At 70.6% G+C, this 57,671-nt stretch carries 46 protein-coding genes (1 of these 46 running past the window's edge); 33 read left to right on the top strand and 13 right to left on the bottom strand.

The genetic code is table 11. The features are described from left to right. The 5 genes from VP06_RS07430 to VP06_RS07410 form a co-directional block, all read left to right on the top strand. On the top strand, window positions 1-592 hold the 3' portion of the coding sequence (locus VP06_RS07430; protein ID WP_048463184.1) for an ABC transporter permease. 314 nt of this gene lie to the left of the window's left edge; only the last 592 of its 906 coding nucleotides appear in the window; its start codon lies off the left edge, out of view; the stop codon is at window positions 590-592. After that, a complete protein-coding gene (locus VP06_RS07425) occupies window positions 589-1,611 on the top strand; it encodes an ABC transporter ATP-binding protein (protein WP_048463183.1) in 1,023 nt (340 codons plus the stop codon). Before VP06_RS07430 ends, VP06_RS07425 begins: the two co-directional genes overlap by 4 nt. Beyond that, on the top strand, window positions 1,608-2,531 hold the full coding sequence (locus VP06_RS07420; protein WP_048463182.1) for an ABC transporter ATP-binding protein: 924 nt from the start codon (window positions 1,608-1,610) through the stop codon (window positions 2,529-2,531). The genes VP06_RS07425 and VP06_RS07420 overlap by 4 nt, the downstream gene beginning before the upstream one ends. A 338-nt stretch (window positions 2,532-2,869) precedes the next feature. Next, on the top strand, window positions 2,870-4,447 hold the full coding sequence (locus tag VP06_RS07415) for a gamma-glutamyltransferase family protein (RefSeq protein WP_048463181.1): 1,578 nt from the start codon (window positions 2,870-2,872) through the stop codon (window positions 4,445-4,447). A gap of 7 nt (window positions 4,448-4,454) precedes the next feature. Beyond that, a complete protein-coding gene (locus VP06_RS07410) occupies window positions 4,455-5,219 on the top strand; it encodes a 2-keto-4-pentenoate hydratase (RefSeq protein WP_048463200.1) in 765 nt (254 codons plus the stop codon). 45 nt (window positions 5,220-5,264) lie between these two features. Here the strand turns inward: VP06_RS07410 and VP06_RS07405 are convergent, their stop codons facing one another. Beyond that, window positions 5,265-7,658 carry an EAL domain-containing protein gene (locus tag VP06_RS07405; protein ID WP_053081584.1) on the bottom strand — a complete coding sequence of 798 codons (2,394 nt, stop codon included), beginning with the start codon at window positions 7,656-7,658 and terminating at the stop codon, window positions 5,265-5,267. Window positions 7,659-8,008: 350 nt separating this feature from the next. Here VP06_RS07405 and VP06_RS07400 point away from each other — a divergent pair, with 350 nt between their 5' ends. The 6 genes from VP06_RS07400 (at window position 8,009) to VP06_RS07375 (ending at window position 14,304) form a co-directional block, all read left to right on the top strand. Next, a complete protein-coding gene (locus VP06_RS07400) occupies window positions 8,009-9,232 on the top strand; it encodes an ABC transporter substrate-binding protein (protein ID WP_048463180.1) in 1,224 nt (407 codons plus the stop codon). Between the two features lie 5 nt (window positions 9,233-9,237). After that, complete coding sequence (locus VP06_RS07395) at window positions 9,238-10,479, top strand: cytochrome P450 (RefSeq protein WP_048463198.1); 1,242 nt, start codon at window positions 9,238-9,240, stop codon at window positions 10,477-10,479. Between the two features lie 227 nt (window positions 10,480-10,706). Beyond that, window positions 10,707-11,627, top strand: coding sequence for an aldo/keto reductase (locus VP06_RS07390; RefSeq protein ID WP_048463179.1), 921 nt, complete (start codon window positions 10,707-10,709; stop codon window positions 11,625-11,627). Then, window positions 11,617-12,330: an NADPH-dependent F420 reductase gene (locus VP06_RS07385; RefSeq protein WP_048463178.1), complete on the top strand. Its 714-nt coding sequence runs from the start codon at window positions 11,617-11,619 to the stop codon at window positions 12,328-12,330. The genes VP06_RS07390 and VP06_RS07385 overlap by 11 nt, the downstream gene beginning before the upstream one ends. Further along, window positions 12,327-13,658 (top strand): NTP/NDP exchange transporter, encoded by a 1,332-nt coding sequence (locus tag VP06_RS07380; RefSeq protein ID WP_048463177.1) that lies wholly within the window; start codon window positions 12,327-12,329, stop codon window positions 13,656-13,658. Before VP06_RS07385 ends, VP06_RS07380 begins: the two co-directional genes overlap by 4 nt. After that, window positions 13,651-14,304, top strand: a complete 654-nt coding sequence (locus VP06_RS07375; RefSeq protein WP_048463176.1) for a class II aldolase/adducin family protein — start codon at window positions 13,651-13,653, stop codon at window positions 14,302-14,304. Before VP06_RS07380 ends, VP06_RS07375 begins: the two co-directional genes overlap by 8 nt. Window positions 14,305-14,338: 34 nt before the next feature. Here the strand turns inward: VP06_RS07375 and VP06_RS07370 are convergent, their stop codons facing one another. Further along, window positions 14,339-15,322 carry an MBL fold metallo-hydrolase gene (locus VP06_RS07370; RefSeq protein ID WP_082167242.1) on the bottom strand — a complete coding sequence of 328 codons (984 nt, stop codon included), beginning with the start codon at window positions 15,320-15,322 and terminating at the stop codon, window positions 14,339-14,341. A 297-nt stretch (window positions 15,323-15,619) separates the two neighbouring features. Here VP06_RS07370 and hydA point away from each other — a divergent pair, with 297 nt between their 5' ends. The 3 genes from hydA (at window position 15,620) to VP06_RS07355 (ending at window position 18,652) form a co-directional block, all read left to right on the top strand. Beyond that, a complete protein-coding gene (gene hydA, locus VP06_RS07365) occupies window positions 15,620-17,122 on the top strand; it encodes a dihydropyrimidinase (protein WP_048463174.1) in 1,503 nt (500 codons plus the stop codon). A gap of 797 nt (window positions 17,123-17,919) precedes the next feature. Then, window positions 17,920-18,189 (top strand): hypothetical protein, encoded by a 270-nt coding sequence (locus VP06_RS07360; RefSeq protein ID WP_048463173.1) that lies wholly within the window; start codon window positions 17,920-17,922, stop codon window positions 18,187-18,189. 58 nt (window positions 18,190-18,247) lie between these two features. Next, window positions 18,248-18,652, top strand: a complete 405-nt coding sequence (locus tag VP06_RS07355; protein WP_048463172.1) for a carboxymuconolactone decarboxylase family protein — start codon at window positions 18,248-18,250, stop codon at window positions 18,650-18,652. 54 nt (window positions 18,653-18,706) lie between these two features. Here the strand turns inward: VP06_RS07355 and VP06_RS07350 are convergent, their stop codons facing one another. After that, the gene (locus VP06_RS07350) at window positions 18,707-20,056 is read right to left on the bottom strand and encodes an NAD(P)H-dependent oxidoreductase (RefSeq protein ID WP_048463171.1); all 1,350 of its coding nucleotides are present in this window, start codon (window positions 20,054-20,056) and stop codon (window positions 18,707-18,709) included. A 129-nt stretch (window positions 20,057-20,185) separates the two neighbouring features. Between VP06_RS07350 and VP06_RS07345 the strand changes: the two genes are divergently transcribed. After that, on the top strand, window positions 20,186-20,629 hold the full coding sequence (locus VP06_RS07345; protein ID WP_048463170.1) for a bleomycin resistance protein: 444 nt from the start codon (window positions 20,186-20,188) through the stop codon (window positions 20,627-20,629). Between the two features lie 13 nt (window positions 20,630-20,642). Here the strand turns inward: VP06_RS07345 and VP06_RS07340 are convergent, their stop codons facing one another. Further along, complete coding sequence (locus VP06_RS07340) at window positions 20,643-22,592, bottom strand: potassium transporter Kup (protein WP_082167241.1); 1,950 nt, start codon at window positions 22,590-22,592, stop codon at window positions 20,643-20,645. 297 nt (window positions 22,593-22,889) lie between these two features. Between VP06_RS07340 and VP06_RS07335 the strand changes: the two genes are divergently transcribed. Next, a complete protein-coding gene (locus VP06_RS07335) occupies window positions 22,890-23,951 on the top strand; it encodes an SDR family oxidoreductase (RefSeq protein ID WP_048463169.1) in 1,062 nt (353 codons plus the stop codon). Window positions 23,952-24,069: 118 nt separating this feature from the next. After that, window positions 24,070-26,451 carry a methyl-accepting chemotaxis protein gene (locus VP06_RS07330; protein ID WP_053081582.1) on the top strand — a complete coding sequence of 794 codons (2,382 nt, stop codon included), beginning with the start codon at window positions 24,070-24,072 and terminating at the stop codon, window positions 26,449-26,451. Between the two features lie 161 nt (window positions 26,452-26,612). On the opposite strand, the gene VP06_RS07325 is transcribed toward VP06_RS07330, so the two are convergent. Both VP06_RS07325 and VP06_RS07320 read right to left on the bottom strand, forming a co-directional pair. Continuing rightward, complete coding sequence (locus VP06_RS07325) at window positions 26,613-27,392, bottom strand: 2-keto-4-pentenoate hydratase (protein ID WP_048463168.1); 780 nt, start codon at window positions 27,390-27,392, stop codon at window positions 26,613-26,615. Continuing rightward, window positions 27,389-28,207 (bottom strand): SDR family NAD(P)-dependent oxidoreductase, encoded by an 819-nt coding sequence (locus VP06_RS07320; protein WP_048463167.1) that lies wholly within the window; start codon window positions 28,205-28,207, stop codon window positions 27,389-27,391. Before VP06_RS07320 ends, VP06_RS07325 begins: the two co-directional genes overlap by 4 nt. Before the next feature lie 130 nt (window positions 28,208-28,337). Between VP06_RS07320 and VP06_RS07315 the strand changes: the two genes are divergently transcribed. After that, a complete protein-coding gene (locus VP06_RS07315; RefSeq protein WP_048463166.1) occupies window positions 28,338-29,009 on the top strand; it encodes an RraA family protein in 672 nt (223 codons plus the stop codon). On the opposite strand, the gene VP06_RS07310 is transcribed toward VP06_RS07315, so the two are convergent. Further along, window positions 28,999-29,631, bottom strand: a complete 633-nt coding sequence (locus tag VP06_RS07310; protein WP_048463165.1) for a flavin reductase family protein — start codon at window positions 29,629-29,631, stop codon at window positions 28,999-29,001. The genes VP06_RS07315 and VP06_RS07310 overlap by 11 nt on opposite strands. 4 nt (window positions 29,632-29,635) lie before the next feature. Beyond that, on the bottom strand, window positions 29,636-30,586 hold the full coding sequence (locus VP06_RS07305) for an acetamidase/formamidase family protein (RefSeq protein WP_048463164.1): 951 nt from the start codon (window positions 30,584-30,586) through the stop codon (window positions 29,636-29,638). A gap of 122 nt (window positions 30,587-30,708) precedes the next feature. Here VP06_RS07305 and VP06_RS07300 point away from each other — a divergent pair, with 122 nt between their 5' ends. Next, complete coding sequence (locus tag VP06_RS07300) at window positions 30,709-31,608, top strand: beta-keto acid cleavage family enzyme (RefSeq protein WP_048463163.1); 900 nt, start codon at window positions 30,709-30,711, stop codon at window positions 31,606-31,608. A gap of 91 nt (window positions 31,609-31,699) precedes the next feature. Here the strand turns inward: VP06_RS07300 and VP06_RS07295 are convergent, their stop codons facing one another. The 3 genes from VP06_RS07295 to VP06_RS07285 all read right to left on the bottom strand — a co-directional run bounded on the left by VP06_RS07295 (window position 31,700) and on the right by VP06_RS07285 (window position 36,449). Then, window positions 31,700-34,537 carry an ATP-binding protein gene (locus tag VP06_RS07295; RefSeq protein ID WP_053081579.1) on the bottom strand — a complete coding sequence of 946 codons (2,838 nt, stop codon included), beginning with the start codon at window positions 34,535-34,537 and terminating at the stop codon, window positions 31,700-31,702. 140 nt (window positions 34,538-34,677) lie between these two features. After that, complete coding sequence (locus VP06_RS07290) at window positions 34,678-35,091, bottom strand: DUF3830 family protein (RefSeq protein ID WP_048436207.1); 414 nt, start codon at window positions 35,089-35,091, stop codon at window positions 34,678-34,680. Further along, window positions 35,088-36,449 carry an allantoate amidohydrolase gene (locus VP06_RS07285; protein ID WP_063928357.1) on the bottom strand — a complete coding sequence of 454 codons (1,362 nt, stop codon included), beginning with the start codon at window positions 36,447-36,449 and terminating at the stop codon, window positions 35,088-35,090. The genes VP06_RS07290 and VP06_RS07285 overlap by 4 nt, the downstream gene beginning before the upstream one ends. Window positions 36,450-36,657: 208 nt before the next feature. On the opposite strand from VP06_RS07285, the gene VP06_RS07280 reads away from it, so the two are divergent. The 3 genes from VP06_RS07280 (at window position 36,658) to VP06_RS07270 (ending at window position 40,564) form a co-directional block, all read left to right on the top strand. Continuing rightward, entirely contained in the window at window positions 36,658-37,560 is a 903-nt protein-coding gene (locus VP06_RS07280) for a LysR family transcriptional regulator (RefSeq protein ID WP_156295488.1), read from the top strand. 94 nt (window positions 37,561-37,654) lie between these two features. Then, window positions 37,655-38,770, top strand: coding sequence for a D-alanine--D-alanine ligase family protein (locus VP06_RS07275; RefSeq protein ID WP_048463162.1), 1,116 nt, complete (start codon window positions 37,655-37,657; stop codon window positions 38,768-38,770). A gap of 795 nt (window positions 38,771-39,565) precedes the next feature. Continuing rightward, window positions 39,566-40,564, top strand: coding sequence for a Hint domain-containing protein (locus tag VP06_RS07270; RefSeq protein ID WP_048463161.1), 999 nt, complete (start codon window positions 39,566-39,568; stop codon window positions 40,562-40,564). A gap of 42 nt (window positions 40,565-40,606) precedes the next feature. Here the strand turns inward: VP06_RS07270 and mdoH are convergent, their stop codons facing one another. Beyond that, a complete protein-coding gene (mdoH, locus tag VP06_RS07265; protein WP_048463160.1) occupies window positions 40,607-42,403 on the bottom strand; it encodes a glucans biosynthesis glucosyltransferase MdoH in 1,797 nt (598 codons plus the stop codon). A 126-nt stretch (window positions 42,404-42,529) separates the two neighbouring features. On the opposite strand from mdoH, the gene VP06_RS07260 reads away from it, so the two are divergent. From VP06_RS07260 to VP06_RS36040, 9 genes are all read left to right on the top strand, one after another. Continuing rightward, window positions 42,530-43,378 (top strand): zinc-dependent alcohol dehydrogenase, encoded by an 849-nt coding sequence (locus tag VP06_RS07260; RefSeq protein WP_048463192.1) that lies wholly within the window; start codon window positions 42,530-42,532, stop codon window positions 43,376-43,378. 11 nt (window positions 43,379-43,389) lie between these two features. After that, entirely contained in the window at window positions 43,390-43,791 is a 402-nt protein-coding gene (locus VP06_RS07255) for a 6-pyruvoyl trahydropterin synthase family protein (protein ID WP_048463159.1), read from the top strand. Further along, window positions 43,791-44,849 carry a glycosyltransferase family 4 protein gene (locus VP06_RS07250; RefSeq protein ID WP_048463158.1) on the top strand — a complete coding sequence of 353 codons (1,059 nt, stop codon included), beginning with the start codon at window positions 43,791-43,793 and terminating at the stop codon, window positions 44,847-44,849. The genes VP06_RS07255 and VP06_RS07250 overlap by 1 nt, the downstream gene beginning before the upstream one ends. 22 nt (window positions 44,850-44,871) lie before the next feature. Continuing rightward, the gene (locus VP06_RS07245; protein WP_048463157.1) at window positions 44,872-45,729 is read left to right on the top strand and encodes a class I SAM-dependent methyltransferase; all 858 of its coding nucleotides are present in this window, start codon (window positions 44,872-44,874) and stop codon (window positions 45,727-45,729) included. 392 nt (window positions 45,730-46,121) lie between these two features. Continuing rightward, a complete protein-coding gene (locus VP06_RS07240; protein WP_197093154.1) occupies window positions 46,122-47,069 on the top strand; it encodes a GHMP family kinase ATP-binding protein in 948 nt (315 codons plus the stop codon). A gap of 261 nt (window positions 47,070-47,330) precedes the next feature. Further along, window positions 47,331-51,593 (top strand): methyltransferase domain-containing protein, encoded by a 4,263-nt coding sequence (locus VP06_RS33640; protein WP_053081576.1) that lies wholly within the window; start codon window positions 47,331-47,333, stop codon window positions 51,591-51,593. 53 nt (window positions 51,594-51,646) lie between these two features. Further along, the gene (locus VP06_RS07230; RefSeq protein WP_048463156.1) at window positions 51,647-52,240 is read left to right on the top strand and encodes a D-sedoheptulose 7-phosphate isomerase; all 594 of its coding nucleotides are present in this window, start codon (window positions 51,647-51,649) and stop codon (window positions 52,238-52,240) included. A gap of 156 nt (window positions 52,241-52,396) precedes the next feature. Beyond that, window positions 52,397-53,623 (top strand): HAD-IIIA family hydrolase, encoded by a 1,227-nt coding sequence (locus VP06_RS07225; RefSeq protein ID WP_063928355.1) that lies wholly within the window; start codon window positions 52,397-52,399, stop codon window positions 53,621-53,623. A gap of 319 nt (window positions 53,624-53,942) precedes the next feature. Next, a complete protein-coding gene (locus VP06_RS36040; RefSeq protein WP_156295487.1) occupies window positions 53,943-54,569 on the top strand; it encodes a hypothetical protein in 627 nt (208 codons plus the stop codon). Window positions 54,570-54,642: 73 nt separating this feature from the next. Here VP06_RS36040 and VP06_RS07215 read toward each other — a convergent pair whose 3' ends face one another. After that, the gene (locus VP06_RS07215) at window positions 54,643-55,182 is read right to left on the bottom strand and encodes a cytochrome b (protein WP_048463153.1); all 540 of its coding nucleotides are present in this window, start codon (window positions 55,180-55,182) and stop codon (window positions 54,643-54,645) included. Between the two features lie 278 nt (window positions 55,183-55,460). Here VP06_RS07215 and ribA point away from each other — a divergent pair, with 278 nt between their 5' ends. Together ribA and bfr are read left to right on the top strand one after the other, a co-directional pair. Next, a complete protein-coding gene (ribA, locus tag VP06_RS07210; RefSeq protein ID WP_245291086.1) occupies window positions 55,461-56,588 on the top strand; it encodes a GTP cyclohydrolase II RibA in 1,128 nt (375 codons plus the stop codon). Between the two features lie 206 nt (window positions 56,589-56,794). Next, window positions 56,795-57,292, top strand: a complete 498-nt coding sequence (gene bfr / locus VP06_RS07205) for a bacterioferritin (protein ID WP_048463151.1) — start codon at window positions 56,795-56,797, stop codon at window positions 57,290-57,292. Window positions 57,293-57,671: the final 379 nt, after the last annotated feature.

Here is a 57,671-nt window from a genome sequence, read left to right as displayed (position 1 = left end):
GGGCCTGACCTCGGTGGCGCTCGCGGTCGCGCTGGGGCTGCCGCTCGGGATGCTGGCGGGCTATGCCGGCGGCGTGGTCGACGGGGCGATCATGCGCCTCACCGACGCGCTGCTGGCGATTCCCTTCCTGATCCTCGCCATCGCGCTCGCGGCCTTCCTCGGCCCCAGCCTGACCAACGCCATGGTGGCGATCGGGCTCTCGGCGACCTCGATCTTCGTGCGGCTCACTCGCGCCCAGGTGCAGGCGGTGGCGGCGGAGGAGTTCGTCGAGGCGGCGCGTGCCATCGGCAACCCGCCCTGGCGGATCGCGCTCCGCCACATCCTGCCCAACATCGTGCCGGCGATCCTGGTCCAGGCCACCCTCACCATCGCGGCGGCGATCATCGCCGAGGCGAGCCTGTCCTTCCTGGGGCTCGGCCAGCAGCCGCCCGAACCGTCCTGGGGCTCGATGCTCAACACCGCCAAGAACTTCCTCGACCAGGCGCCCTGGATGGCGATCTGGCCCGGGGTCTCGATCTTCCTGGCCGTGCTCGCCTTCAACCTCGTCGGCGACGGGTTGCGCGACGCCCTCGATCCGCGGGAGCGGCGATGAGCGACTCCCCTCCCCTGCTGGATGTCCGCGACCTCGCGGTCGCCTTCGACACCGATGGCGGCACCGTCCGGGCGGTCAACGGCGTCGCTTACGGCTTGCGCGAGGGCGAGACCCTCGGGATCGTCGGCGAATCGGGGTCGGGCAAGAGCGTGCACGTGCTCGCCATGCTCGGGCTGGTGCCGCGCCCGCCGGGACGGATCACGGGCGGGCAGGTCCTCTTCCAGGGACGCGACCTGCTGGCCCTGCCGGAGCGCCACTTGCGCCGGGTGCGCGGCGCCGAGATCGGCATGGTGTTCCAGGACCCGATGAGTTCGCTCAACCCGGCGATGACGGTGGGCGCGCAGATCGCCGAGCCTTTGCGGCTGCATCGCGGCCTCGATGGCCGCTCCGCCCGGGCGCGGGCGCGCGACCTTCTCGACCTCGTGCGGATCCCCGATGCGGCCCGGCGCCTCGACCATTACCCGCACGAATTCTCCGGCGGCCAGCGCCAGCGGGTGATGATCGCGATCGGGCTCGCCTGCCGCCCGAAACTCCTGATCGCCGACGAGGCGACCACCGCCCTCGACGTCACCGTGCAGGCCGAGATCATCGCCCTGGTGCAGGACTTGAAGCGCGAGATCGGGATGGCGATCATCTGGATCACCCACGATCTCGGCGTGGTCGCGGGCATCGCCGATACGGTACAGGTGATGTATGCCGGGCGGATCGTCGAGCGCGGGCCGGTCGAGGCAGTGTTCTCCGATCCGCGCAACGCCTACACGCTGGGCCTGCTGCGCTCCCTGCCCGACCTCACCCGCGGCCGGGCCGGGCGTCGGCGCCTGCGCCAGATCGAGGGCAGCCCGCCCGACATGCGCTTTTCCCCGCCGGGCGATCCCTTCGCGCCCCGCAACCCCTTCGCCACGCCGCGCTGCCGCATCGAGGCGCCGCCGCTCGCGCAAGTGGCGGGCAGCGTGCCGGGCCATCTCGCGGCAGCCTGGTACGACCTGCCGGCCTTGCTGGCGCAGGGAGCCGGACGATGAGGCCGGTGAAGCCCGAGCCGCTGCTCTCGGTGAGGAATCTCGGCAAGCATTACCCGCGGCGTCACTGGTGGGGCGGCAAGGCGTCGGTCTTCCGGGCGGTGGAAGGCGTGAGCTTCGACATCGCGCCCGGAGAGACCCTGGGACTCGTCGGTGAATCCGGCTCCGGCAAGTCGACCATCGGCCGGGCGGTGACGATGCTGAACCCGCCGAGTACCGGGACCGTGGCGTTCGAGGGCACCGATCTCCGCCTGCTGCCGGCCCGGGAGATGCGGCGGATGCGCCGGCGCATCCAGATGATCTTCCAGGACCCTTATGCCGCCCTCAACCCGCGGATGAGCGCCGGGGCCTATGTGGCCGAGCCGTTCCGGCTGCATCAGCCGGAGATGGGGCGCGCGGAACGGCGCGACGCGGTGGCCGGCCTGTTTCAGCGGGTCGGGCTCGATCCGCGCTTCGCCGGGCGCTACCCGCACCAGTTCTCCGGCGGCCAGCGCCAGCGGCTCTGCATCGCCCGGGCGATCGCCCTGACACCGAGCTTCATCGTCGCCGACGAGCCGATCGCGGCCCTCGACGTGTCGATCCAGGCCCAGGTGGTCAACCTGTTGCAGGATTTGCAGGAGGAGCTGGGCCTGTCGTACCTCTTCATCTCCCACGACCTCAGGATGGTGCGCTACCTTTGCCACCGGGTCGCGGTCCTGCGGCGCGGCCGCATCGTGGAACTGGCCGACAGCGACACCCTGTACGAGGATCCGCGCCATCCCTACACGCGGGCGCTGCTCGGCGCCGTGCCGGTGCCGGATCCGGCGGCCGAGCGGGCCCGCCTGCGGGCGACGCGCGAGGCCCCGGCCGTCGCCATCCCGGAGGCCGGGGCGCTGGAAGAAATCGCCCCCGGGCATTGGGTGGCGCAGGCGGCTCATGTGTAAGCGCTTGCTTGGCGCGTCGCCCGATTTCATACCCGCTCCGTCATTCCGGGGCCGCGACAGCGGAGCCGGCCTGGCTGGGTGCCCACACCTCCTGCCCACGACCTCATCCTGAGATGTCGGTCCATCGGAGATGGACTGACCGCGACGGTGGCCTCCAGAAACCGCTGCGCTCTCGGGAGCCCTCCTTCGAGGCTGCTGCAAGCAGCAGCACGTCAGGATGAGGTCGCGGGCAGGATGAAGCGGGTGAACCGGATCGGGCCGTCTCGACGGTCCGGGGCCGACGCTGAGACCAACAGTTCCGTCGATCGAGGCGATCGACCAGTCAAGGAAACGTCACGGTGAGGGATTTCTCGAGGCCCGGGCGCTCGCCCGTCTACGCCGCCAACGCCGCCGTCGCGACGTCGCACCCGCTCTCGACGCTCGCCGCCATCGAGGTGCTGCGATCGGGCGGCAACGCGGTCGATGCGGGCATCGCCGCGGTGGCGGTGCAAGGCGTGGTCGATCCGCTGATGACCGGCATCGGCGGCGATTGCTTCGCCCTCTACGCGCCGAACGGCGCGGCGGCGCCGATCGCGCTCAACGGCTCCGGCCGCAGCCCGGCGGCGGCGCACGATGCCTGGTTCCTGGAGCGCGGCATCACCCTGACGCCGACCTCGCCCCATAGCGTCACGGTGCCGGGCGCGGTCGCCGCCTGGGCCAAGCTCCTGGAGGATCACGGCACCCGCAGCCTCGGCGAGCTGTTGCAGCCGGCGATCCGCTATGCGGAGGAGGGCTACCCGGTCCAGCCCCGCGTCGCCCTCGACTGGTCGCGCAGCGTCGCGCGGGTCGCCGGTGACCCGGCCTCGGCCGCGGCTTTCCTGATCGACGGGACGGCGCCCGGCGTCGGCACGATCATGCGCCACCCGACCCTCGCCGCCACGCTCCGGCGCATCGCGGAAGCCGGCCCGCGCGGCTTCTACGAGGGGCCGGTGGCCGAGGACATCGTGGCGCGCCTGCGCGCTCTCGGCGGCCTGCATACGCTCGACGACTTCGCCGCGGCGGCCCCCGAGATCGTCACCCCGGTGACCACCCGCTACCGCGGCTACGATGTCTACGAGTGCCCGCCGAGCGGCCAGGGCCTCGCGGTGCTGATGATGCTCAACGTGCTGTCACATGATGACATCGCGGCCCTCTCGGAGCTCGACCGGGTCCACCTTTTGGCCGAGGCGTGCAAGCAGGCCTATCACCACCGCGACGCGCTGTTCGCCGATCCGGTGCTGAACCGGGTGCCGGTGGAGCACCTGCTGTCGGAGGCGTGGCGGGCGAGCGCCCACGGGGCGATCGACATGGCCCGCGCCCAGGAGCCGGTGATCTGGCCCGAGCTCACTCACACGGACACGGTGTATCTCAGCATCGTCGACCGCGACGGCAACGCGCTCTCGCTGATCAACTCGATCTTCCAGGGCTTCGGCAGCGGCATCACCGCGCCGGCGAGCGGGGTCCTGCTGCACAATCGCGGCCTGTCCTTCCGCATCGATCCGGGCCACCCGAACACGATCGGACCGAGGAAGCGGCCGATGCACACCATCATCCCGGGCATGCTGATGCGCGACGGCGAGACGGTGGCGCCGTTCGGCGTGATGGGCGGGCATTACCAGGCGATGGGCCATGTCGAGTTGCTCACCGGCATCATCGACCGTGGCCTCGACGTGCAGGAGGCGCTCGATGCCCCCCGCAGCTTCGCCTATGGCGGCGGGATCGAGATGGAGCCGGGTTTTTCGGACGGCGTCGCCGCCGGGCTCCAGGCGCGCGGCCACCGCATCATCCCGGCCTCCGGCCCGATCGGCGGCGGCCAGATCATCTGGATCGACCGGCAGCGTGGCGTCCTCGCGGCGGGCTCGGACCCGCGCAAGGACGGCAGCGCGCTCGGCTATTGAGGTGACCATGCCTTTCGACATCGACGCCGCCGCGGCGGCGCTCCTCGACGCCCGCCGCTCGGGCACCCGCCTCGACGCCCTCCCCGACGGCGCCCGGCCGGGCAGCGAGGCGGACGCCTACGCGGTGCAGGACGCGGTCGCCGGCCGTCTCGGTCCGGTGGCCGGCTGGAAGGTCGGAGCGCCGAGCGCCACCGCCACCCCGGCCCGGGCGGCGCTCCACGCCGATACGATCTTCGACAGCGAGACAGGGATCTGCACCTTGCCGGCCTCGCTGTTCCACCTGATCGGAGCGGAGGCCGAGATCGCCTACCGCTTCGGCCGCGACCTCCCCCCGCAGGCCGGGCCCTACGACCGCGAGGCGGTGCTGGCGGCGGTGGCCACGATGCATCCGGCGATCGAGATCGCCGATACCCGCTTCACGGTCTTCGGTGCGGTCGATCCCCACAGCCAGCGCGCCGACCAGCAGAACCACGGCGTCCTGGTGCTCGGGCCCGGGCTGACCGAGTGGCGCCATCTCGACCCGGTGACCCAGCCGGTGCGGCTCACCCTCGACGGCACGGTTCTCCACGATCGCGTCGGCGGCAACTCGGCGGTCGATCCGGTGCGCCTGCTGGTCTGGCTCGCCAACGAGGGCGCCCGGTCGCTGGGCGGCCTCAAGGCCGGGCAGGTCGTCACCACCGGCTCCTGCACCGGCACGGATTTCGTGACGGCGCCGACCCGGATGGTGGCGGAATTCCCGGGACTGGGGAGCGTGGCGCTGGCGATTGACTGAAAAGGTCGGCGCGCTTTTCAGGGGCCGAGCCGGTCCCCGGGCCGATCACCCCACGCCCGCCGCCTGCATCCCGTCCAGCGGCACCGGCCGGCCGAACAGGTAGCCCTGGACCTCGGTGCAGCCCTCCTGCCGGACCGCCGCGAACTGGTCCTCGGTCTCGATGCCCTCGGCGGTGACGGTGGCACCGAGCTGGGCCGCGATGCCCACCACCGCGCGCACGATCGCCGCCGTATCGGGATCGGCGATGTCGGCGATGAAGGAGCGGTCGATCTTGATCGTGTCGAAGGGGAAGCGGCGCAGGTAGCTCAGGGACGAGTAGCCGGTGCCGAAATCGTCGAGGGCGATCCGCACCCCGAGGTGGCGCAGGGCCGGGAGCAGGTCGGCGGCCTCGCCGTCGATCAGCAGGCTCTCGGTGATCTCGATCTCGAGCCGGTCCGCGGCCAGGCCGGCTTCGCGCAAGGCGGACTGGATGGCGGCGGTGAGGGGCCCGTGCTTCACCTGCGCGGCCGAGACGTTGACGGCGACCCGGGGGCCGTCGGCCCAGCCGGCCGCGTCGCGGCAGGCTTGACGCAGGATCCAGGTGCCGAGGCGGTCGATCAGGCCGGTCTCCTCGGCGAGCGGGATGAAGGCCGCCGGGGGCACCAGGCCGCGGGTCGGGTGGCGCCAGCGCACCAGCGCCTCGTGGCAGACGACCCGCCGCTCCGCCGCCGTGACGATCGGCTGGTAATGCAGCTCGAACTCGCCGCGCTCCAGGCCGAGGCGCAGGTCGAGTTCGAGGCCGTGCTGCTCGGCCATCGCCGCATCCATGGCCGGGTCGTAGAGCCGGAAGGTGCTGCGGCCGGCGGCCTTGGCGCTGTAGAGCGCCCGGTCGGCCCGGGCCATCAGGGTGTCGGCATCGTGGCCGTCGGAGGGCGCGAGCACGACGCCGATGCTGACGCCGACATGCATCGGGCGGCCCGCGACGGTGACCGGCGCCTGCACCGCCTCGATCAGGCGGCTGGCGGCCCGCGACGCCGCCAGCGGATCGCCATCGTCGAGGAGAACCGCGAACTCGTCGCCGCCGAGCCGCGCGATGATGTCGTCGGGGCGGAGGACCGCCTGCATGCGCCGGGCGACCTCGCAGAGCAGGCTGTCACCGGCGGCATGGCCGAGGGTGTCGTTGACCACCTTGAACCGGTCGAGGTCGAGCCACAGGATCGCGCCGGCACCGGACCCGAGCAGGGCGTCGAGCCGCTCGCGGAACAGGGTGCGGTTCGGCAGGTCGGTGAGGGCGTCGTGGCGCGCCATGTGGGCGATGCGCCGCTCGGCCTCGCGCCGGGCGGTGATGTCCTCGACCTGGAGCAGGGTCAGGACCGGATCCGGCGGCAGATGCAGGCAGGTCGCCGAGATCCGGGCCCACATCGGGCTGCCATCCCGGCGGGCAAAGCGCATCTCGCGCACCGCCGGCCCGCGATCCCCCGCCGACAGAGCCAGCATCAGAACCTCCGCCAGCACGTCGGCATCCTCGGGCAGGACGAGGGCGGCGAGCGGCCGCCCGACGGGATCCGCCTCGTCCGGGAGGACGGACCGGAAGGCGCGGTTCGCCTCGACCAGCCGGCCCTCGGCATCGACCACCAGCATGCCGCCCGGCGCATGCTCGATGATGCCGCGGAAATGGCTCGCGCTGCGCAGCGCCTCCGCGCCGGCGGCGCGGAGCGCCGCCTGCTCGCGCTTGAGTGCGCTGATGTCGAAGTGGAACCCGGTGCGCGCCCCGCTCTCGCGCACCCGCTCGATCACCCGGATCCAGCGCTCGCCCGGCAGCGGCACCTCGAACGGCGCTCCCGTGAAACGCTGGGATTCGCGCAAGCGCGGCAGGAGCTGGTCCGGCGCGGCCTCGCCGGATTCCTGCCAGGCCCGGGTGACCACGGCTTCGAGAGTCAGGCCCGCGACCTCGCCGGAGGACAGGCCGTAGAGCTGGCCGAACTGCCAGTTGGCCGAGACGATGCGCCCGTCGGCATTCGCCGCCGCGATGCCGTCCGGCGCTCCGTGGCCGGGCTCCGCCGGCGCGGCCTGGGCAGACGACCCGACCTTCCGGGTGATCTGACGCCACAGCCGCAGCCGGCCGAGGCCCGGGATGGTCTGGGTCGAGACCTGAAGCCAGGTGCCGCGATGCTCGAACTCGAACGGCCGGGTCTGGGCCTGGTGGCGGGCGATCCCGCTCGCGATGTATTCCTCGACGTAACGGAACTCATCGGAAGTCAGGCGGGTTCGATAGAACCGCCGCAGGTTCTCCCTGTAATGCTCGCCGACATGGACGAATCCGTCATGCTCGGGAAACATATAGAGAAAGGTCTGGTTCCAGGCGAGGGTCCGATCGTCGGCGTCGAACACGCAGAGGCCGATGTCGAGACCATCGAGAAGGTCGGCAAGGAGGCTGAGGCTCGGCTTGGGCTTCAGCATGCGGGCGACCTCAATGGCTCTCTCGGCGTCGGCACCGGCTCACACGACCGGCATGGCGGGACCCTGCGGCAACGGCGAAGCGTAACTTGCCTCTCGCTCCTCCCCAAGTGCCACGAACAGATTGACGTCGTCCTTACATCGGCTTTCTCCACCGGGCGAGACACAAAGGTCGGAAAGCGCTCTTGCGACGGCAGGAAGAACGAATTTCGCGCCGAGACCCTGGCGGGAAGCCCAGCCGCGAATCCCGCGATGTTCCCCTTGCCAGCCCGGCGCGGATCGGTTGTGAAGGCTGAAGCGACGACAGGGCGACCACGCGCGGGAACGACGCGGGCGCCGGGAGGAACCGACCGATGACCCGTTTCACCACCCGCCTGTGCGGGGCCGTCCTGATGCTCGCGGCTCTCGCGGGTCCGCTGGCAGGCCCGGCCGCGGCGCAGATCTCCGACGATCTGGTGCGGATCGGCGTGCTGACCGACCTCTCGGGTCCCTATGCCGATAGCGGCGGGCGCGGCTCGGTGGCCGCCGCCGAGATGGCGGCGAAGGATTTCGGCGGCTCGGTCCGGGGCAAGCCGATCGAGATCGTCTCGGCCGACCACCAGAACAAGCCGGACGTGGCCTCCAGCATCGCCCGGCGCTGGTACGACGTCGACCGGGTCGATGCCATCGTCGACCTGCCGGTGACGGCGATCGCGCTGGCCGTCCAGGCGGTCGCCAAGGAGAAGAACCGCACGGTGATGATCACCGCGGCGGCGACCTCCGATCTCACCGCCAAGACCTGCTCCCCGGTCAGCTCGCACTGGACCGACGACACCCACGCGCTCACCGCCGGCACGGCCCGGGCGGTGTTCGAGCGCGGCGGAAAGTCCTGGTACTTCATTACCGTCGACCACGCCTTCGGCCATGCGTTGCAGAAGGAGGCGACCCAGGTCGTCGAGTCGCTGGGCGGCAAGGTGGTGGGCACCTCGCGCCACCCGATCAACACCGCCGACTACTCGTCCTTCCTGCTCCAGGCGCAAAGCTCGGGGGCGGACGTGGTCGCCTTCGCCAGCGTCGGCGACGACTTCACCAAGGCGGTCAAGCAGGCGGACGAGTTCGGCCTGACCAATGGTCGCCAGACACTGACGGGCTTCCTCGTCTACGTCACCGACATCAAGGGCCTCGGCCTGCCGGTGGCCCACGGCCTGACCTTCTCGGAAGCCTTCTACTGGGATCAGAACGACGCCTCCCGCGCCTTCGCCAAACGCTTCCAGGAGCGCACCGGCGCGATGCCGACGAAGAACCAGGCGCTGATCTACACGGCCGTCAGCCATTACCTGAAGGCGGTCGATCAGGCCGGCACCGACGAGGCGGTCGCCGCCAACGCGGCCATGCGGGCCCTGCCGGTGGCGTTCTTCGACCACCCCGCCACCTTGCGGGCCGACGGGCGCCTCCTCTACGACCCCGTGCTCTACCGGGCGAAGGAGCCTGCCGCCTCCAAGGGCCCCTGGGACCTCTACGAGGTCCTGCGCACCATCCCGAAGGACGAGGCGTTCCTGCCGATGAACCCGGCCTGCGCCCCGAAGGAGCGCGGGTGACCCCGATGAGCGACCCCGCCCTCGCCGAGGGGTTCGATCTGCGGCGCCTGCCGGAGGGGTTCATCGCGAACCCCTACCCGGTCTATGCGGCGCTCCGCGAGCACGCCCCGGTCCACCCACTCGGCGACGGGCAGATCCTGCTCACCCGCTACGCCGACCTGGAGCGGGTCTACAAGGACGCGGCGACCTTCAGCTCGGACAAGACCGTCGAGTTCGGCGCCAAGTTCAACGGTCCTGAGTTCCGGGCGGAGGCGGAGCCTTCCCCGCTCTACCGCCACCACACCACGAGCCTCGTCTTCAACGATCCGCCCCGCCACACCCGGGTCCGGCGCATCATCGCGGGCGCGCTCACGCCCCGGGCCGTCACCGCGATGGAGGCCGGCATCGTCGCGCTGGTGGATGGTCTTCTCGACGCCGCGGAAGCGCGGGGCCGGATCGACCTGATCGAGGACTTCGCCGCGGCGATCCCCGTCGAGGTGATCGGCACCCTGCTCGGCGTCCCGCGGGACGAGCGCGGGCCGCTGCGCGACTGGTCGCTGGCGATCCTCGGCGCCCTCGAACCCGTGCTGTCGCGGCAGGTCGAGGCCGCCGGCAACCGGGCGGTGACCGAATTTCTGGCCTATCTCGACCGCCTCGTCGCGGAGCGCCGCCGTCATCCGGGCGATCCGGACAAGGACATCCTCACCCGCCTGATCCAGGGCGAGGTCGGCGGCGAGCGGCTCTCGCCCGAGGAATTGCATCAGAACTGCATCTTCATCCTCAATGCCGGGCACGAGACCACCACCAACCTGATCGGCAACGGACTGCATCTGCTGACCGAGCATCCGGACGCGCGGGCGTGGCTCCTCGCCGAGCCGGACCTGATGCGCAAGGGCGTGGAGGAGATCTTGCGCTTCGAGAGTTCGAACCAGCTCGGCAACCGCGTCGCCGCGGCGGATTTCGCGATCGACGGACGCGCCTTCCCGGCCGGCACCCAGATCACGCTCGGCATCGGCGCCGCCAACCGCGACCCCGCACAGTTCTCCGACCCCGACGCCTTTGACGTCACCCGCGACCCCAACCGCCACCTCGCCTTCGCCAGCGGCATCCACCAATGCGTCGGCATGGCGGTGGCCCGGCTGGAGGGCCGGATCGCGCTGTCGCGCTTCCTTGCCCGCTTCCCGGATTACCGCCTCGACGGGGTGCCGGAGCGCTCGCAGCGGGTGCGCTTCCGCGGCTTCCTGCGCCTGCCGGCGCGGGTGGGGTGAAATCCCGTCTTTGATCGGCCGGCACCGCTCATTCCCATCGGTGACCTCATCCTGAGGTCGAGGGTGGGAGCGAGGCGATCCTCGCGATGTCGCTCCCGCCACGCGGGGACGCTCCGCGCGCCATCCCCAACTGCTTTCCCTCAAGTTCTTGTGTGCGGGCCGGGCGTGGGCAGGACTCCCCCCGCGCCCTACTCTCCCCCCAACGACGAGTTGCAAAGGAAGCCCGCATGACGCTCCACCGCCGCGCCGTGCTGGCCGGCTCCTTCGCGTGTTCCCTGGCGGCCGGCCTCCTACCCGGCCGGCTCGTGGCGCAGGGCGATGGCCTGATCCGCCGCCCGATCCCCTCCACCGGCGAGACGGTGCCGGCAATCGGCATCGGCACCTCGCGGCGCTACGACGTGGCGCCGGATTCGGACGCGATGACGCCGTTGCGCGAGACCGTGGCGAAGTTCGTCGCCTTGGGCGGCACCGTGATCGACACCGCGCCGGATTACGGCCGGGCCGAGGAGGTGCTGGGCCGGATCCTCGCCGAGACAAAGCTTCGCGACAAGGTCTTCCTGTGCAGCAAGGTGGCGGCGCGCGGGCGCGAGGCGGGGCTGGCGCAGATCGAGCAGTCGTTCCGCCGCCTCGGCACCGACCGGATCGACCTGATCGCGGTCCACAACCTGATCGACCCGCAGGCGCAGCTGCCGCTCCTGCGCGAACTGAAGGAGAGGAAGCGCATCCGCTATCTCGGCGCCACCACCTGGGCCGAGACGCAGTACGGCGACCTCGAAGCCCTGATGACGTCGGACACGCTCGACGTGATCCAGGTCAATTACGCCGTCGATGCCCGCCAGGCCGCCGCACGCATCCTGCCTCTCGCGCGTGACCGCGGCATCGCCGTGATGGTCAACGTGCCGTTCGGGCGCGAGCGGCTGTTCAACCTGGTGCGCGGCCGCGAGCTGCCACCCTGGGCCGCCGAGTTCGAGTGTGCGAGCTGGCCGCAATTCTTTCTCAAATACGTCCTGTCGCACGAGGCGGTGACCTGCCCGGTGCCGGGCACGGCGCAGGTCCGCTACGCCGAGGACAATCTCGGCGCTGCCCGCGGCCGCCTGCCGGACGCCGCGACCCGCCGCAAGATGGAGGAGTTCATCGATGGCCTGTGACCGCCGCACGCTGCTGCTCGCCGGGGCGCTTTCCTGGGCACTCGCCGCAGCCCCCACCGTCGCGCAGGATGCCAAGACACCGATCGCGGTGATTGGCGGCGGCAATATCGGCGGCACCATCGGGGGCCTGTGGGTCAAGGCCGGCCATCCGGTGATGTTCGCCTCACGCCACCCGGAGGATCTGAAGCCCCTCGTCGAGACGCTCGGGCCGCTCGCCAAGGCCGGCACGGTCGAGCAGGCCCTCGCCTTCGGCGACGCGGTGCTGATCGCGGTGCCGTACCGGGCCTATCCGGAACTGGGCAAGACCTATGGCAGCCTCCTGAAGGGCAAGGTCGTGCTGGATGCCGGCAACGCCACGAAGGCGCGCGACGGTGATCTCGCGGCGGAGGCCGAGAGCGCCGGCATCGGCGCCACCTCGGCCAAGTACCTGCCCGGCGCGCGGCTGGTGCGGGCCTTCAACGCGGCGAACTACAAGCTCTTCGCCCAGAATGCCCATCGCAGCGGGCCCGCGATGGCGGTGCCGATCGCCGGCGACGACAAGCAGGCGCTCGGCGTCGCGTCGACCCTGGTGCGCGATGCCGGCTTCGAGCCGGTGGTGGTCGGCGGCCTCGACGCGGCAAGGACATTCCAGATGGGCAGCCCGGGCTTCGGCCACGACGCCACGGCGCAGGACGCCCGCAAGGCTTTCGGGGTCACCGAATGACCCCTGACGCCGCGCAGGCGGCGCAGGCCGGCGTGAAAGTGCCGGCTTGGCTCCGGCGCCTGACCGACGTGCGGCCGGAGGAGGTGCCGGCCCTCGGCTGGGCCTGGCTCTACATCTTCGCGCTGCTCTCGTCCTACTACGTGATGCGGCCGATCCGCGACCAGATGGGGCTGGCCGGCGGGCTCGAGAACCTGCCCTGGCTGTTCACCGCCACCCTCATCGGCATGCTGGTGCTCAACGTGCCGTTCGGCTGGCTGGTGCGACAATTGCCGCGGGCCCGCTTCATCCCGATCACCTACCGCTTCTTCGCCGCCAACATCCTGGTCTTCGCCGTGGTGCTGTATCGCAGCGGACCCGACGAGGCGGTGTGGATCGGCCGGGTGTTCTTCGTCTGGCTGTCGATCTTCAACCTGTTCGTGGTCTCGATCTTCTGGGCGACGATCGTCGACGTGTTCAACACCGAGCAGGGCAAGAGGCTGTTCGGCTTCATCGCGGCGGGCGCGACGCTCGGCGCCATCACCGGCTCGGCCGTCACCGCCGTGCTGGCGCGGGACGTGCCGATTCCCTTCCTGCTGCTCGCCGCCGCCGCCCTCCTCGAAGTGGCGGTCATCAGCCTGCGGGGCCTGTCGCGGATCTCCGACGCCCTGTCGCGCGAGCCGGGAGCGGCCGCTCAGGCGATCGGCGGCAGCCCGTTCGCCGGGATCAGCCGGGTGCTCGGCTCGCCCTACCTGCTCGGCATCTGCCTGTTCCTGCTCCTGTTCTCGATCACCTCGACCTTCCTCTACTTCGAGCAGGCCGGCATCGCGAAGCGCAGCTTCCCGGATCGCGGCTCGCAGACGGCGTTCTTCGCCAGCGTCGACCTCGCGGTGAACGTGCTGACGCTCGGCATCCAGCTCTTCCTCACCGGGCGGATCGTCAGGCGCCTCGGCGTCGGGCTCACCCTGGCGATCCTGCCCCTCGTCAGCGCGCTCGGCTTCGGGCTGCTCGCGGTGGCGCCCACCATCGCCAGCGTGGTGGTGTTCGGCGTGCTGCGCCGGGCCGGCAACTTCGCCATCGCCCGGCCGGTGCGCGAGGTGCTGTTTACCGTGCTGCCGCGAGAGGACCGCTACAAGGCCAAAGCCTTCATCGACACGGTGGTGTACCGCCTCGGCGACCAGGTCGGCGCTTGGTCCTACGGGCTCGTGGGGTGGCTGGGGATGAGCGCCACCGCCCTGTCGGTCCTGGCGGTGCCGCTGTCGCTGGCCTGGCTCGTCAACGGCCTCTGGCTCGGGCGGCGGCAAGACTCTATGGCTGACGCCAGGGAGAGACAGGAGGCGGGGAATGGCTGACACCGAAGCGACGTTGCGCGCCGGCATCGTCGCGACCTGCCGCAGCATGGCGGATCAGGGCCTGAACCAGGGCACGGCCGGCAACGTCTCGGCGCGGTTCGGCGACGGCCTGCTCATCACCCCGTCGGGGCTGCCCTACGAGGAGATGACGCCCGACGACATCGTGCCGATGACGATGGACGGCCGGGCCGACCATCCCCTCGCGCCCTCCTCCGAGTGGCGCTTCCACCGCGACATCCTGCGGGCCCGCCCCGACGTCTCGGCCATCGTTCATGCCCACCCGACCTACTGCACCGCCTTCGCGATGTGCCGGAAGGACATCCCGGCGGCCCATTACATGATCGCCGCCGCCGGCGGGCCGACCGTGCGCTGCGGCGGCTACGCGCTGTTCGGCACCGAGGAACTGTCGCAGCGGGCGCTGGAGGCGCTTCAGGACCGCACCTGCTGCCTGCTCGCCAATCACGGCATGATCGCCACCGGCCCGACCCTCGCCAAGGCGCTGTGGCTCGCCGTGGAGCTGGAAACCCTGTGCCGGCAATATGCCGTGGCGCTCCAGGTCGGCCGGCCGCACATTCTGAGCGAGGCCGAGGTGGCGGAGGCGATGGAGCGGTTCAAGTCCTACGGGCCGCGGCCGAAGGCGGGGTGAGCCGGCGCGCGTGACGCGCCGGCCCCGATGCCCCCTACAGGTCCATCTTCATCGCCTGCGGATAGTAGCGGAACCCGCCCTGCCCGTTCTCCGCGACGTGGCCGATGCCCGGCCAGGCGAAGTGGTAGGCCAGGACTGGAATGCGGTTCTTGGCCAGCATGGTCAGCATCTTGAGCCGGGTCTGGGCCGATTGCTTCGGGTCGGTGTCGTAGGCGAACTCGGTCAGCGGCTTCTCCATCAGCAGCACCGGGTGATGCGTCAGGTCGCCGAGGTAGCAGAGGCTGTCCTTGCCCGAGGTGATCATGAACATCGTATGGCCGACGCTGTGGCCCGGCGCGGCCAGCGCCTGGATGCCGGGGAGGAATTCCTGCCCGTCCTTGACGAAGACCAGCCGGTCGCGGATCGGCAGCAGGTTCTTGCGGGCCGTGTCGAGGAAGGCGCTGAACGAGGCCGGAACCTTGGCGGGATCGGTCCAGTAATCGAAATCGGCCTGCGAGATGTAGTACTGGGCGTTGGGGAAGTGCGGCGTGCCGTCGTCGCCGACGCAGCCGCCGCAATGATCGACATGGGCATGGCTCATCACCACGGCGTCGATGTCCTTCGGGTCGATGCCGGCCTGGCGCATCGTGCTGAGCAGCTTGCCGGTGGTCGGCCCGAACAGCTTGAGCGAGCCCATGCCGGTATCGAACAGCACCAGCTTGCTGCCGGTGTTGAGGATCAGGATGTTCTGCTCCAGCACCGCGTTCGAGAGCGGCAGGAAGTTGCGGGTCAGCTGCGCGTCCATCTCGGCCGGGGTGAGGCCGAGGAAGTTGGCATGGGGGTCGCCGAGCGGCAGGGTGCCGTCGGAGACCATCGTGGCCTCGGCATCGCCGAGGGTGAAGCGGTAGAAATACGGGCTCTGGCTGCGCAGCATCGGCGCCTTGGCGCCCGCCGCGCCCGGCAGCCCGGCCGTCACCGCGGCGGCAGCGGCACCGAGCATCAGGCCACGCCGGCTTGGGCCATCCGAACGAATCGTCATCGGGGGTTCCTCCACATGGGCCGCGGGCGCCTTATGCCCGCGCCGAGCCGGCGGGATCCCCGTCGGCTCGAACGCGGCCGGAACCTCTGCGGTGCCGTCCTTGTCCGCCTGTCCGGAAATCTTGTCAAACCCGCTGTCGGATCCGATGCCGCCCGCGCGGGCACGGTTCCGGGGGACGCGCCCGAATTGCGGGCGCCCTGCCCAACCTCCCGGCAGCGCGGCCGATCGCCCCGGCACCGGAATTGACAGCGTTCCGAGACACTTCCTACACCGCTCGCAACGAGGGAGGGCCTTGCGATGCCGAGCCACGATTTCGACTACGACCTGGTGGTGCGCGGCGCGACGCTCGCCGGCCCGGCGGAGGTGTTCGAGGGCGATGTCGGGGTGCGCGACGGGGTGATCGCGGCCCTCGGCCGGGGCCTGCGGCGCGGCCGCGAGGAGATCGACGCCAAGGGGATGATCGTCACGCCCGGCGGCCTCGACCCGCATTGCCATATCGAGGAGCCGTCCGAGGGCGGCGGCGTGCAGGAGGAGAGCTTTTCGAGCGGCTCGGCCGCGGCGCTCGCCGGGGGCACCACCTCGTTCATCTGCTTCGTGCCGCAATGGAAGGGACACCCGATCGCGGCGACCGCCGAGGGCTACGAGGCCCGGGCGCGCGCCTCGCGGGCCGATTACAGCTTCCACCAGATCATCACCGATCCGACCCCCGACGTGCTGGACCGCGAGGTGCCGGCCCTCGTCGCCCGCGGCATCCGCAGCCTCAAGGTCTTCCTCACCTACGATCCCCTGCGCCTCACCGACGGGCAGTTCCTGGACGTGCTGGCGACCGCCCGGCGCCTCGGCGCCTTCGTGACGGTGCATTGTGAGAACTACGACGCCATCGGCTGGCGCATCCGCGCCCTCCTGGAGGCCGGCCTCACCGACCCGCTCCAGCACGCCTGGGCCCGCCCGCCGGTGGTCGAGCGCGAGGCGACGCACCGGGCGATCGCGCTGGCCGAGCTGGTCGACCAGCCGATCCAGGTCTTCCACGTCTCCTGCGACGAGGCGGCCGAAGAAATCGCCCGGGCGAGAGCCCGCGGCATCAAGGTCTGGGGCGAGACCTGCCCGCAATACCTCACCCTCTCCACCGACGACTTAGGCAAGCCCGATTTCGAGGGCGCCAAGGTGGTGTGCTCGCCGGCGCTGCGGGCCCCGGGCGAATCCGAGCGGATCTGGGCCCGCATCCGCGAGGGCACGCTGGACGTGGTCTCCTCCGACCATTGCGGCTTCTCCTTCGCCACCGCCAAGCGCGACCCGGGCAGCAGCGGCTACGGCCAGGGCGGCGCGGGCGCCCGCCCCGACGGGATGCCGGCCTTCAACGCGATCCCGAACGGCGTGCCGGGGATCGAGACCCGGCTGCCGGTGCTCTTCTCGGAGGGCGTCTCCGCCGGGCGCATCGACCTGCCGACCTTCGTGCGCCTGACCTCGACCAACGCCGCCCGCCTGTTCGGCCTCGCCGGCCGGAAGGGGACCCTGGCACCGGGGGCGGATGCCGATCTGGTGCTGTGGAACCCGGATGCCGAGCGGGTCCTGACGAATGCCGACCTGCACCACGCCATCGACTACACGCCCTGGGAGGGGATGCGCCTCAAGGGCCTGCCCACGCTGACCATCCGGCGCGGCGAGATCGCGGTGCGCGACGGGCAGGTCCTGGCCGAGCCGGGTTCCGGCCGGTTCCTGGCCCGCGGCCCCTACGCCCTCGCCACGCCCTCCGGCCGGGTGCCGGACGGCTTCGACGCCGCCGCATCCCGGCGCGGCTGAGAGCCCGTTCGGGCGGCGCCCGCCCGCTCCCGTCCTGGCGCGTCGTTCCGGGCTCGGAGCCCGGAACGACCGGACACCTGTCAAGACCGTCGATCCGGTCAGATCGCGATCAGGATCATTTTTGAAGCCGTGAAGCCTTCCGTCGAAATCCGCGTCATCCCCAAGATCATTTTCTCTCGACCGTTCATAATCATACCATCGTAACCAGATGGCGATGCACCCGGCCGACGAGTTATCTCAAATTTTCGATACAGGACCAGAGTTTTGGTAAAATTTTGAGAACGTAATCAAGGGTATTTTTTTCGGGCGGCGGGACTTGACGACTGATGTCATCATAATATTCCTTATAAAAAAACAGACTACATGTTTTTCAAATCGAAAATCAAAGCCGGCGTTGAAGTAAAAGATCGATTTTTACATTGACGGCAGGCCTGCGGTGGGCCCACCCTCGCCCGTCCGACAGGCTCCGCGTGCTCACCCCCACGCATCCATCGCTGCCCCATCCCGACGGGGACAACGTCGCTCCACCCCAATCGATCATCAATCGATCGGCTCGGCGGCCCCCTCCCGACAAGTCTTTCGCTGCATCGCAACGTCGAGAGCCGTCGACCGTCTACGTGCTCCACCACACACGACGACGTGTCGCCCCGAGGTCTTGCATCGACTTGCGATTGACCCCCGTCCGGCATTGATCATACTTCAACCATGGACAGCGAAACCGGCACATCGCAACACTTGCGCCGGTCTTTTTAAGCCGCCGATGTCCAAATGCTGATCTCGCACCATGGGGACTTGTCATGAGGACATCGCTCATCCGTACCGGACTGGTGACCCTGGCTCTCTGCGGGGCGGGACCGGCCTTCGCGGAGGCCACCAGCGCGCAACGCGCGGCCTGCACCCCCGATGTCTGGCGCCTCTGCGCCGGCGAGATTCCGAACATCTCGCGGATCACCGCCTGCCTGCGGCGGGAGAAACCGAAGCTGAGCCCGGCCTGTCGCCAGGTGATGAACGACGCCGACCGCGAGGCCGCCTTGCGTGCCGTCGCCAGCAACGACCGCCGGTCCTGATCTCGACGGGCGCCGCCGCATCCGGGATCATGCGCCTCCCGACACGAGGAGGCTGACCATGGCGACCGTGAGGCTCTGGACCGACGCGGAGGCGGATGCCGATCCCCGCGTCAAGGCGGTGTTCGACGACATCCGGGCGGTGCGCCGCTCGGACTTCATCAACAATTTCTGGCGCGCGCTCGCCAACCAGCCGACGGTTCTGGAGCGGACCTGGGCCGACCTGAAGCAGGTGATGGCCGCCGACGGCGTCCTCGACCCGCTGACCAAGGAGCTGATCTACATCGCGGTCTCGACCGCCAACGGGTGCAGCTACTGCATCCACTCCCACACCGCCGCGGCGCGCGCCAAGGGCATGACCGAAGCGCAGCACGGCGAGTTGCTGGCGGTGATCGGGATGGCGAACACCACCAACGCGCTGGTCACCGGAATGCAGGTGCCGGTGGATCCGGAATTTCAGATTTAGGCACGCCCGGCTGAACTCTCCCCCGCAATGGTGGAGGGTCAGGGCGCCCGGCGCCTATCCCACCTCCGCCCGAAACGCCTCTTCCATCTCCCGCCGGAAACGGATCGCCGGATCGTCGGCCGAGTACGAGACGTCGTCCCAGGAAACCGGCGTTCCGGCGGCGACAGGCCGGGTGAGGGTGAGGCCGTGGGCGAGCCCGATCGGCAGGCCGCCGGCCTTGAGCGAGTCGCTCGCCGGCATCAGCCGGCCATAGACGGTGTAGCCCCCCTCCCCGTCCAGGCGCTCGCCGGCCTTCAGGTCGCGCTTGGCGGTCGCCACCACGTCGCCGGAGAAGCCCCGTGTGGTGCCGGTCGGCTCGCCCCGCACCGCGATGCTGGCGACCGACAGGCCGAGTTCGAGCCCGATCAGGTGATAGGGCTTGTACATCGCGCTGTAGCGCCCGCTCGGGTCGGTCTTCAGGCCGTACTCGGCAAAGCACTTGCGGACGTAGTCGGACGGCGCCTCGAAGGTGGCGTAGACGCCCCAGCGCAGGTCGCGGAAGACGGGACGGCCGTCGCGCTCGAGCGACGACACCACCTCGACGGTGCCGTCCACCGGCAGGATGCCGCCGGCCGATCGGGGCTTCAGCAGGGTCGGCAGGTCGTCGACGCCGCAAGCCGGGAAGGCGAGGCCGGCGGGTGGCGGGGTCAGGTCGCAGGCATTGGCCACCGCCGCCATCTCCAGCGCCGACTTGGTGCCGTCGAGGAAGGAGTTGAACATCTGCGGGTTGAAGTCGCCGCCGGCGACCTGCTCCGGCGAGAAGCCGTAATGGCCCCAGACCGTGTCGGGGGTCGAGGCGTGGTAGACCGGGAGGTACTTGGTGCCCTTGCCGGCGCAGACCACCCGGAAGCCCGCCGTGCGGGCCCAGTCGACGATCTCGGCGATGAGTGCCGGCTGGTCGCCATAGGCGAAGGAATAGACGATCCCGGCCTCCGCCGCCCGGCGGGCGATCAGGGGCCCCGCCAGCGCGTCGGCCTCGACATTGACCATCACGATGTGGCGGCGGTGGCGGCAGCAGGCGAGCGCGTGGCGGATGCCGGCGCCCGGGTGCCCCGTCGCCTCGACGATCACCTCGATCCCGTCCGCGGCGATCAGGCCCTCGGCGTCGTCGGTGAGGACGGTGGTGCCCTGGCGCATCGCCTCGGCGACGCTCTTGGCCTCATAGCGTTCCGCCGGCCAGCCGACCCGGTCGAGCGCGGCACGCGCCCGCTGCGGGTCGAGATCGGCGATGCCGACGACGTGCAGCCCCGGCGTGCGCGGCGCCTGCGACAGGAACATCGAGCCGAACTTGCCGGCCCCGATCACCCCGATCCTGACAGGATTGCCGGCTTGCGCCCGCGCGGCGAGCGTGTGGTACAGGCTCATGTCCCCTCCCCGGGGCGGCCAGGCCGCCACCGCGTTTCCTTCGGCGCGCGTCGTGGGCGCCGTTGCGGGAACCGTCGGGGATCGGCGGCATGAGGTCAACCGGAAGCGGGCCCGGGATCGGAGGCGAGCATGACGGACTCACTGAAGCGCGCGAAACTGGTCCCCGAACTCGTGGTCGCCGATCTCGCCACGAGCTTGCGCTTCTGGGTCGATCTGATCGGCTTCCGCATCGCCTACGACCGGCCGGAGAACGGCTTCGCCTATCTCGATCGCGACGGGGCGCAGGTGATGCTGGACCAGTACAACCCGTCCGCCCGGCACTGGCTGACCGGCCCGATGGAGCGGCCGCTGGGACGAGGCATCAACCTCCAGATCGAGGTCGCGGCGGTGGAGCCGGTCCTGGAGCGACTGGACGCGGCCGGATGGCCGCTCTTCATGACGGTCGAGGATGCCTGGTACCGGGCCGGCCCCATCGAGGTCGGGCAGCGCCAGTTCCTGGTGCAGGATCCGGATGGCTACCTGCTGCGCCTTGGCGCGAGGCTGGGGGAACGGCCCGCGAGCGGGAGGGCGTGACCGCGATCCCGCCTCAGATCTCGATCTCCGTCCCGACCTCCATCACCTGCCGGGTCGGCACGCAGAAGAAGGCGCCGGTGCGCTCGCCGTTGCGCATCAGGAAGGCGAACAGGGCCTCGCGCCACGCCGCCATGCCCTGGCCGTTGCGCTTCGGGATGATCGTCGCGTGGCCGACGAAGACTGTGACGTCGTCGACGAAATCGGCTGGCAACCCGCAATGGGCGACCGCGCAGGCCAGGCCGTCGGGGATCGACGCCTCCTCCATGAAGCCGTAGCGGAGCGTCACGCGGTAGAGGTCGGGGGCGATCCGGGTCACCTCGGCCCGGTCGGTCGCCGCCACCGCCGGCCGCTCCTCGTAGAGGGCGGTGACGATGGTGCAGCGGGCCGGCAGGGCATGGCTGCGCTCCAGGAGCCGGGTCATGTGGACCGGGATGCCCTTGGTGGCCGCGGACAGGAACGCCCCCGCCCCCGGCAGGCGGATCGGCGGATGGTCGCGCAAGGCGGCCAGGAAGGCGCCCTCGTCCTGGCGGGCGCCGGCCCGGTTGGCCTCGACCAGGCGCGTGCCCTGGAGCCAGGTCAGCATCGTCACGGCGACGATCGCGGTGAGCACCAGCGGATACCAGCCGCCCTCGAGCACCTTCACGCTGTTGGCGGCCAGGAACACGAGGTCGATCGTCAGGAAGGCACCGTTGACCAGGAAGACGAGGATCGGGTTGAAACCCCAGCGCCGGGCGATGAGCGCCGCGAGCAGCGTCGTGATCGCCATCAGCAGCGAGACCGCGATGCCATAGGCGCCGGCCAGCGCGTCCGAGGTCTCGAAGATCAGCACGGCGCTCAAGGTGGCGATGGCCAAAAGCCAGTTCACCGCCGGCACGTAGATCTGGCCTTGAGCGTCGCGCGCCGTGTGGACGATGCGGATGAAGGGCAGGAAGCCGAGCTGGATCGCCTGCTGGGTCAGCGAGAACACGCCCGAGATGATCGCCTGCGAGGCGATGACGGTGGCGAGCGTGGCGAGCCCGATCAGCGGGTAATGTGCCCAGCCGGGGGCAAGATGGTAGAACGGGTTCTCGATCGCGTTGGGCTCGGCGAGCAGCACGGCTCCTTGCCCGAAATAGTTGACGACGAGCGCCGGCAGCACCAGGCCGAACCAGGCGAGCCGGATCGGCCGGGCACCGAAATGGCCGAGATCGGCATACATCGCCTCGCCGCCGGTCACCGCCAGGAAGGCCGCGCCGAGCATCGCGAAGCTGACGGCGAAGCCCGCATGGGTCAGGAAGTCGACTGCCCTCAGGGGATTGAGCGCCGCGAGGATCTGCGGCGCTTGCAGGATGCCGCCTAAGCCCAGCAAGGCGATGACCACGAACCACACCAGCATCACCGGGCCGAAGATTCGCCCGATGAAGGCCGCCCCCCGGCTCTGGATCAGAAAAAGCCCGACCAGGATCACCAGGGTGATCGGCACCACGGCCCGGGCGAGGCCGGGCGCCTCGACCTTCAGGCCCTCGACGGCGCTGAGCACCGAGATCGCCGGCGTGATCGCCCCGTCGCCGTAGAGGAGCGCGGCGCCGATCAGCCCGACCACGAGGAGGAGACCGGCCCAGCTGCGCGGCTCGGCATGGCGGGCGCCGAGGAGCGCCAGCATCGCCACGATGCCGCCCTCGCCGTGATTGTCGGCCCGCAGGATCAGCACCGCGTATTTGAGCGACACCACGACGATGAGCGCCCACAGGATCAGCGACACCGCGCCGATCACCGCCGCCGGCTCGGCCTGGCCGTGGCCGGCCGCCCGCACCGCCTCCTTGAAGGCGTAGAGCGGGCTCGTGCCGATATCACCGTAGACGACCCCGAGGGCGCCGAGGATCAGGGCCGGCTTCAACCGCCGGTCCGGCTCCCGGGCCACCGCCTTCGATGACGGATCCTCGTCCACCGTCGCGAGCTGACCCACGAGCGCCTCCACGGGCATGCCCGGGCGCATCGTCGGCCCCGCTGCCGCGTTGAGCAACGCGGATCCCCGCCGCCGGCTCCGCTTGCCTGACGACCTAAGCAGAGTTCGCAAAAGTGGTTGCCGGTTTCGCGACGAAAATCGGCGATAAAACAACAATCTAAGCGGATAAGACGTTGGCCTGCCCACGCAAGTCCGCTTAGGGCGAGCACGCTATGCCGTTGCGGCGGCCCTCCGGCATAGGCTCCCCTGATCGTCGGGACCTCGCGCGCCCGCCGGCGTTGTCCCGGGGACCAGGAGCGAACAAGGGGACCGACCATGACGGAGACCGTGCTGATCGTCGGAGCGAGCGGGATCGTCGGCAGCGCCGCGGCGGCGGTGATGGGCGAGGCCGGCTGGACGGTGCTGGGGCTCGCCCGCACCCCGCCGGCGCAAGCCGGGGTCGTGCCGGTCGCCGCCGACCTTCAGGATGCGGAGGGGCTCAAGGCGGCCCTCGCGCCGCACCGGCCGACCCGGGTGGTGCTCTCGACCTGGATGCGTCGCCCGACCGAGGCCGAGATGATCCGGGTCAACGGCGCGATGGTGCGCAACCTCCTCGACGCCGTGCAACCGGCCGGCAGCGTGCGCCACGTCGCGCTGGTGACGGGGCTGAAGCACTATCTCGGGCCGTTCGAAGCCTACGGGAAGGGCACCGTGCCGCAGACCCCGTTCCGCGAGGAGCAGGGACGGCTGGAGATCGAGAACTTCTATTACGCCCAGGAGGACGCGGTGTTCGCGGCGGCCCGGCGGGACGGATTTTCGTGGAGCGTGCATCGCCCGCACACCATCATCGGCAAGGCGGTCGGCAACGCGATGAACATGGGCACCACGCTCGCGGTCTACGCCACCCTCTGCCGCGAGACCGGCCGGCCGTTCCGCTTCCCCGGCTCGGCCATGCAGTGGAACGGGCTCACCGACATGACGGACGCCCGGCTGCTGGCGCGCCACCTGCTGTGGGCCTCCACCGTTCCGCAGGCGGCAAACCAGGACTTCAACGTGGTCAACGGCGACGTCTTCCGCTGGAGCTGGATGTGGGGGCGGCTGGCCGCCTGGTTCGGGATCGAGCCCGCACCCTTCGACGGGACGGTGCAGCCGCTCGAGGCGCAGATGGCCGGGGACGCCCCGCTCTGGGCCGGGATCGCGAAGACGCACGGCCTTGCCGAGCCGGACCTGAACCGCCTCGCCTCACCCTGGCATACCGATGCCGATCTCGGCCGTCCGATCGAGGTCGTGACCGATATGAGCAAGAGCCGCCGCCTCGGCTTCCTCGATTACCAGCCCACCGAGGACGCCTTCACCGACCTGTTCACGCGCCTGCGCACCAGCCGGCTGATTCCCTGACCCTGGGACAAGGGGAGACAAAGCAAAAATCTGCTAAAACAATCTCGGGTTGCATCATTATAGTAGGAATTGCTTCAGACATCCCTGCCATTGTGCCCGCGTTAAGGAGACCAAAGACATGTCGATCAGGGCGCGCGTGTTCGGGGGGTTCGGTCTCATCCTCCTGCTGACGGTCGCGGTCGCGGCGATCGGGTGGCACAGCCTGACGGGCTTCGCGCGGCGGGTCGATACGGCCAACGCCGCGCAGCTGCTCGCGGGCGAGATCGGGGATCTGGCCCTCGCCACCGACCGCGCCCTCAAGAGCGACGATGCGCGCCGCGACGATGCGTTGAAGGCGGCGATCGGCCGGGTGCGGGCGAGCTCCGGTGCCTTCTCGGGCCGTCTCGCGGACGACCCGCAGGCCGCCGCGGCCGCCACCGCCATCGTCAGCGCCATCGACGGGTTCGAGGCGGCCGTGAAAGCCTTCGGCCCGCAGAAGGCGACGACGCGGAACCTCCAGGACCGCCACGCCGCCCTGATCGCCGAGTTGCAGACGACGGTGGCCGGCATCGGCACGGCCCAGGAGCGCCAGCTCGCCGAGGCCGGCAAGGCCCTCGACAAGGCGCTGGCCGACCAGAAGACCGCCACCAGCACCGCCGTCGTGGTCGCCTTCGCGATCCGCTCAGCCCTCGAAATGCAGGTTCTCCAGGTCGGCTATCTCTCGGGCGAGGGCGATGACGGGGCGCTCGAACTGCAATCGAAGATCAATTCGGTCGCGGTGCTGCTGCGCCGTGTCGGCGCCATGACCTCGCTCGACGCCGTCGCGCCGGCCCTGACGGCGCTGGAGGGATACCGCGCCAAACTCGACATGCCCATCGGGCCGGGCGGGAAAGCGGAGCGGTCGGAGGATCTGGCGCCGCTGTTCGGGGGCCTGATCGTCGGCCTGCGGCAGGTCGAGCAGGCGCAGAACAACGCCCAGACCGCCGCCCAGGTCACGCTGCGCGAGCAGCAGGACAAGGTCGCCTCGGCGACGAGCCTGCTCATCGCCAGCGGCAAGGCGATTTCCGCCGCCAAGGAGGCGCAGATGCTCGAGCAGCGCGTGATCCTGACGCGGGACGCCGACGCCGCCAAGGCGCTCGACGCGACCGCCGCCGCCCTCATCACCCTGGCGGAGACGATCCTCTACGGTGACATCGACGCCGCGGCCCAGGCCGTGCTGCGCGACCTGAGCCAGAAGGTCCAGGGGTTCAAGGACAGCATTCCGGAGATCGTGAAGGCGAATGCGGCCCAGGCCACGATCCTCGCCGATCTCGACCGGCGCTCGGGCGAGCTGGTCTCGGCCGCGCAGGGGATTGGCGCGGGCGAATTGTCCCAGCTCGCCGCCGAGCGCGACCGGGCCCTGTGGCTGCTCGCCGGCGGCGTGGCGCTCGCCTGCGCCATCGGGGCGGCCCTGGCCCTCCTGATCGGGCGCGGCATCACCCGGCCGATCGACCAGCTCTCGGGCGCCATGCGGGCGCTCGCCGGCGGCGACCTTGATACCGCGGTTCCGGCCCAGGGACGCCGCGACGAGATCGGCGCCATGGCGGGCACCGTGCGGGTGTTCCGCGAGGCGCTGGTCGCCAAGGACGAGGCCGACCGGACCGCCGCGGCGGAAGCCGCCGCCAAGGCGGAACGGGCCGCGCGCCTCGAAGCCGTGACCCGCGCCTTCGAGGCCAACGTGGTGGCGATGACCGAGACCTTAGGGGAAGCCGCCGCCGGCATGGAGGCGACCGCCCGGACCATGACCCAGGCCGCCGAGACCACCAACGGCCGCTCGGCCGAGGTGGCGGGTGCCGCCGAGCAGACGCTCGCCAACGTCCAGATGGTGGCGGCGGCGAGCGAGGAACTGTCGGTCTCGATCGGCGGCATCGCCGCCCAGGTGGCGCAATCCTCGGACATCGCCCGCGACGCCGTCGATCAGGCGCGCCGGACCGACGAGACGGTGCGGCGCCTGGTGAAATCCGCCGATCAGATCGGCGACATCGTGGCGCTGATCTCCTCGATCGCCGGCCAGACCAACCTGCTGGCGCTCAACGCCACGATCGAGGCGGCCCGGGCCGGCGAGGCCGGCCGGGGCTTTGCGGTCGTCGCCGCCGAGGTGAAGGAACTGGCAAACCAGACCAGCCGGGCCACCGCCGAGATCGCCCAGCAGATCGGCCACATCCAGGAGACGACCGGCGGGGTCGTGCAGGCGATCCAGGACATTTCGGGGGTGATCGAGCGGATGTCGGAGATCGCCGAGGGCGTGGCCGGCGCCGTCGACCAGCAGGGCACGGCGACCCAGGAGATCGCCCGCAACGTCCAGCACGCAGCGCAAGGCACGCAAGCCGTGACGACCGGCATCGTGGCGGTGCAGCGCGAGGCCGGCAGCACGGGGGCGGCCGCTGCGGAGGTGCTCGGTGCGGCGGATCGGCTCGGGCGCTATGCTGGCGAATTGGAGCGTGAGGTGGCGGTGTTCCTGGAAGGGGTGAAGGCGGCCTGAGCGGCAGCCACTCCTGTCAAGGCGATTGCAGGCGAAGGGAGCGGAGGGGACAGCCCGATCCGCCCCTTCGCTATATGGTGAGGTTCCGAGGCGGGATGGCGGGCCGTTCGCTGTCCACGGCTCCCGATCGCGAAGCCGGCCGTCGCTTCTGGAGGACGAGGCTACGCGCCGACCCGCACCGTCAGTTCGCCGAGGTCCCCCAGTTCCGCCCGCACCACGTCTCCCGCCTGGATCGGCAGCGGCACCGTGGTGGTGCCGGTGGTCACGACCTGCCCCCGGCGCAGGGTGATCCCCTGCCCCGACAGCGCGTTGGCGAGCCAGGTGAGCGCGAGCCGCGGGTCGTCGAGGGCATTGCCGCCGCGGCCGTGGTAGGGCTCGCGGCCATCCGCGGCGATCCGGGTCGGCATGGCGGCGAGGTCGAGGCTACGCCAGCCCTCCGGCGCCGGGGGGCCGAGGACGAAGAGGTGGGCGCAGGCATTGTCGGCGATCAGGGCCGCCTCCCCTGCCCTCTCGAAGGCGTCGAGGCGCGAATCCGGAAACTCGATCGCCGGATGGGCCGTCTCCACCGCCGCCATCACCTCGTCGACCGTGTAGGGCTGAGGGCGAGGCGGCAGGTCGGCGCCGATGCGGAACGCCACCTCGGGCTCGGCCACCCGCATCTGGTTGCCGGCGAGAGGCACCACATCCTCCGCCGACAGCACCTGCTCGGCGAGCAGCCGCCCGGCGAGCGGCCCGTCGGCACCGATATGGCGCTGGCCGGCGAGACTCGTCGCGGCGATCTTCCAGCCATAGAGGGGTTCAGCGCTGCGCGGCTCCAGCAGGGCCTGGATCCGGTAGGCGGTGGCGCGGTCGGCGGGCGCGAGGTCCGGCGGCAGGGCGGCGAGCAGCCGTCCCTCCCGCCAGTGGCGCCAGAGCAGGTCGGAGGCGGCTTGAAGCGTCACGCGATCCTCCCGGTCAGGCCGCCATCGACGGGGAGCGCCACGCCGGTGATGTAGGCGGCCTCGTCGGAGGCGAGGAACAGGGCGGCGTTGGCGACGTCCCAGGCGGTGCCCATCCGGCCCATCGGGCAGGCGGCGTCGCGGGCCCGCACCATCTCGTCCGGGTCCCGGTACTGGCCGGAGATCTGCTGGTGGATCAGCGGCGTGTTCATCAAACCGGGCATGATCGCGTTCGCCCGGATGCCGTCCTTCGCGTATTGCAGCGCCAAGCCTAAGGTGAAGTTGTTCACCGCGGCCTTGGCCGCGTAGTAGGCGGCATACGGATAGCCGGTATAGCGGATCGCCGCTGCCGACGAGATGTTGATGATGCTGCCGGCGCGCTGCGCCAGCATGTGCGGCAGCACGTGCTTGCAGGCGAGGAAGCAGGTGGTCAGGTTGAGGTCGAGGGTGCGGTGCCAGTCGGCCTCGCTCAATTCGACCGGGCCGCCCATCTGCGCGTAGCCGACGTTGTTGTGCAGCACGTCGATGCGCCCTTGCGCGGCCATGACCTCGGCGACGAGGGCCGCGACCGCCTCCGAGTTGGTGGCGTCGCAGGCGGCGGCCGTGGCGGCGCCGTCCTCGCGGCGGATGATCTCGGCGGTTTCCTCCGCCGCGTCGCGCCGCAGGTCGACGCAGACCACCCGGGCGCCGTGGCGCGCGAAGGTCACCGCCGCGGCCTTGCCGTTGCCCCAGCCCGGTCCCGCCGAGCCGGCGCCGAACAGCAGCGCCACCTTGCCCTCGAGCCGCCGCGAGCCCGGGGCGCTCCCGCCCTCCGCCATGTCGATCCTCCCGTGAGCCCCCTTCCTTGGGGAGCCATGTCGTCCTCGCGCCTGTCGGCGCGTTACGGCACAGCCTATAGAGATCGGAGACCGGCCGCAAAGCGAAGACGGCCCTTCATCGAGGAACGCCATGCCGACCCGCATCATCGCCGAGACCCCGCCCCGCCTCTCCGCCGAGCTGATCGCGCGCTTTTCCGCCGTGCCGGTGGCGGTGGTGGTCGATCTGCTGGAGGGCCGCAGCCAGGTCGATCCGGCGATCCGGCCGCTGCGGCGCATCGCCGGGGGCCCGGCGCTCATCGGCAGCGCCGTCACCGCCGTCTGCGACCCGAAGGATTACGGCGCCGTCCACCACGCCATCGCGGTGGCGCAGGCCGGCGACGTGGTGGTGATCGATGCCGGGGGGCGGAGCGACGTCGCGATGATCGGCGACCTGCTGTCGACCGCGGCGCGGCGCAAGGGCATCGTCGGCCTCGTCGCCGACGGGGCGGTGCGCGACACCGGCATCCTCGGCGGCTGGAGCGATTTTGCGGTGTTCACCCGCCACGTCACCGCCCGCGGCCCGGCCTCGAAGGAGGGCGGCACCGTCGACGCCCCGGCGACGATCGGCGGCGCAAACATCCATCCCCGCGATCTGATCCTCGGCGACGACGACGGCGTCGTGGTGATCCCGCGGGATGCCGCCGAGGGCCTGATCGCCCGGGCCGAGGAGCGGGCGCACGCCGAGATCGGCTGGGAGAAGCGCCTGTCGGCCGGTGAGACGACGCTGGCGGTGTTCGGGGTGCCGGACGCGGTCAGGGCGTGATTCCGCCTCGCGCCTCCGCGACCGTGACCCGGGGCACCGCGAAGCGGTCCCCGGTGCGGACGTAGAGGTCGCCGTAGAGCCGGCCCACCGGCAGGAAGGCGTTTTCGCGCAGGTGGCGCCCGTCCGGGGTGAAGAGGCCGTCGCGGGCGTGCAGCGACACGACCTGCCCGAGCACGATCCGGCGCTCGGGCGAGAGGTCGAGCACCGTATGGGTGCGGCAGCCGAGGCTCGCCGGCGCCTCGGCGATCCGCCCCGGCGCCACGCCGGTGCAGGGGAGAAGGGTCAGCCCCGAAGCCGGGATCTCGCTCTCGCCGGGCGGGAACTCGGCGGCGCAGATGGTCATGCCTGCGACCAGCCCCTCGTCGACGAGGTTGACCACGAACTCGCCCGTCTCGGCGATGTTGACGGCCGTGTCCTTCAGGGTCCCGTCGGAGCGCAGGTTGAAGCTGAGGGCCACGATCGGCGGTTCCTCGGCGAGGACCTGGAAGAAGCTGATCGGCGCCGCATTGTCGGTGCCGGTGCCCGAGCGGGTGGTCACGAGGGCGATCGGCCGCGGGGTCACCAGAGCGGTGAGCAGGCGGTAGCGGTCGCGGGGCGGGAGGTCGTCGAAGCGCAGGTCCATGCGCTCACGATACTCCGGCAAGCGCGCTTTTCGGCAGCAGCATGTGCACGCCCTTGTTGCCGTCCACCGTCTGGGTGATGCGCAGGTTGCCGGCCAGCGAGCACAGCATGTAGGCCTGGTTGCGGGTGAGCCCGGTGCGGGCACAGACGTGGCGGATCATCTCGCGGACCGCCTGGCGCATCGCCTCGTCCAGGCTCTCGTGCAGGCCGATCGCCATCAGGTCGGTCGGGGTCTCGGCGAAGGGCCAGTCGAAGGACAGGTCCTTGCGGATCGTCAGCCGGAACGTGCCGGTGAGGCCTGTTTCGAGCGCCGTGATGCAGACCTCGCCGTCGCCCTGCACGCCGTGGCCGTCGCCGGCATAGAACCCCGCGCCCTCGGTGAAGACCGGCAGGTAGAGGGTGGTGCCGGCCTTCAGCTCCTTGTTGTCCATGTTGCCGCCGAAGCGGCGCGGCACCGGCGAGGTCACCCGCCCCCAGGCCGGCGGCGGGGCGGTGGCGAGGATGCCGAAGAACGGGTCGAGCGGCAGTTCCGTGCCCCAGGGCAGCACCGCGACGCCGCGGCCGACGTCGATGTCCGGGTGGATGGTCTCGTAGTCCGTGAACTCGTCCGGGAGCGTGCCGAGGAGCGGCAGGATCGCCACGAAACCCCAATCCATCCGGACTTGCAGATCGAGGATGTCAACCTGGAGCACGTCGCCCGGCATCGCGCCGCGGACATGGACCGGCCCGGTGACGAAGTGCGGGCCGAGGCCGGGCGAGAGCGCGTCGAGGGCCGCGAGGTAATCGGCCGGGTGGCGGGCGGGATCGGGATGGAGCGAGGCCCGCCCGCCGGCCGGGTGGGAATGCAGCGTGACGGTGTCGCCGGATTCCACCGTCAGCACCGGCGGCAGCGCGGCGTCGAAATAGCCCAGCACCATCGTGTCGGGCGTGGCGGGGATCTCGTGGTGCGTCGGCATGGGAGCCTCCCGGGACAGTCGCGCATCAGCGCTTGCAAGAGCCGCGTGCAAGAGCCGAGCCGACCCGGAAGACAGCGCCAGGCGTCCGGCGCATGATGCCCGCAACGACACGGGAGGCACGGATGGCGGAGATCTGGATCGAGGCGGCCCTGAACGGGCCGTGGGGGCGCGAGCGCCAGCCCGGCATCCCGATCACCGTCGACGAGGTGGTGGCGGACGGGCTCGCCGCGGTGGCGGAAGGGGCGGCAATCATCCACGTCCACGCCTACGACCCCGAGACCGGGCGCCAGAACGACGCCTGGGAGACCTATGCCCGCATCATCGAGGGCATCCGGGCGAAGGCCGACGTGATCGTCTACCCGACGATCCCGCTCGCCGGCTCGGACTATGCCGCGAGCGCGGCGATCCGCTACGCCCATACCGAGGAGCTGGCCCGGCGCGGCCTGATCGAGTGGGCGGTGTGCGACCCGGGCTCGACCACCTTCCTGCGCTACGACGAGGTCTCGGCCGAGGACAGCGGCTTCCTCTACCAGAACCCGATGGCCGATATCCGCGAGGGCCTGCGCATCGCCCGCACCCACCGCATCCGCCCCGGCTACGCCATCTACGAGCCGGGCTTCACCCGCCTGGGCGCCGCCCTCGCCGCCCTGGAGCCGCGCCCGCCGGTGCCGGTCTACCGCTTCATGTTCTCGGACGAGTTCGCCTGGGGTTTTCCGCCGCGGCCGGGCTATCTCGATGCCCATCTGGCGCTGCTCGCCGAATGCGCGCCGGGCGCGCCCTGGATGGTGGCGGGCCTCGGCGTCGACATCCTGCCGCTGGTCCCGGCGGCGGTCTCGCGGGGCGGCCATGTGCGGGTGGGGCTGGAGGATGCGCCGTGGGGCAGCCCGCAGGGCAACCGGGCCTGGGTCGCGGCGGCGCGGCAGGCGATCGAGGCGTCAGGCGGGACGGTGGTGGGAGCTGAGGCGGTGCGGCGGGATCTGGCTTTGCGGGATGAAGCCGTTACGCCCGGCTCACGGCGTTGAGCGCTGTCCAAACGGCAATCCGGCCGATCCGAACCATGTCATCCCACCCTCAGCCTCATCCTGAGGTCGCGCGTGGGATGGAGCGTCCCCCTCACGCCGCCCGCAACGTCTGGATCTGCGCCAAAGCCGCCACCCGGGCCGCCTCGATCCGGCGCTGGAGGTCCGGCAGGTCGGCGCCGGCAAGGCAGGCTTCCTCGATCTCGCGGCAGAGATCGGACAAGCCGGTGAAGCCCAGGAGACCCGCGGCCGAGATCATCGCGTGGGCATCGTGGGCGAGGCCGGCGCGGTCGCCGCTGCGGGCGCGGAAGCGCTGCTCCAGCTCCGCCGCCAGCATGCCGAGCAAGCCGTCGATCCGCTCCCGGCCCATCAGCGTGCGGGCCTCCGCGAAGGCGTCGACATCGACCAGCGTCGGAACCGCGACGGAGGCGCCGCCATCGGCCCGGTGCCGGGCGATCGCCGCGGCCAGCTCGGCACGCTTGAACGGCTTGCCGACATGGCCGTCCATGCCGGCGGCCCGGAAGGTCTCGAGCTGGGCCGGCAGCACGTTGGCGGTCATCGCGACGATCGGCACGGTGCCGACCGGCGGCGGCAGGGTGCGGATCGTCCGGGTGGCGGTGATCCCGTCCATGCCGGGCATCTGCACGTCCATCAGGACGAGATCGTAGGGATGCGCCCGCACCGCCTCGATCGCCGCCGCGCCGTCCCCGGCGACGTCGACGTGGTGGCCCTCGGACTCCAGCACCGCCCGGGCGAGGTCCTGGTTGATCAGCACGTCCTCGACGAGGAGGAGGCGGGCCGGGCGCACCGGCGCCGGCCGGCCCTCCGCGGCCTCCGCCACCGGCGCCGGACAGGCCGGCAGCCTCACCCGGAACCAGAAGGTCGAGCCGGCAGCCGGCCGGCTCTCGACGCCGATCGTGCCGCCCATCAGCTCGACCAGGCCCTTGCAGATCGCGAGACCGAGCCCGCTGCCGCCATATTGCCGGCGGATCGAGCCGTCGACCTGGCTGAAGCGCTGGAACAGGCGGCCGTGCTGCTCAGGGGCGATGCCGATGCCGGTGTCGGTCACCGAGAAACGCAACGTCCCGCCCTCGGCCTCGACCCGCACCATGACCCGGCCGGCGGGGGTGAACTTGACGGCGTTGTTGAGGAGGTTGAGCAGGATCTGGCGCAGCCGGTCGGGATCGCCCCGGACCCAGTCCGGCACCGCCGGATCGATGGCCACGTCGAGGGCGAGACCCTTCGGCTCGGACAGGCCGCGCACGATCGAGGCGGCGTTGTCGACCAGCGCCGCGGGGGCGAAGGGCACCTCGGCGAGCGCGATGCCGCCGGCCTCGATGCGCGAGAAGTCGAGGATGTCGTCGACGACGGTCAGCAGCGCTCCGCCCGCCGCGGCGATCCGGTCGACGTAGCGCCGGTGCCGGCCCGGCAGGGTACGGTCGGCCAGCAGCAGGTCGGCATAGCCGATGACGCCGTTCAACGGCGTGCGGATCTCGTGGCTCATCGAGGCCAGGAAGTCGGTCTTGGCCTGGCTCGCCCGCTCGGCGGTGATCCGCGCCTCTTCCAGCGCACGGGCGTGGCGCTGGCGCTCGCCGACGTCCCGGAAGGTCGCGATGATGGCGGGCTCGCCCGGGGCCGCCCCCGGGATGCGCCGGAACGCCCCCTCGACCCAGACCCAGCCGCCGGTGCGGTGGCGGATGCGGCAGACCACGCTGACCTGCGCCTCGCCGCCGGCGAGGCGGCGGGCCTGGGTCACCAGCAGGGCGAGGTCCTCGCGGTGGAGGCAATCGCGCAGGCGCATCGCCACGGCCTCCTCCGGCGTGTAGCCGAGCAGGCGCCGCACCGCCGGCGAGACGTAGCTGCGCCGGCCGTCATCGTGGGCGAGCACGATCAGCTCGCTGGTGTTCTCGGCGAGCAGGCGGTAGCGCGCCTCCCCGGCCGAGAGCATGCCGGCGGCGCGCCGGGCCTCCGCCTCGAGATCGCGATGGCGCATCAAGGCCCGGGTCAGCCCGAAGCCGAGGCCGACCAGGACGGTACTGATGCCGAGCACCACCGCGGCGTCCTGCCGCACGCCTTCGCGCCAGGCCGCCAGGGTCTCGTCCTTCGAGACGCCCGTGGTGACGAGGAGCGGCGCGCCCGCGACGCGCTGGAAGCTGCCGTAACGCGGCACGCCGTCGATCGGCGAGGCGCTGCCGTCGAAGGTGCCGCCGGCCGCCCCCGCGGCGGCCCGCATCAGGGTGCCGCCGGCGACGCTGCGGCCGACCTTGTCGGGCACGTAGGGATGGCGCACCAGGATCACGCCGTCGCTGCGCAGGAGCCCGATGGCGCCGTTGGGCCCAAGGTCGAGCCGGCCGTAGAGCCGCTGCAATTCGGTGAGCGACAGATCGGCCACCGCAACGAGCGGCGTCTCGCCCGGGCGCGGCACCACCAGGCGGGCGACGCTGACGAACCAGGCATCGGCCGGCCCGATCCGGGTCGGCCAGCCGATCGCCAGTTCGGACTGGCCCACCGCCAGGGCGGCCCGGACGAGGTCGGCATCGGTGGGCCGGCCCCCGCCGCCCACCGCCCCGCCCTGGCCGAACAGCGCGCTGTTGGTGGTGCCGTCGAGCACCCGCACGGCCATGACCGCCGGGATGTGGCCCATCAGGCCGGACAGGAGCTGGCGGGTATAGACCTGGCTCGCCCCGAAGGTGTGGGCATCGACCCGGGCGGCGGCGGCGCTGAGCAGCATGTCGACGGAGGAGACGAGGCGGTTCGCCTCCTGGCCCAGCGCCTGCGCCACCGCCTCGGCGGTGCTGCGGGCATCGCGGATCGTGCGCTCGTAGTCGCGGCTGTCGTTCCAGACCGTGACCGTGGCGAGGCCGAGGCAGGTCGTCAGCACGCCCGCCCAGACGCCACCGACGAGACTGCGGTAGGACCGTTTCAGGTTCATGTCTCAAACGCCCCGACGGCCCCGTCCGGGGGGGCGAACGACCTCCCGGTCGGGCCGCCCGTCAGGCGTAGGGGGCGGAAAGCCCCGCCGCAAGGGGCTCCCGTCTGAGCAAACGTCGCGGCGGGGCGCCGGCCCCGCGCCTACATCGCCTCGAAGCGGATCGGCTGGGCGCCCTTCAGCAGCGTCATGCGGCCGAGGTCGTAGACGTGCTCGATGCCGGTGGTGATGGTCAAGAAGTGGTTGCCGGCGAGCTGGCCCACCTTGCTGGCGAAGTGCACGCCGCCATAGGCGAGCAGGATCTCGGTCTCGCTGATGCCGCCCGGATAGAGGATCATCTGGCCCGGGGCCGGATAGCTGGTGTGGTTCTCGTAGCCGACGCCGAAATCGAGGTCGCCGAGGGGCATCCACACGCCCTCGCCGCTCCAGCGCACGTGGATGACCTCGCTCACGAAGGGCAGGGCCTTGAGGAAGGCCGCGCAGGTCTGCGGCGCCTTCTCGAGCTCGAGCCGGCCGACGAGATCGAACGGGCCGGCCTTGATCTTCAGTTCCGTCACGGGGTCTCTCCTGGGTGGGGGGTGGGACTCAAGGGGTGAGGACTCAAGGGCCGGGCCTCATGCGAGGGCCGGGCCAAGGCTTCGGGAAGCGAGGTTTCCGGCCGCACGGTTTGCGGCCGCAGGTGGCGCAGCACGTCGACGAGCAGGCGCGTCGCCAGATCGACATCGGCCTCGGTGACGGATTCGGCCGGGGAGTGGCTGAGCCCGCCGGCACAGCGCACGAAGATCATGCCGATCGGGCACAGGCCGGCGAGCGCCAGGCCGTCATGGCCGGCCCCGCTCGGCAGGTGCCGGGGAGGCAGGCCCAGGCGCGCGATGCCCGCGGCGATGGCGTCCCTCAGCCCGGGCGCGCAGGACGCGGCGGGCTCGTCGTAACGCGCATGGGCGCTCACCGCGACGCCGCGGCGCGCCGCGATCGCGTCGAAGGCGGTGCGCAGGCGCGCGAGGGCGGCGTGGCGCACGGCATCGCTGGGGCTGCGCAGGTCGAGGCTGAAGCGGGTCAGGGCCGGGATGACGTTGACGGCGCCCCGCGGCACCTCGATCTGGCCCACCGTGGCGACGAGGTCCGGGGTTGCCGTCGCCTCGGCCTCGATCGCCAGCACCATCTCGGCCGCCGCCGCCAGGGCGTCGTGGCGCAGGCTCATCGGCACCGTTCCGGCATGGCCCGCCCGGCCCTCGACCGTGACGACGAGGCGGCTCGCCCCGGCGATCGCCGTGACGATGCCGACCGGCAGGTCCGCCTCGTCCAGGACCGGCCCCTGCTCGATATGGACTTCGAGATAGCCGAGGACCGAGGCCGGGTCGCGGGCGAGCCGGGCGATGCCGTCGGGGTCGCAGCCGAACCCGGTCAGCGCCGTCGCCAGGCTGATCCCGTCGCGGTCCCGGGCCTCGAGGGCCTCGGGCCGGACCAGCCCGGCGAGCGCCCGCGAGCCCGTGAGGGTGACGGGGAAGCGCACTCCCTCCTCGTCGCCGAAGGCCAGCACCTCGACGGCAAAGGGCAGGCGCTCGCCCGCGTCATGCAGGGCCTTCACGGCGGCGATCGCCGTCACAACCCCGAGATTGCCGTCGTAGCGGCCGGCATTCCGCACCGTGTCGATATGCGAGCCGAGCAGCAGGGTCGGGGCGCCGGGGGTCGCGGCCTCGTAGCGGCCGACGACGGTGGCGGCGGCGTCGAGCCGGGTGTCCATGCCGGCCTCCTCCATCCAGGCGGCCACCTGGCGGGCGGCCTGCGCATGGGCAGGCGTGAGGTAGAGGCGGGTGAGCCCGTCCGCGTCGGCGCTGAAGCGCGCCAGCGCGTCGAGGCGGGCCATCACCTCTGCGCCGAGGAACCGGGGGTTCGGCGGCCGGTCGTGCGGCATGGCGGTCGGGTCCGATCAGCGGCGCAGGGGATCAGCGCCCTTGGGGTATGGCCGGGGCGATGGGCTGTCCAGCCGCCCCTTGGTCGGCCGGGGCCGGGGCCCTCGTCTCCTGCCCGAGCCTCACCACTGAGGCTCCCCGCGCTGGACGTCCAATATTCCGTTGCGTATGGTCCAGACGTCTTTCGTCTTGATCCGGCCCGGCCCCGTCGTGGAATTGCGGCACCTGCGCTATTTCGTGGCGGTGGCGGACTCCCTGAGCTTCACCGGCGCGGCGGAGCGCCTGGGCGTCTCGCAGCCGCCGCTGAGCCAGCAGATCCGCGACCTCGAGGCGGAGCTGGGCACCCCGCTCCTCTGGCGCACCAGCCGCAGCGTCGCCCTCACCCCCGCGGGAACCGCCTTCCTCACCCGGGCGCGGAGCATCCTGGCGGAAGTGGACGAAGCCTCGGCCGAGGCCCGGGCCATCGGGGCCGGGCGCAGCGGCACCCTCGATATCGGGCTCACCGGCTCGATTCTGGCCGGCCCCCTCGGGCGGCTGATCCGCCTTTTCGGCGAGCGCTATCCCGGCGTGCTGGTGCGCCTGCACGAGATGCCGCCGGGCGAACAGCCGGCCGCGTTGCACACCCACCGCACCGACCTCGGCTTCCTGCGCTGCCCGCCGGAGGATCCGTCCTTGCGGGTGGTGCGGGCCTGGCCCGAGGCGGTCGGCGTCGCCCTGCCGGCGGGGCATCGCCTGGCGGAGCGCACCGCGATCGCCTTGGGCGACCTGTCCGACGAGCCCTTCGTCTCGCTGCGCCTGCGCGACTCGCGCTTCGCCGCGTCCCTGCGGGACGCCTGCCTCTCCGCCGGCTTCGTGCCGCGGATCGTGCAGCAGGTGGTCGAATCGGCCTCGCTCGTGAACCTCGTGGCGGCGGGCCTCGGCGTCGCCCTGGTGCCGGACTCGACCGGCGCCCTGAAGCGGCCGGACATCGCCTACCGCCCGCTGGCCGGCCCGGCCCCGGTCGCCGATGTCTGCGCCCTGTACCGGGCGCCGGCCGGCGCCGTGACGGAGAATTTCCTGGGCCTGCTGCGGACCGAGCTTGGCCGGGCCGAGCCGGAGGGCGCCGCCTCGTAGGGTTTCTGAAATCGTCATCCGGCGATAATGAGGGCCGCCCGGCGGGTGCCGCGCGGGTTGGCATCTCGCGTTTCAGGTGATCGAGGGTTCGCGCATGACCGAGAAGACCCGCGTCGCCGTCCTGTATGGCGGCAGATCCGGCGAGCACGAGGTCTCGCTGCGCTCCGCCGCCTCGGTGATCCGCCATCTCGACCGCGGCCGCTTCGAGGTGATCCCGGTCAGCATCGACAAGGCTGGGCGCTGGCAGCGCCACGACCTGCGCCGGATCACCCAGACCGGGGACGAGAGCCTGGCGATCCCGCCGGAGAGCCCCGAGGTGCGGCTGGCGCGCGGGTCGGACGGGCGCGCCGCCGTGGTCGCGCTCGACGGCACGCCGGCGCGCGCCGAGATCGACGTGGTCTTCCCGGTGCTGCACGGGCCGCTCTGCGAGGACGGCACGCTCCAGGGCCTGCTGGAACTGACCGAGACCGCCTATGTCGGCTCGGGCGTGATGGCCTCGGCGGTCGGCATGGACAAGGACGTCACCAAGCGCTTGGCCGGCCTCGCCGGCATCCCGATCGCGCCCTACCGCGCCTTCACCCGCCGCGCCTGGGACCGCGGCGAGGTTTCCCCCGACGACATCGCCGCGGCCCTGACGCTCCCGGTCTTCGTCAAGCCCTGCAACATGGGCTCCAGCGTCGGCATCCAGAAGGTCAAGGACTGGGCCGACCTGACGGCGGCGCTGGCCGACGCCTTCCAGTACGACGTCAAGGTGCTGGTCGAGCAGGGCATCGACGCCCGCGAGATCGAGGTGGCGGTGCTCGGCGGCGACCCGCCCTTCGTCAGCGTCGCGAGCGAGCTGAACCCACAACCCCACCACGACTTCTATTCCTACGCCGCCAAGTACATCGATCCCGACGGCGCCAGCGTCGACCTGCCGGCCGACATCGCGCCGGAGCAAATGGAGCACGTGCGGGCCCTCGCCTTGCGCGCCTTCGAGGCGCTCGAATGCAGCGGGATGGCCCGCGTCGACTTCTTCCTCGACCGGAGAAGCGGGGATTTCTTCCTCAACGAGGTCAACACCCTGCCGGGTTTCACCTCGATCAGCATGTACCCGAAGATGATGGAAGCCTCCGGCGTTCCCTATCCGGAGCTGCTGACCCGCCTCGTCGACCTGGCGCTGGAGCGCCACCGGACGCGGCGGGGGCTGAAGCGGGAATTCGGGGGGTAGCGGCAGCTCTCTCCACAAGCGCAACCGGACGGGGGCTTATGCGCCGGTCTCCGCCGGTTTCGCGGCGAAGGCGATGGCGTGTCCTTTCTCAACGGCCCGGTCGCGCCCGGGGCCTGGGGTGAGGCGCCCGGTCTCGGGCGCGGCGTGATCGGACGGCGCTCACCCGGAACGCTCTCGCGATGACCGCCCTGTCTTGTCGTCCCACACAATTGCCACTCTGCACGTCACCCAGGGTCCCGCTTTCCGAGCCCGCAGCGCAGAAGATCGAAAGTTCCAGAAGCAATTTTTCGAGGCTCGGCGTCATCCTGACCGACCCGATTGTCCAGATGCCGGACGCCTTTTTATCGGCCCCGGACGAGGCTGAGAACATCGACTTTCCAATATCCTGGCAGGACCCTGCTTGATCTGATGGCGGAGCCAATCCGGCCGAACGGTCTCCCGGTGGACGAGCGCGCCGTCGATATCCGCAGACCGGACGCCATCCGTTGGGAACATTCGGCAATGCCTATCGGGAATATCTGGCAAATCGATTGCTGACATCGCCTATATCCCGCGATGACTTCCTCTCGGTCCCACAACATCGTCACAATAAAATCACACACCTTAAGAAACTCTTGTACATACCCGCAAGACCGGGTGTTTCCGCAGCGGCGGACGTGCTTACCCTTCCGGCGTCGTCGCAGCGGCTGCCACCGGCAGGCAGCGCGGCCGGCCCCGCCATCACGCGAATGCTTGTTCGCGCGATCGGCATTCCGACGCGATCATCATCATCAATAAGCCGGGGAGGTTCATCCGATGCCTGTCTTCAACAATACCGTCTATGGGCCGGGATTTGTCGGCTCGGATGACGGGGCGCCTTCGGCCGGTTTCGGCATCGACGACGTGTCGACCTCGCCCATCACGGTGACCGGCACGGTCAACAAGGCCGGTGACACCATCCAGGCGACCGGCATCTTCCCGGACGAGACCACGTCCACGACGAAGACGCTGTACGCGACGCAGTACGATTCGCCGGGGATGATCCAGTTCACGAACAGCACGACCAATCCCACCTTCCGCTACGTCCTCTCGAACACGACGCTCGCGCCGCGCCAGCGCGTCAGCTTCGACACCAACAACACCCCGACCGACTACACGCCGCCGGTGTGCTTCGTCACCGGCACGCGGATCCGCGTGCTGCGCGACGGCCTCGAGGCCGAGGTCGCCGTCGAGGACCTGCGGGTCGGCGACCGGGCCGTGACCGCCTCCGGCGCCCTGCGGCCGATCATCTGGATCGGCCACCGCGCCATCGACGGTAACGGCACGACGCTGCACCACGACCAGCAGCCGATCCATGTCCGCGCCGACGCCTTCGGGCCGGGCCTCCCCGCCCGGGACCTGCGCCTCTCCCCCGGCCACCCGGTCCTCGTCGGTGCCGATGCGGACAACGAGGGCGGCCACCTCGTGCCGATCATGTGCCTCATCAACGGCACCAGCATCGCGCGTGAGCCGGTCAACGCTGTCACCTACTGGCACGTCGAGCTCGACGCCCACGACATCCTGCTCGCCGAGGGCCTGCCCGCCGAGAGCTACCTCGACTGGGGTGACCGGCCGTTCTTCACGGAAAGCTCCGACCACGCCCTGCACAATCCCGACTTCGTCGTGCCGGGCCTGTCCGCCCGCTGCCGGCCGGTCGCAGTCGACGGTCCGGTGGTCGAGGCCGAGCGGGCGCGCCTGTCAGGCGTGTTCGCGGCAGCGCTCGGCGAAGCCTGCGCCTGGGACGAGGCCGAGCGCTTCGCCTGGATCGCCGCCTGACGATGGGATCGGGCTGGGCCGTGTGAGGCCCGGCCCACCCTGTCAGGCCCCGGCAGCCTCCGCGCGGCCGGCCTGGAGCCGCGCGATCTCCCAGGGCGGGGCGATCTCCTCCCGGGTCGCGCAGAGCCCCGCTCGGACCATGGCGCGCCCGGTGCCCGGCGCCGCGGTGACGACAGCGAAAGGCACACTGAGAAGGCTGCCGAGGGTGAGCGGCAGGCTCCAGGCCAGCAAAGCCGGCGCGATCCACGCAAGCGCCACGCAGACGACGAGCCCGAACAGCGTGACTCCGCCGAGGGAGCGGACCGCCTCGCTCCAGCGCACGCCCCTGGCGTCCCGACCTTGCGCCGTCCAGAACCCGGCCCGGCCGATCAGGAGCCCGATCATGACGGCCGTGAGCCGCACCGACGAGGCGCCGAGCAGGAGGAACGAGGCCACGATCTCGGCTGCCATCCCGGCGAGGAAGCGGAGCCCCCCGCCATGGGCCGCCCGCGCCTCGCGATCCGCCAGCACGGCGACGTAGCCGGCGAGCTTCGGGGCGAGCGAGAGCAGGAGCCAGACGAGATAGAGCGCGGCGGCGCCCGTCGCCGGGCCGCCCTGCGTCGCGGCGCGCCAGGGCAGGAGCAGGACGGCCAGCGTCAGGGCCGGCGGGTTGAGGAACATCAGGACCGCCCAGGCGAGCTGGAACCGGCTCATCGGCAGGAGCCCGGGCATCGCCGGCAGGCGCAGATACTGCATGTTGCCCCGGCACCAGCGGGCATCGCGGGTGAGGTGGTCGAGGAGCGTCGGCGGGTTGTCCTCGAAGCTGCCCTCCTCGATCGGCAGCACCCGGACCTCGTAGCCGGCCCGGCGCATCAGCACCGCCTCGACCTGGTCGTGCGACAGCACCGCCCCGCCACCGCGCAAGAGCGGCAGCCGGCAATGGGCCGCGAAGGGGGCGATGCGGACAACCGCGTTGTGGCCCCAGAACGGGCCGCATTCCGCCCCCCACCACGCCGCCCCCAGCGTGTAGGGAAGCATGCCGTGGCGCATCCCGAACTGAAACAGCCGCGCGAAGGCGCTCGCGGCCGGCGCGCCGACCGCCAGGCTCTGGAGGATGCCGAGGCGCGGATGCGCCTGCATGATCCGCACGAGGCGCAGGATCGCCGGCCCGGTCATCAGGCTGTCGGCATCGAGGGGCAGCATCAGTTCGGCGTCGCTGCGGGCGCAGAAATCCTGGAGGTTGCCGGCCTTGTAGCCGGCATTGTCGGGGCGGCGGCGATAATGGATCCGGGCAGCCTCCGCCTCGGGCAGGCCGGCGCGCCAGGAGGCGACCCAGTCTTCCTCGGCCCGGATCACCCGGGGATCGTCGCTGTCGCTCAGCACGTGGTAGCGGAAGGCGGCCCCCTGACCGGTGCGCTCCAGGCTCTCGCGCACCAGGGCGAGGCGCGACAGGGCCCGGGCCGGGTCCTCGTTGCGCAGGGTCATCACCACGGCGGTGGTGACGTGAAGCGGCACCGCCTCCTCCCCGGCCGACACGTGCGGCGCAGCGGACAGCACGCCCGGCCGGCCGGCCCGCAGGAGCAGGAAGCCGATCGCGGCGTTCCAGAACCCCAGCACCGTCCAGGGCAGGGTGGCGAGGCCGCAGGCGAGGAGCGCGAGATCGAGCCCGTCGATGCCGTCCTCCGCCAGCACCATCCAGAGGGCCGCCGCGAGGGCCAGGATGGTGGCCAGGTTGAGCCCGAGCACCAGCAGGCGGCGACGGCGCAGGATCAGGCAGGCTTGCAGGCCCGTCGGCGTCGTGAGAGGAGCGCGGGCGGGCCCCTCCGCGAGGGTGACCACCGAGGAGTCGGTTTGCGGCATCGTCAGGCATCCGGGAGCGACACGGCGGAGGCCGTGCGGGCGCTCTGGTATAGCGCAGCCGGCCAAGCGGAGCTGCGGCAAGAGCGCCTGTCCCCGCCCGGCCCGGGCGAGGTGCGGGCGCGCACCCTGTGGACGGCCTTGAGCCGGGGCACCGAGCGGCTGGTCTTCGAAGGCCGTGTGCCCGAGGCGGTGGCCGAACGGATGCGGGCCCCAGGCCAGGACGGCGACTTCTCCTTCCCGGTCAAGTACGGCTATTGCGCCGTCGCCGAGACGGAAGCAGGCGAGCGGGTCTTCGCGCTCCAGCCGCACCAGGAGGCGTTCAATGCCCGCCGGGACACGCTTTGCCCGCTGCCCGCGGGCCTGCCGCCGCGCCGGGCGGTGCTCGCCGCCAACATGGAGACGGCGCTGAACGCCCTGTGGGATTCGGGCGCCGGGCCGGGGGACCGGATCGCGGTGGTCGGCGGCGGGGTGGTCGGGCTCCTCGTCGCCCATCTCTGCGCCGGCCTGCCGGGAGCGGAGGTCTGCCTGATCGACCGCGACCCCGCCCGGGCCGGAACGGCGCGGGCGCTGGGCCTCGCCTTCGCGCTGCCGGAGGCGGCACCGGACGAGGCCGATCTCGTTGTCCACGCCAGCGCCAGCGCGGCCGGGCTGGCGCTGGCCCTGTCGCTCGCCGGGGAGGAGGGGACGATCGTCGAGCTGAGCTGGTACGGCACCGACGCGATCGCCGCGCCGCTGGGCCTCGCCTTCCATGCCCGGCGCCTGCGCCTGATCGCCAGCCAGGTCGGGGCGGTGGCGGCCTCGCGCCGTCCGCGCTGGAGCCACCGCCGCCGCCTCGCCAAGGCCCTCGACCTTCTCCGCGACGACCGCCTCGACGCCCTCCTCACCGAGGAGGTCGCCTTCGACGACCTGCCCGCCGCCCTGCCCCGCCTGCTCAAGCCCGGCGCCCCGGGCCTGTGCACCGTGATCCGCTACTGACAGGAGTTCCCATGTACGCCGTCGAGGTCCGCGACCACGTGATGATCGCCCACAGCTTCAAGGGTGAGCTGTTCGGGCCGGCGCAGGCCCTGCACGGGGCGACCTTCGTGGTCGACGTGGCGTTCTTCCGCGAGACCCTGACCGCGGACGGGGTGGTGGTCGATATCGGCCGGGCGAGCGAGGCGCTCAAGACCATCCTGGCGCCGCTCACCTTCCGCAACCTCGACGACCTGCCGGAATTTGCGGGCCAGAACACCACCACCGAGTTCCTGTGCGGGCACATCCATCGCGCGATGGCCGCCGCCACGCGGGCCGGCGATCTCGGCCCCGGCGGCGAGGGCGTGAGCCGCCTGCGCGTCACCTTGCACGAATCCCACCTGGCGCGGGCCTGGTTCGAGGCGCCGCTCGCCTGATGCGGCTCGTTCTCGCCGTCCCGGGCGACCTCTCGGCGCCGACCGGGGGCTACGCCTATGCCCGCGCGCTCCTCGCGCACCTGCCGGGCCAGGGGATCGTGGCGACCCATCTGGCGCTGCCGGGCGGGTTCCCGGATCCGGGCGCCGACGACCTCGCCCGCACCGCTGCCCTCCTGGCCGAGGTCCCGGCCGAGGCGGGCCTCCTCGTCGACGGCCTCGCCTACGGGGCGCTGCCGCCGGAGGTGATCCGCGCCGCCGGGCGGCCGGTCTCGGTCCTGGTGCATCACCCCCTCGGCTACGAGACCGGCCTGTCGCCGGAACGGGCGGCGGCCTTGATCGCGCGCGAGCGCACGGCCTTGGCGCTCGCCGACCGCGTGGTCGCGACGAGCCGCTTCACCGCCCGGCTGCTCGCGGCCGAGTTCGGCGTGCCGCTCGCGACGATCACGATCGCCGAGCCCGGCACGCGCCCGGCGGTCCGGGTGGCGCCGCGGCCGGGCCCGCATGTCCGGCTCCTCTCGGTCGGCACCGTGACGCCGCGCAAGGGCTACGCCGTGCTGGTGCAGGCGCTGGCGATGCTGGCCGATCTCGACTGGTCGCTCACGATCGCGGGCAGCCTCGACCGGGCGCCCGACTGCGCCGACGCCCTGCGCCATCGGATCGCCGCGGCGGGTCTCGAGAGCCGCATCACCCTGGCAGGCGCGGTGACGGCGGACGCCCTGGAGCGGTGCTATGCCGAGGCCGACCTCGCGGTCTCGGCCTCGCTGTTCGAGGGCTACGGCATGGCCTTGGCCGAGGCCCTGGCCCGCGGCCTGCCCCTCGTTGCCACCACCGGGGGCGCCGCGGCCGAGACGGTGCCGGCCGGCGCCGGCCACGCGGTGCCGCCCGGCGACGCGCCCGCCCTCGCCGCCGCGCTCCGCACGCTGATCGCCGATCCGGCCCGCCGCGCCGAGGCCGCCGCGGCATCCTGGGCGGCGGGGCGGCGCCTGCCCGACTGGCCCGACACCGCGGCGGCGGTCGCCGCTGCCATGAACGATGCCGTCGTAAAGTCCCCCGCATGACGACCCCGACCGTGAGGACAGCATGAGCGGCTTCAGCCCAGACTGGCTCGCCCTGCGCGAGCCCGCCGACCACGCCGCCCGGGACGCGGGCCTCGTCGCCGCCCTGGCGCGGGTGCTGCCGCCGCGCTTGCGGGCGGTCGATCTCGGCTGCGGCACCGGCTCGAACCTGCGGGCGCTGGCCCCCCATCTGGGTTCCGCCCAGGACTGGGTGCTGGTCGACCACGATCCCGCCTTGCTCGCCGCCGCCCGGTTGCGCCTGACGGATTGGGCCGAGCGGGCGGAACCGGCGGGAGAGGGCCTGATCCTGCATCGCGGCCCAGCGCGGATCGCCGTGCGGTTCCGCGCCCTCGACCTCGCGGCCGACCCGGCCGCGGCGTTGGAGGAGAAACCGGACCTCGTCACCGCGGCGGCCCTGTTCGATCTCGCCTCGGACGCCTGGATCGCCACCGTCGCCCGGGCGGTGGCGCAGGCCCGCGCCGTCTTCTACACCGCCCTCACCTATGACGGGGAGGAAGACTGGACGCCGCCGCACCCGGACGACGCCGCGATCCACGCCGCCTTCCTGGCCCACCAGGCCGGCGACAAGGGATTCGGGCCCGCCGCCGGCCCGGGCGCGACCGACGCGCTGGCGAATGCCTTCCGAGCGTGGGGCTATGCGGTCGAGAGCGCCGCCAGCCCGTGGCACCTCGGGCCGGACGCGGAGGCCCTGTTGCACCAGCTCGCCGAGGGCACGGCGCAGGCGGCGCGGGAGACCGGGCAGGTCGCTGCCTCGGATGCCGCGGCCTGGTCGGCGCTGCGGCAGCGCCCCGGCACGCGGGCGGTGATCGGCCATCGGGATCTGCTGGCCGTGCCGGCTCCGGCAGCGACAGCGCCTTCCTGACGTGGTCCCCGGCCCCTTGCCCCGGCCCCTTGCCCCAGCCCCCCGGCACGCCGCGTCACCCAGCATGACACCCGAGCCGGCCCTCGCGGATCGGCCCCGATCCGCCACGACCTTGCGTCAGATCACGGCAACGAGACACGTCCGATCTGCGAAGGTCCCTGTGCAACGCCCATCATCACGTGCCGTCGAGAGACTTCGAGCCCGGCCTCTCTCGCGCGAACAGGTTCTCAGCATCGGCACCCGCCGACATCGCCGCCACCCGGACGGGTGATAGTGATCAGCCCTACGGCAACACGTGGCAAGTTGCTGCCTTTGAAGATGCGGAACCTATTTTTGCGACCGCTCTATTGTCCTGACTTTGGCTATAATTCTCTTGCATCAGAGTGAAAAATTTGCTTGATGCCGGGCCAGGCAAAGGAGTTAGCGTCTTGCGAGAAGTTGCCATTCGCTCACGAGCGCCTCTGAGGCCCGGTCTCGCAGGTGGCGGCACCGACCTGTCCCCATATTGCGACGAATATGGTGGAGCCATCCTGAATTGCACGATCGACCGCTACGCATACGCTTTCATCACACCGCGTAACGACAGCGTCATCCGCTTCGTGGCGAGCGACATCAACACGGACGAGAGCCACTCGACGGGACGCGCCCTCGATATCGGATCGGGCCTGAGATTTCATCGGGCGGTCTACAACCATTTCGTCGAGTCGGGCTCCCTCGATCCCAAGGCCGGCATGACGGTCACGACCGGCGTCGATTCTCCGCACGGGTCGGGGCTCGGCTCCTCGTCGGCTCTCGCCGTCGCTCTGTGCGAGGCGTTCCGGTTCTTCTGCAACACGCCGCTCGGGACCTACGACCTGGCCCATCTCGCCTTCGAGATCGAGCGCCTGAGGCTGAGCCTCGCCGGCGGCAAGCAGGATCAGTCTGCGGCCTCGTTCGGTGGCGTGAACTTCATCGAGTTCCTCCCGCAGGACCGGGTCATCGCCGACCCGCTGCGGGTCGACCGTTCGGTGCTCAACGAGCTGGAAGCGTCGCTCGTCATCTGCTCCACCGGCGTCTCGCGCGAATCCGAGCAGATCATCGATCCGCAGGTCGGCCGCAACGCGCAGACGCTCGACGCGCTCCATGCGATCAAGCAGGCCGCCATCGACATGAAGCAGGCCCTGCTCACCGGGAATCTCCGCACGCTCGGCGCGGTTCTCAACAATCCGTGGATCTCGAAGAAGAAGACCGCATCCGGTGTGTCGACCCAGATCATCGACGAGCTGTTCGAGGCCGGCGGCTGGGCATGGCCGGTCCACCTGGCCGGTCGAGGCGTCGAATCCTGGAAAACCCAGACCTGAGCGTCATGCGCCCAAGCGACTCGCGGTTCGGCGACAAGAATGATGCAAAAACAACCACTCAGCTGAGCTGCGCGATGCGGCTCCGCAAAAGCGGATTTCGCCGACGTGGTCACCGGTTCGGCGGCAAAAATCTGCGATCAAACAAGACCCTAAGCGGACGAAGCGGTGGCCTGCCAACGCAAGTCTGCTTAGGCAGGACGACCGCCATCCTCCTCGTCTCCCGCGCCTCGACCGAACTGTCCTTCTGCTGGTGAATCGATAATGGCCGATCTGGAGCGCTACACCCCCTCGATCAAGGGGCGCATAGCCTACGAACATCTGCATCGCTATGCAGTGGCGAAAGATTACGTGACCGGTGCGGCCGTGCTCGACATTGCCTGCGGCGAGGGTTACGGCTCTGCGAACCTCGCAGCCGTGGCGCGCCACGTCACCGGCGTCGATATCGACGCCGCCACGATCGCCGATGCCCGGGCCCGCTACGGCCATCGCGACAACCTGACCTTCCTGCAGGGCGATGCGGAGCAGCTTCCGGCAGACGATGCCAGCTTCGACGTCGTGGTCTCGTTCGAGACGATCGAGCATCTCAAGGACGCGGACCGCTTCCTGACGGAGATCAAGCGCGTCCTCAAGCCCGACGGCCTCCTCATCATCTCGTCGCCGAACAAGCCCGAGTACCAGAAGAGCGTGTCCAAGCCGAACCCGTTCCATCTTCACGAGTTCGACCTGGCCAGCTTCCAGGGTCTGCTGTCGGCGCGCTTCAGGACCTGCGACATGCGCGGCCAGCGCATGTTCATCGGGTCGATGGTCGCCCCGCTGGCGACCGGCATCCTCCCGAACGAGCCCAGCTACCGGGCCTTCACCGGCGATCGAGGCGGCCTGACCCGGCCCACCGAGATCCATTCCGGCGTCGCCCGCCTGGCCGCGCCCGAATACTATGTCGGCTTTTGCAGCGACGGCGAGATCCAGCATCCCGTCGCGGCCGATTCGGTTCTCGTGCTGCCGGACGACGATCTCTGGCTCACCTATCGCGAGGTCACCCGGTGGGCGTCCGGCGTCCACGACGAGACCGAGAGTCTCCGCCGGCGGATCGGCGAGATCGAGCACGACCTTGTCCTCGCCCGCCACAAGGAGAGTGCCCTGACGGACCAGGCCCGCATCGCCGAAGCGGCCCACCAGGTCCTGTCCGACAACAGGTTGACGATCCAGCACCTGCTCGAAGCCGGCAATCAGCTTGCCGCCCATACGGCGCGCGCCGAGCGCGCCCTGTCGGTGCGCGAGGCGCAGATCGGTGAGTTGCTGGCGCAGGCCGAGCAGCGCGGGGCCGAGCGGCAGCGGCAAGTCTTCGAGCGGGAGCTGTCGATGGTCTCGCCGCTCCTGTCGCGGCTGAACGGTGAGCAGACGCCCGCCACCGTGCATGCCTTGATCGACGGCATCGCGCTCGCCTGGCACAACCGTGAGATCGCGAACCGGGAGGTCGCGCTCCTTCGCGATCGCGTCAGCGACGAGCAGGCGCTGCGCAGCCGCCTCGAGTCCTCGGCCGCGGCGCTGGAGCGCCGGATCCAGGAGCGGGAGGCGGAGTATGCGGCCGAACGCCAGGCGCGGGACGCGCGGGAGGCCGAGTTGCGCGAGGCGGCCCAGTCTCTCGGGCAGCGGCTCGCCGCCGCGAAGGACGAGCATGACCGGCTGCAAACGGCCCTCGCCGAGGCCACCCGCGACGCCGAGGATCGCCTGAAAGCCCGCGACGAGGCGGATGCCGCACAGCTTGCATCCCTGACCGGGATCCTCGCCTACAGGGATGCGTTTGCCCACGCCGTGAGACGCGCATCGCACATCGTCCGGCTGGACATGATGCAGACCCAGCCGCGCTCACCCCTGCGCCTCCAGGCGGTCAATCCGGGTGAACCCGTCTACGAAAAGCTGTTCTTCGACGAACAGCGCTACCTGCGGCTCTACGGCGACGCACTGGAAGACGGCGTCGATCCGTTCCGTCACTACGTCGAGACCGGCTGGCGCGAGGGCCGGTCGCCGAACGTGATGTTCGACGGCGACTGGTACCTCGCCACCCATCCGAACGCCTTGGCCTCCGGGCTCAATCCGCTGTCGCATTACGTGCGCGTCGGCGCGGCCGCGGAGCTTCAGCCGCATCCGCTGTTCGACCGGCACTATTACGTCTCGCGCTATCCCGAGTCGGTGCGGCATGTGGGCGACGCGTTCCAGCATTTCGTGCGGGCCGGCCTCTGGGCGAACCACGCTCCCAATGCGGAGATCGAGAGGCTTGCGGGCGACGGTCCGGTCATCGCGGTGATCGAGCGGTGCCTCGGCGAGGCGCTCAGCCCCGTGGTCGATGCGGACACATGGCCGTCGACACTCAACGACTACTGGATCCCCCAGAGCCTGCGGGACTACGTGGTCGACGAGTTCGGCGACGGCCCGATCGACGCGCTCTCCTACCTGTTCTCGGTGATCACGACCTACGACGCCGATCCGGACGGGTTCGCGTCGAGCCCGGCGCTCAAGTATCTCGTCCAGCGCGCCCAACGGCGCGCCGCGCCGGCTGTCGGGACGCTGCCCGACGTGTCGATCATCATTCCGGTCTACAACAACCTCGTCTACACGCTGACCGCGATCGTCTCGATTCTCGAGCACGAGACGTCGCACAGCTACGAGATCATCGTCGGCGACGACCGGTCGACGGATGCGACGCCGACCGTCGTGCCGGGGCTCGGCCCCAGCATCGTGCTGGCCCGGCACCCGACCAATCTCGGCTTCCTGTCCAATTGCAACGCCTGCGCGCGACAGGCGAGCGGACGGATCCTCGTCTTCCTGAACAACGACACGCTCGTCCTGCCCGGCTGGCTCGACGCACTCGTCGCGCCCTTCGCCTCCGACCCGGCCGTCGGCATGACCGGCTCGAAGCTCCTCAACGGCGACGGCACGCTCCAGGAGGCCGGCGGCATCCTGTGGAACGACGGCAGCGCCTGGAATTACGGTCGCGGCGGCGATCCCCGGCTGCCGCATTTCAGCTATTCGAAGGACGTCGACTACATCTCCGGGGCCTCGATCGCGCTCCCGAAGGCGCTCTGGGACGAACTCGGCGGCTTCGATCCGCTGTTCACGCCGGCCTATTGCGAGGATTCCGACATCGCCTTCCGGGTCCGCGCCGCCGGCTACCGGACCTGGCTCGCGGCGCATTCGGTCCTGATCCATCACGAGGGCCGCTCCCACGGCCGCGACGTCACGTCGGGGATCAAGGCTTACCAGGTCTCCAACCAGCGCAAGTTCCTCGACCGCTGGGGCGCGACCCTCAAGGCCGAGCACTTCCCGAAGGCCGAGACGGTCTTCCTGGCCCGGGACCGGAGCGCGCGCCGCCCCCACATCCTGATCGTCGACCATTACGTGCCGCAATGGGACCGCGATGCCGGATCGCGCACCATGCTGCACTTCATCCGGATGTTCCTGAAGCAGGGATTCCAGGTCACGTTCTGGCCCGACAACCTTTACAACGACCGCGCCTATGCCAGGCCGCTCCAGAATCTCGGCGTCGAGGTGATCTACGGCCCGCACCATGTCGGCGGGTTCGAAACATGGTACCGGGAGAATGCGGATCACCTCGGCTACGTCTTCCTGAGCCGGCCCCAGATCGCCGAGAAGTACATCGACGCGATCGACCGCCGGAAAAGCAAGATCGTCTTCTACGGCCACGACCTGCATTGGCGCCGCCTGGAAATCCAATGGAAGGTGTCTCAGGATGAGAAGGTCTATCATGAGATGACCACGATGCGTGCGCTCGAAGAGAAGATCTGCCTCGGCTCGGATGCGATCTTCTATCCGAGCCAGACCGAGATCGACATCCTGCGGGACTGTCTGCCCGGCCTGCCGGCGGCCGCGGCGGTGCCGGCCTGGTTCTTCGACGAGGCCGAGATCGCCGCGATGGGGGAGCGCCACAAGAATGCGCCCCAGCGCGACGCGGCCCACCTGATGTTCGTCGGCGGCTTCGTGCACGGCCCGAACGTCGACGGCGTGCTGTGGTTCGTCTCGGAGGTGTGGCCGAAGGTGAAGGCTGCCGTGGCCGAGGCCCGGCTGACGATCGCCGGCTCGAACCCGCCCGGCGAGATCCGCAACCTCGTCAACACGGCCCCGTCGGTGAGCGTGGCCGGTCACATCAGCGACGCCGCCCTGCGGCAGCTCTACGCCCAGGCTTCGGCGGCGATCGTGCCGCTGCGCTTCGGCGGCGGCGTCAAGGGGAAGGTCATCGAGGCGTTCTCGAACGCGATCCCGGTCGTGTCGACCACGATCGGCATGCAGGGCATCGATGCGGACGACGTCTGCCTCGTGGCCGACGAGCCCGACGCCTTCGCGGAGGCCGTCATCCACTGCCTCCTCGATCCGGCCGCGGCTCAGGAGCGGGCGGCCCGGGCGATCGAGTTCCTGACGCGGAACTACGCGCTGGCCGCGCTGGTGCGCAGCATGCAACCCTCCATCCCGGAACTCGGCGGCGCTCCCGCGACCTCCGCGACGGAGTGACCCGCCGCCCCCCTCGCCCCTCCGAGACGTCTGCCAGCCCACGAGAAGACCCGATGTCCACCGAGCCCTGCCACGTCCTGTCCCACTTCGAAGCCTCCAGCGCCGCGATGGCCGACACCCTCAAGGAACAGGCTTTCATCGAATCGTGCCGCCAGATGACGGCGGCCTGCATCCGCACCCTGAGAGGCGGCGGCAAGCTCCTGTTCGCCGGCAATGGCGGCAGCGCAGGCGACGCCCAGCACATTGCGGGCGAATTCGTCTCCCGCCTCAACTTCGACCGGGCGCCTTTGGCCGCGATCGCCTTGACGGTCGACACCTCGGTGCTGACGGCCATCGGCAACGATTACGGCTTCGATCGCGTCTTCGAGCGGCAGGTCCTCGCGCTCGGCCGCAAGGGCGACCTGTTCTGCGGCATCTCGACCTCGGGCCGCTCACCCAACATCCTGCGGGCGTTGCGCGCCGCGCGCGAGCTGGGCGTCACCACGGTCGGCCTCATGGGCGCGAATGGCGGCGAGATGGCGGATCTCTGCGACCTCGTGCTCGCGGCGCCGCACACCCGGACGCCGATGATCCAGCAGCTCCACATCACGGCGGCCCATGCGATCTGCGGCGCCGTCGAGGCGGAGATCTTCGGCGGTCCGGCCTGACAAAGGGGGACGGGGGTGCCGGGCGCCGCCGGGCCGGCGGCGAGCAGCGCCCACGACGACACGACCGAGCCCCGCTCGCACGCGCATGGCCGGCGGGGATGGCCGCCCGGGATGGTGCTCCGTCCGGCGCCTCATCGTCTTTGACTGGAAACCATGATGACAGCGACCCAAACCCGGCCGACGGACATCCGGCAGGCCGTCATCCTCTGCGGGGGGATCGGCAGCCGCCTCGGAGCCTTGACGGAGGCGGCGCTGAAGCCGCTGCTTCCCGTGGCGGAGACGCCGTTCCTCGAGCGGCTGCTGTTCGAGATCGGCCGGTTCGGGCTCGACCGGATCCTGTTCCTCGCCGCCCACCGCGCGGACGACATCCGCGCCTTCGCGGCGGAGGCTTGCCCGCGTCTCGGCCTGACCTTCGAGATCGCGGTCGAGCCCGACCGGGCCGGGACCGGCGGCGCGCTCTGGCATGCCCGCGACCATCTCGACCCGGTGTTCTTCCTGTTCAACGGCGATAGCTGGTTCGACGTCAACCTCCTCGACCTGGCGACCCGGCTCGAGCCGGATGACCTCGCGGTCCTGGCCCTGCGGGAGGTGGAGGATGCGGCGCGCTACGGCACCGTGACGGTGGACGGCCCACGCGTGCGGCGTTTCGCGGAGAAGACCGGATCCTCCGCCCCCGGCCTCGTCAATGGCGGGATCTACGTGGTCCGCCGGGACCTGGTCGACGCCCTGTCGCCATCCTGCTCGCTCGAGGCGAACGGCCTCGCTCCGCTGGCCGAGACGGGCCGGATTGCCGGCCGGCGCTATGACGGCTTCTTCATCGACATCGGGATCCCGAGCGATTTCGAGCGGGCCCAGCACGCGATCCCAGCGGCCCAGCGCCGGCCGGCGGTCTTTCTCGACCGCGACGGCGTCCTGAACGAGGATCGCCACTATGTCGGTGAGATCGAGCGGTTCTGCTGGCTGCCCGGCGCCCAGGAGGCGGTCAAGACCCTGAACGATGCCGGCGTCTTCGTGTTCGTGGTGACGAACCAGGCCGGGGTCGCACGGGGATTCTACGACGAGGCGGCCGTCAACCGGCTGCACGCCTTCATGCAGGCGGAGCTGCGGACGATCGGCGCCCATATCGACGCCTTCCGGTATTGCCCCTACCATCCGGACGGCACGGTGCTGGCCTATGCACGCCCGTCGGACTGGCGCAAGCCCGCCCCGGGCATGATCTTGGATCTGCTGAGCCACTGGCCCGTCGACACGGCGAGGAGCTTCCTGGTCGGCGACCAGGACCACGATGTGGCCGCCGCCCATGCGGCGGGACTAGCCGGATACAAGATCGCCGGGGGCGAGTCCCTCGATGAACTGGTGCGGGCGCGGCTGGCCAGCGCCTAGAGCGCTTCACGATCGCGTTGCCATCGCGAAGCTTCTCTAGCTCTTTGATTTTGCCGCATTTTCTGCGACGAACCGGTATCCACTTCGTCGGAAAATGCTCCAAGCAGATTTCGCCGAAGCGGTCACCGGTTCGGCGGCAAAAATCTGCGATCAAACAGGACTCCAAACAGGACCCTAAGAGTCCGTTGGACAAGGGGTCTCCAGACGCACCATGTGGCGCCCAATCTGCCCATCGGGCACCACATTTCGTATGCTGAGGGGGCTTTCCCAACGGACTCTAAGGAATGTTCCATGCCCGCCAAGACGATCCGATAAGGTATTGTCGACGGCCGCGACATTCGCAACCGGCGATGTCCGCGCCCGCCTCAGTCATTCACAATGCAACATTGCGGATGATGCGGATATGAATACCAAATCTTGCTTGCGCGTCTCGATGCGCGATACTGCAATGACAGGCGATCAGCAGGGCAGATCCGGCTTGCAATCACGCGGCGCGATTGTTATGGCATTTGCCAGTCCGTTGCAAGTCGGAGTTCGTATTGTGAAGTCCATCCGTCCGGATCTCAATGGTCGACGCCTCATCAATGAGGAAAAGACACAGACATGGCTGGTATTCAACGGGTTGCGGCACTACGTGACCAGCGCGCAAGTCTATGATGCGTTGTTCAGGCCCGGCGTGAACTTCGACCACCTTCCGGATCTGGACAGCGTTGCCGAAGGCCCGGACCTCAGCCCCGGCACGTGCCTAGTGAGCGACAGCGAAACCGGCGAGATCTATTTGATCTTCGGTGATCCGTCGATCAACATCCGTAAGTATGCCATCAAGACCTACGAGAACTTCGTCGAGCTGGGCTTGAACGAGGCCGTGGTGCGGACCGTTCCGCCGATCGTGCTTGCGGCCATTCCGGCGGGACGGCCGATACACTTCACGATGCCGTCGTCATAGCGGGCGGCCCAACGGCCCGGAACCGCGCCTCCTCGTTCGACGTGGCAGGATCCTGCATCCCGGAGCGGCCGGCCTACTCCGCCCGCCCCGGCAGCATCCGCCGCAGGGTCCCGTCGCGCCGCACCAGGTGGTGGTGCAGGGCCGCCGCCGCGTGCAGCACCACCAGGGCGACCAGCGCGAAGGCCGCGACCTGATGCACCCGGAGGATCGCCTCGCCGACCGGCATCCCGCCGGAGATCGGCAGGGTGAGGGGCAGGGTGAAGTACAGCATCACCGGCGCGCAGCAGGCCGAGGTGCCGGCCCAGCCGAGCATTGGGACCACCACGATCAGGGCATAGAGCGCGAGGTGGGAGGCATGGGCCGCCCGGCCCTGCCAGGCGGGCAGGCTGGCCACCAGAGGCGGAGCGCCGCGGGCGGCGCGCACCAGGAGCCGCGCCAGGGCCAGGGCCAGCACGGTGAGCCCGAACGACTTGTGCCACTCGTAGAGCGCGTTCTTCAGGTCGCCGTCGGGCAGGTTGGCCATCGCCAGGGCGATCGGCACCAGGGCGACGATCAGGGCGGCGACGGCCCAGTGCAGCACCTTCTGGGATGGAGCATAATGGCGCGGCGTCATGCGACCTCACAGTTAGGAACGAGGAGCGGCAGGGGACCAGAGAAACGACGGGGACACACGGCACCCCTGGGGTGTATGGACAACCCTGCAAAGGCGCGACACGTAGACGGCGGGATCGATGGCAGAGCCGGGCAGGACATGTCACGTGTCGTCTGGTCCCGGATCGTGGCGTCAGCCGCCTCCGCGGTTCTCCTCCAAGATTCTCACCACGTCCAGGCACCCGGCCCATCGCGACCGCGCCGGGGCCATCTCTCTCAGGGTCGATGATGTCGGTCACGATGCAGAGTAGCAGCAGTCTAGACCCGGCCGCGGGCCGCGAACAGATGCAGGAACAGATCGACGTCGAACGGGCGCTGGCGGAGATCCGTGCCGGGCGGCCGGTCTCCCTGCGCGGCGCGGACCCGGTGCTCGCACTGTCGGTCGAGGCCCTCGGCGACGATCTCGACAGGAACATGGCCGCCGCCCTCACGGCCCTCGCCGGGACCGGCGCGCGCCTCGTCCTGCCGGCGCCGCGCCTGCGCCGCCTCGGCCTGGCCGACCGGCACGAGGCCGGCGCGGTCGCTCTCCCGACGATCGATCCGGCCCGGATCGAGGCCCTGGCGCTCCGCCTCGACGGGCGGATCGATGCCCCCGTGGCGCCGGCCTCGCCCGGCGACGAGGCGGCCCTCGCGCTGATGGCGCTCGCGCAGGTGCTCCCGGCAGTGCTGGTGGTGCCGGGCGAGGCCGCGCCTCCCGGCACCCTCACGATCGGGGCGGCGGCGGTGGCCGCCTATCCGGGCCGGAAGGCGGCCTCCCTGCGGCCGGTCAGCCGGGCCCCGGTGCCGCTGGCGAGCGCCCCGGACAGCGAGTTCGTGGTCTTCCGCGGCGGCGAGGGCCTGCGTGATCAGGTGGCGGTGGTGATCGGCCGGCCGGACCTGTCGCAGCCGGTGGCGGTGCGGCTGCACTCGGCCTGCCTCACTGGCGACCTGTTCGGCTCACTCAAATGCGATTGCGGGGACCAGCTGCGCGGCACCGCCGGCTGGATGGCGCAGCATGGCGGCGGCATCGTGCTCTATCTCGACCAGGAGGGTCGCGGGAACGGGCTCGCCAACAAGATCCGCGCCTACGATCTCCAGGCGCGGGGGCTCGACACCTACGAGGCCGACGAGGCCCTCGGCTTCGGCCTCGATCAGCGCCGGTTCGACTTCGCCGCCGCCATGCTGAAGGCGCTCGGCGTCACCGCCGTCCGGCTCCTGAGCAACAATCCCGAGAAGGCCGCAAGTCTGGAGGCCGCGGGGCTCGTCGTGGTCGAGACCCAGCGGGCGCTCGGCCGGATCACGCCGGAGAACATCCGCTACCTGACAGCCAAGCGCGACAGGGCCGGCCATGCTCTCGACCTCGATGCCTTCGCGTGCCTCGACATGTGATCGCCATCATCAGCCCGCCTGCACCACCCCGCGTGGTGGAGCCGGAGCGACGCCGCCATCGCCGAGCGGTCGGACAGTGCAAGAGGCTATTCCCGGCCTGTCTGGGCCTGGCTGGTGTGGCCCTGCGGAACGTTCGCTGATAGCTAGGGCGCGATTGGGCCGGCATCTGCTCGGTCCGATGGACGATCGATACGGGAGATCGAGCAATGAAGGGTGACGCCAAGGTCATCGAGTACCTCAACCGCGGACTGCGCAGCGAGTTGACCGCGGTGAGCCAGTACTGGCTCCATTTCCGGATGCTGAATGACTGGGGCTATATCGATCTCGCCAAGTTCTGGCGCAAGGAATCGATCGAAGAGATGAACCACGCCGATCGCTTTATCGATCGGATCCTGTTCCTCGACGGCTTCCCGAACCTACAGGAACTTGACCCGCTGCGGATCGGGCAGAACGTCCAGGAGATCATCGAGTGCGATCTCGCCGCCGAGGTCGAGGCGCGCAGCCTCTACCTCGAAGCCGCGCAGTACAGCGAATCGATCAACGACCGCGTCTCGAAGCTTCTCTTCGAGGATCTGGCCGCCGACGAGGAAGGCCATATCGACTTCCTGGAGACTCAGCTCGAGCTGATCCGCCAAGTCGGCCTGCCGCTCTACGCCCAGCGCCACATTGGCGGCCTGGAGAAGATCGAGCCCGAGGCCGAGTAAGCCGCTGTTGCGCTTCCTTCGCCGCAACGGTCACCGCTTCGGCGAAGGATGTCATACCAACGGTCGTTGGAAACGGCCTTTGGGTCCCTTCTCGAATTTTCGCCAAGCCGCTGTCTTGGCATCGACAATTCGAGATGACCCATCGGCCCGATGCGTCAGCATCTTGGACCGATGGGATTAGCCGTTGGTACCAGACGAAATCCGATCGATGGCCACGCAACGCGGATTTCGGGTTCGCGCAAGCGTCTGGAGCCTCCGGCTCCACCGCGCGGGCTCATGATACCAACGGCCCAAGATGCTGACGCATCGATTCGATTTCGGGCAGGCCCGGGATCGACGGGGCCGTTGACCCATCTCGAATTGTCGATGCCACGCCAGA

Origin of the sequence: Methylobacterium aquaticum, from assembly GCF_001043915.1 — a bacterium.
Taxonomy (GTDB): Bacteria; Pseudomonadota; Alphaproteobacteria; order Rhizobiales; family Beijerinckiaceae; genus Methylobacterium; species Methylobacterium aquaticum.
This window is presented reverse-complemented; position numbering and strand designations above follow the sequence as displayed.

Excerpts from the sequence above, each read along its gene's own strand:
- VP06_RS07425 (WP_048463183.1), top strand. The coding sequence starts at position 589 with ATGAGCGACTCCCCTCCCCTGCTGGATGTCCGCGACCTCGCGGTCGCC.
- VP06_RS07420 (WP_048463182.1), top strand. The coding sequence starts at position 1,608 with ATGAGGCCGGTGAAGCCCGAGCCGCTGCTCTCGGTGAGGAATCTCGGC.
- VP06_RS07410 (WP_048463200.1), top strand. The coding sequence starts at position 4,455 with ATGCCTTTCGACATCGACGCCGCCGCGGCGGCGCTCCTCGACGCCCGC.
- VP06_RS07405 (WP_053081584.1), bottom strand. The coding sequence starts at position 7,658 with ATGCTGAAGCCCAAGCCGAGCCTCAGCCTCCTTGCCGACCTTCTCGAT.
- VP06_RS07400 (WP_048463180.1), top strand. The coding sequence starts at position 8,009 with ATGACCCGTTTCACCACCCGCCTGTGCGGGGCCGTCCTGATGCTCGCG.
- VP06_RS07395 (WP_048463198.1), top strand. The coding sequence starts at position 9,238 with ATGAGCGACCCCGCCCTCGCCGAGGGGTTCGATCTGCGGCGCCTGCCG.
- VP06_RS07390 (WP_048463179.1), top strand. The coding sequence starts at position 10,707 with ATGACGCTCCACCGCCGCGCCGTGCTGGCCGGCTCCTTCGCGTGTTCC.
- VP06_RS07385 (WP_048463178.1), top strand. The coding sequence starts at position 11,617 with ATGGCCTGTGACCGCCGCACGCTGCTGCTCGCCGGGGCGCTTTCCTGG.
- VP06_RS07380 (WP_048463177.1), top strand. The coding sequence starts at position 12,327 with ATGACCCCTGACGCCGCGCAGGCGGCGCAGGCCGGCGTGAAAGTGCCG.
- VP06_RS07375 (WP_048463176.1), top strand. The coding sequence starts at position 13,651 with ATGGCTGACACCGAAGCGACGTTGCGCGCCGGCATCGTCGCGACCTGC.
- VP06_RS07370 (WP_082167242.1), bottom strand. The coding sequence starts at position 15,322 with ATGACGATTCGTTCGGATGGCCCAAGCCGGCGTGGCCTGATGCTCGGT.
- hydA (WP_048463174.1), top strand. The coding sequence starts at position 15,620 with ATGCCGAGCCACGATTTCGACTACGACCTGGTGGTGCGCGGCGCGACG.
- VP06_RS07360 (WP_048463173.1), top strand. The coding sequence starts at position 17,920 with ATGAGGACATCGCTCATCCGTACCGGACTGGTGACCCTGGCTCTCTGC.
- VP06_RS07355 (WP_048463172.1), top strand. The coding sequence starts at position 18,248 with ATGGCGACCGTGAGGCTCTGGACCGACGCGGAGGCGGATGCCGATCCC.
- VP06_RS07350 (WP_048463171.1), bottom strand. The coding sequence starts at position 20,056 with ATGAGCCTGTACCACACGCTCGCCGCGCGGGCGCAAGCCGGCAATCCT.
- VP06_RS07345 (WP_048463170.1), top strand. The coding sequence starts at position 20,186 with ATGACGGACTCACTGAAGCGCGCGAAACTGGTCCCCGAACTCGTGGTC.
- VP06_RS07340 (WP_082167241.1), bottom strand. The coding sequence starts at position 22,592 with ATGCCCGTGGAGGCGCTCGTGGGTCAGCTCGCGACGGTGGACGAGGAT.
- VP06_RS07335 (WP_048463169.1), top strand. The coding sequence starts at position 22,890 with ATGACGGAGACCGTGCTGATCGTCGGAGCGAGCGGGATCGTCGGCAGC.
- VP06_RS07330 (WP_053081582.1), top strand. The coding sequence starts at position 24,070 with ATGTCGATCAGGGCGCGCGTGTTCGGGGGGTTCGGTCTCATCCTCCTG.
- VP06_RS07320 (WP_048463167.1), bottom strand. The coding sequence starts at position 28,207 with ATGGCGGAGGGCGGGAGCGCCCCGGGCTCGCGGCGGCTCGAGGGCAAG.
- VP06_RS07315 (WP_048463166.1), top strand. The coding sequence starts at position 28,338 with ATGCCGACCCGCATCATCGCCGAGACCCCGCCCCGCCTCTCCGCCGAG.
- VP06_RS07310 (WP_048463165.1), bottom strand. The coding sequence starts at position 29,631 with ATGGACCTGCGCTTCGACGACCTCCCGCCCCGCGACCGCTACCGCCTG.
- VP06_RS07305 (WP_048463164.1), bottom strand. The coding sequence starts at position 30,586 with ATGCCGACGCACCACGAGATCCCCGCCACGCCCGACACGATGGTGCTG.
- VP06_RS07300 (WP_048463163.1), top strand. The coding sequence starts at position 30,709 with ATGGCGGAGATCTGGATCGAGGCGGCCCTGAACGGGCCGTGGGGGCGC.
- VP06_RS07295 (WP_053081579.1), bottom strand. The coding sequence starts at position 34,537 with ATGAACCTGAAACGGTCCTACCGCAGTCTCGTCGGTGGCGTCTGGGCG.
- VP06_RS07285 (WP_063928357.1), bottom strand. The coding sequence starts at position 36,449 with ATGCCGCACGACCGGCCGCCGAACCCCCGGTTCCTCGGCGCAGAGGTG.
- VP06_RS07275 (WP_048463162.1), top strand. The coding sequence starts at position 37,655 with ATGACCGAGAAGACCCGCGTCGCCGTCCTGTATGGCGGCAGATCCGGC.
- VP06_RS07270 (WP_048463161.1), top strand. The coding sequence starts at position 39,566 with ATGCCTGTCTTCAACAATACCGTCTATGGGCCGGGATTTGTCGGCTCG.
- mdoH (WP_048463160.1), bottom strand. The coding sequence starts at position 42,403 with ATGCCGCAAACCGACTCCTCGGTGGTCACCCTCGCGGAGGGGCCCGCC.
- VP06_RS07255 (WP_048463159.1), top strand. The coding sequence starts at position 43,390 with ATGTACGCCGTCGAGGTCCGCGACCACGTGATGATCGCCCACAGCTTC.
- VP06_RS07250 (WP_048463158.1), top strand. The coding sequence starts at position 43,791 with ATGCGGCTCGTTCTCGCCGTCCCGGGCGACCTCTCGGCGCCGACCGGG.
- VP06_RS07245 (WP_048463157.1), top strand. The coding sequence starts at position 44,872 with ATGAGCGGCTTCAGCCCAGACTGGCTCGCCCTGCGCGAGCCCGCCGAC.
- VP06_RS33640 (WP_053081576.1), top strand. The coding sequence starts at position 47,331 with ATGGCCGATCTGGAGCGCTACACCCCCTCGATCAAGGGGCGCATAGCC.
- VP06_RS07230 (WP_048463156.1), top strand. The coding sequence starts at position 51,647 with ATGTCCACCGAGCCCTGCCACGTCCTGTCCCACTTCGAAGCCTCCAGC.
- VP06_RS07225 (WP_063928355.1), top strand. The coding sequence starts at position 52,397 with ATGACAGCGACCCAAACCCGGCCGACGGACATCCGGCAGGCCGTCATC.
- VP06_RS07215 (WP_048463153.1), bottom strand. The coding sequence starts at position 55,182 with ATGACGCCGCGCCATTATGCTCCATCCCAGAAGGTGCTGCACTGGGCC.
- ribA (WP_245291086.1), top strand. The coding sequence starts at position 55,461 with ATGCAGAGTAGCAGCAGTCTAGACCCGGCCGCGGGCCGCGAACAGATG.
- bfr (WP_048463151.1), top strand. The coding sequence starts at position 56,795 with ATGAAGGGTGACGCCAAGGTCATCGAGTACCTCAACCGCGGACTGCGC.